This window comes from Kouleothrix sp. (genome assembly GCF_046328425.1).
GTDB lineage: Bacteria > Chloroflexota > Chloroflexia > Chloroflexales > Roseiflexaceae > Kouleothrix.
Window position 1 is genome coordinate 57,672 of the sequence record NZ_JAXLWP010000007.1, and the last position, 57,671, is coordinate 115,342.

Consider the following 57,671-nt stretch of genomic DNA (forward strand, 5'->3'; position numbering starts at 1 on the left):
CGATCGCCGAAACCAACCCCGACGTGCTGCTGGTCGAGCAGATCTCCAACCCGCTGCTGAAGGTCGCCGACGTGGCCGAGCTGGCGCGGCGCGCCAAAGCCGCCGGCGCGCGCCTGATCGTCGACAATACCATGGCCACGCCGATCGTCCAGCGCCCGCTGGCGCTCGGCGCCGACTTGGTGGTGCACAGCGCAACCAAGTACCTCGGCGGCCACGCCGACGCCACCGGCGGCGTGGTTGTGGCGCGCGCCTCGCTGGTGCGCGACACGCTGCGGCGCTACTCGAAGCTGCTGGGCAGCGTGCTCGGCCCTTTCGAGGCCCAGCTGATCCTGCGCGGCGTGAAGACCTTGGCGCTGCGGGTGCGCCAGCAGTGCGCCAGCGCCGCCGCCGTGGCCACCTGGCTCGCCGACCAGCCCGAGGTCGCGCGGGTGTACTACCCGGGCCTGCCGTCGCACCCGCAGCACGACCTAGCCGCGCGCGCCTTCGACGGCCTGTTCGGCGCCATGGTGTCGTTCGACCTGCGCGACCCCGACGCGGGCCAGCGCGCGGCCGACCGGGCAGCCATGTTTCGCTTCGTCGACAGCCTGCGGCTGATCTTGCCTGCCACCAGTTTGGGCGACATCTACACGCTGATTACGCTGCCGCTGATCTCGTCGCACCGCGACCTGACGCCCGAGCAGCGCGCCGAGCGCGGCATCGGCGACGGCATGGCGCGGCTGTCGATCGGCATCGAAGACGCCAACGACATCATCGCCGACCTGCGCGGCGCGCTGGTGGCACTGCAATGAACCACCTACGCGTTACGTCGCTCGCCTCGGGCAGCAGCGGCAACGCGCTGCTGGTGCAGGCCGATGGCGGCGCGCTGCTGATCGACTGCGGGCTGCCGCAGCGGCGGATCGAGCGCCACCTGGCCCACGCCGGGCTGTGCCCCGCCGACCTGACGGCCATCCTGCTGACGCACGAGCACGGCGACCACACGCTGAGCGCCGGGCCGCTGGCGCGCCGCCACGCGCTGCCAATCGTGGCCAACCGCGCCACCACCGACGCGCTGGGCGGGGCGATTGCCGGAGCCGAGCTGCGCACACTGCCGGTAGGCGCCACCGCCGAGCTTGGGCCGTTTCAGGTGCGCAGCTTCGCGGTGCCGCACGACGCCGCCGCCCCGGTGGGCTACTGCATCCGCGCCGGCGCGTGGTGCGTCGGCCTGGCGATCGACTTGGGCAGCTGGGACGACACTGTCGTCGCGGGGCTGCGCGACGCCGACCTTGTGGTGATCGAGGCCAACCACGACCGCGAGAAGCTGCGCGTCGCACCCTACGACTGGGCGGTGAAGCAGCGGATCTTCGGCCCGCGCGGCCACCTCGACAATGTCGACGCCGGGGCGCTGCTGGCGCGCCTGGGCGCCGATGGCCGCCGGCGCACCGCCTGGCTGGCGCACCTCTCCGAGCGCGCCAACTCGCCAATGCTCGCCCTCAATATCGTCGGCAACGTGCTGGCAATGGCCACGGTCGCCTGCTTCGACCTGCACGCGCTGCCGCGCTCCGCGCCGCTCACCTGGGAGAGCGACCGGCTGCTGCGCCAGCTAGAGCTGTTCGGCTAGGCGCATGGCCTGACTCTTGCTTCTACGCTTGCTGAAGCTTGTAGATTGCGGAGGAAGGCCATGAACCCGTTTCGCAAAGCCGGCGGGATGCTGCTTGTGGCGCTCGCGGCGCTTGCCGGCAACTGGCTGGGCGATACGCTGCGCGCCACCACAACCGGCGAGCCGGGCCACCAGCTTGGGCTAGTGCATACCTCCAAAGCCGGGCAGACGGTACTTGGGCTGAACGTGGCGCTCACAAACTTCGTGCCGGCGCTCGTGCTGGCCCTGCTGGCCGGCAAGCCGCGCACGCTGTACGCGTTTATCAGCGGCGCGGTGATCAGCACGTTGCTCGGCGATAGCTACGAGCGCGCGCTGGCGCGCTGGCTCGGCAGTAACCGCCCGTAACTTTTGCCCGGCCGCAGCGGTATGTATTGCACCCCCAGAACATGGCCGAGCGCCCCGACCGCGTAGCGGCCACATGGCTCGCAGCAATGGCGCTGCGAGTACACAGGCGCCCCGGCTCGACGACGAGCTGGGGCGTCGCCATTCCGGCACATTTGATGCCGCACGCGATCGTGGCTACAATAGCAGCGTGTTTGCATACACCCGCCATCTTGCCCGCGCGCTGCTGGCGCTCGTGCTGGCCACCACGCTCGGAATGCAGCTCTGGGCGCTGCGCGCGCCGCACGCGCTGCACTTGCCCGCCCAGCAGCGCGTGATCAGCAATAACCCCAAGCTAGGAATTCATACGCGGCTCTCGGGAGTGGCCGACGAAGCCTACATCCGCCAGTCGCTGGCGCAGGCGCGCGAAATGGGCGCCGGCTGGGTGGTCGAGCTGTTCCCGTGGGCGTATGCCCAGCCGCGCTCGCGCTACGGCTACGACTGGGGCGGCTTCGACATGATCATCCAGCACGCCGCGCGCCAGGGCCTCACCGTCGTGGCGCGGCTCGACATCGTGCCCGAGTGGGCGCGCCCGGCCGGCAGCAGCGACCGCCTGCTCGACGAAGCGCACTATGCCGATTACGCCGAGTACGTCGCGGCGTTTCTGGCGCGCTACCGGCCGCTCGGAGTGCGCCATGTGATCGTCTGGAATGAGCCCAACCTGGCCTTCGAGTGGGGCCGCCGCCGGCCCGAACCTGCCGCCTATGCCGCGCTGCTGAAGGCGGTGTACCCGCGCGCCAAGGCTGCCGCGCCCGACGCGGTAGTGCTCGCCGCCGGGCTGGCGCCGGTGACCGACACCACCAGCGACGGCAGCGATCACCAGAGCGACCTGGCCTACCTGGCAGAGCTGTACGCGGCCGGCGCGGCGCCGTTCTTCGACATGCTGGCCGCGCACGCCTACGGCGCCCAGCAGCCGCCCGAAGCCGCGCCCGCGCCGGAAACGATCAACTTCCGCCGCCCCGAGCTGCTGCACGCGATCATGGCCGCGCACGCCGACGGCGCCAAACCGATCATGATCACCGAGGGCGGCTGGAACGACAGCTCGCGCTGGCACGGCGCGGTGCTGCCCTCGCAGCGGCTGCGCTGGACAGTAGCGGCCTACGCCATGGCGCGCACGCGCGGCTGGCTGGCGGCGGTGTGCCTGTGGCAGCTTGGCACACCCTGGGCCACCCACACCTACCAGGATAACTGGTCGTTCGTGGCGCCCGACGGCACGCCCAAGGCGATCTACTGGGCGGTGCGCGCGGCGTCCGGCGCGCCCTGAATACGTAAAAAGCGCAGCCCGCGCCGCGCCAAAGATACGTAAGCCACACCGTAATTCTCACGATCCGCCCGCGCCTGCCGTGCTGTACACTCACATCAGTGAGACGGACGACACATAGCACACAAGGAGCACCACCATGAGCGAGTTCGTGATCTTTGCGGCGTTCGGGCTGTTGATCATCGCGGCGACGGCTTTCCGGCTGTGGTACGGCTTCGACGAGATGCCCGAGGCGGCGTACGCGGATACGTGGTGGATGAACCTGCCGATGTAGGCTTGTGTGTCGTGTCGGTGCGGGGTCATGGTGGGGGTTCGGGGGCGGCATTGCCGTCCCCGAATTTCTTTTTGTGTGGCACCGCGTGGCGAAGCCACGTAGGGCAACACAAACTAGAAGTGATCAAGCGAAGAGCGTATACCTAGTTGTTGCTCGCCTCGAGCGTCTTGCCGGCGGCCACGCTCACCGCGATCTTGCGCGGCTTGATCTCCTCGGCCTTGGGGATGTCGAGCTTCAGCACGCCGTGCTCGAGCTTGGCCTGGATCGCGTCGGCCTTGACCGTAGTGGGCAGGCCGATCGTGCGCTGAAACGAGCCGAAGCGCCGCTCGATCCGGTGGTAGCTGCGCTGCTTGTCCTCGCTCTCCTGGCGCGTCTGGCCCTTGATCGTCAGTACGTTGTTCTCGAGCGTAATCTCCAGATCCTCGGGCTTCAGGCCAGGCACCGCCGCCTCGACCAGGTAGCCGTCCTCGGTCTCGCTCACGTCGAGCGCCGGCACAAAGCCCTGGCCGCGCGCCGCGCTCGGCCGCACCACGCTCTCCTCCATCAGCTGGCTCATCGCCTCGCGCAGCGACAGCATCTCGTTCCACGGATCCCAGCGAGTTACATTGCTCATAGTTGTTCTCCTCCTGTTGCTTTTACGTACAGGGCTTACGCAGTGGCCCGCGTTTCAGGCCGAATTCCGCTTACACGAGTTACGTGGTGGGGGTTCGGGGGCGGCAAAGCCGCCCTCCAAGCCTCCCACGCGGGAGGACACCGCGTAGCTCCTGCCACTTACACATATATTTTGTATTGGTGCGGCGCACCGCAGGTGCGTTACGGTTGTAGAGTATACAGCCCGTATGTTAGAATGACGTCTACGGGGTGTTAGAGCCATGTTAGAGACTACCGACCAGCGTTTGCGCCAGCGCGAGTTCCTGCTGCGGGTCAGCCGGGCGATCACCGCCCAGCTCGACCTGACCAGCGTGCTTGACCTGGTGATCGATGTGGCCGTCGACCTGCTGGCCGGCACGGCCGGCCTGATCGCGCTGCCCGACGACACCGGCACGCTGCGCGTGCACTCGGCGCAGGGGCTGCCGCGCGAGAGCTGGCCGGCGTTCAGCGCCCTGCTGGCCACGCCGCTCGACGACCGGCGCGCGCTGGGGGTGCGCCTGCAGGAGCTGGCCGCCAACACCCGGCTGCCGCTGCGCCAGATGATCGCGCTGCCGCTGATCTTTCGCCAGGCGCGCGTCGGCGTGCTGTATGCCTTTCGCGCCGCGCTGAACGTGGCCTTCACCCCCGAAGAGCAAGACCTGCTGAAGGACTTCGCCGACCAGGCGGCGATCGCCGTGAGCAACGCGCGGCTCTACCAGAGCGTGCTGCACGATAAACAGCAGCTCGACGCGCTGATCGAGCAGAGCGCCGACGGCGTGATGATCCTCGACGCGCGCTGGCGCATCACCACCTTCAACCGCACCATGGAGCTGCTCACCGGCTGGCCGCGCGACGAGGCGATCGGCCGGCCCTGCGCCGAGGTGCTGGCGATCACCAGCGACCAGGGCGTGAATATCTGCCTGGTCGACTGCCCGCTGCAGCGCCGCCCGCCGATCGAGAACCCGATCGTCGCCGGCTGGATCTCTAGCCGCGATGGCCGGCGGCTGTATGTGCAGAGCCGCTACGCCGCGCAGCGCGGGCCGCAGGGCGAGTTCCTCGGCGCGATCGCCAATGTGCGCGACATCACCGACCAGAAGCTCGAAGAAGAGATGCAGAACACTTTTATCTCGGTGATCTCGCACGAGCTGAAAACGCCGGTGAGCATTATCAAGGGCTACGCCGAAACGCTCGCGCGCGAGGATGCCAGCTGGGAGGCGGGCGTGGTGCGCGATGGCCTGCATGTGATCTCCGAGGAGGCCGACCGGCTGGCAAGCCAGATCCAGGGCCTGCTCGACGCCTCGCGGCTGCAGGCCGGCGCCATCCGGCTCGACCTGACCGACTGGGCGCTGCCGCCGCTCGCCGCGCAGGTGCTCCAGCGCATCGCGGCCGGCGCGGGCGATCGGTTTACCTTCGAGCTGCGCTTCCCCGACGACTTCCCGGCCGTCCACGCCGACTACGAGCGCACCCGCCAGGTGCTCGAAAACCTGGTGTCGAACGCGGTGAAGTACAGCCCCGACGGCGGCACCATCCGCGTGAGCGGCCGCGCCGGCACCGACCACGCGGTCGTGTCGGTGGCCGACCAGGGCATCGGCATCGCCGCCGACGACCAGAGCAAGCTGTTCCGGCGGTTCTACCGCGTCGACAATCGGCTGCGCCGCGAGACGCAGGGCGCCGGGCTGGGGCTGTTTCTGTCGCGCGCGATCGTCGAGGCCCAGGGCGGCCGCATCTGGGTCGAAAGCCAGCCCGGCCGCGGCTCGCGCTTCTCGTTCACGCTCGAGCTGGCCACGCCGCAGCTGCCCGACCTCGAGCAGCGCGACGGCCAGCCGGCAGCACCGAGCGGCGAGCATCCGCACGCCCAGGATGATCAGCGCGGCGCCGATTGGCCGCGCCGCCTTGAGGCATCGTAGGCAGGTCCCAACAGCGGCGGGGCCTATGCAGCTGGCGTGCCCGGCCTTCGGCAGCTGCAGCTATATGGACTGTGTGCGGTCTTTTCGCGCTCCGCGCGGAAACACCGTTGGAATGAGAACAAGCCATGTCCGAACTCAAAGATAAGCTCATCCTGGTCGTCGACGACGAAAGCCGCATGATCAACTTCATGCGCATGAACCTCGAGCTCGAGGGCGCGCGCGTGATCAGCGCGCCAAATGGCCGCGACGCGCTCGACAAGGCGCGCGAGGAGATGCCCGACGTGGTGCTGCTCGACATTATGATGCCGGGCATGGACGGCTTCGAGACGCTGCGGCGCCTGCGGCTTTTCTCGCAGGTGCCGGTGCTGATCCTCACCGCGAAGGACGGCGAGGACGACCGGATCAAGGGGCTCGAGCTGGGCGCCGACGACTACATCGGCAAGCCGTTCAGCCACCGCGAGCTGGTCAGCCGCATCCGCGCGGTGCTGCGCCGCCACTATGCCCCGCCGCCCACGCCCCAGACGACCGTGAACGTCGACGACCGGCTGACGATTGATTTCGCGCGGCGCGAAGTGCTGGTGAACGGCGAGCGCGTCAACCTGCGCCCGACCGAGTACCGGCTCCTGTACCACCTGGTGCAGAACGCCGGCTATGTGATGACCCACGAGATGTTGCTGTCGCGCGTGTGGGGCCCCGAGTACCACGACGAGACGCACTACCTGCGGCTGTATATCACCTACCTGCGCCAGAAGATCGAGGAGGACCCGGCCAACCCGAAGTACATCCTCACCGAGCGCGGCGTGGGCTACCGTTTTGTCGATTTCGCGAAGGGCTAGCATCGGCGCGCAGATATGTTGAGCATCATTGCTATCTGGCTGATCAACCTGAGCCGCGCGGCGCGCAACGGGTGGCGCCTTCTGCTGCGGCGGCGCGTCGAGTGGGTGCGCTTCGAGCTCGGCGGCGGCCTGCCCGAATTCGCCAGCGCGCCGAGCTGGTGGCAGCGGCGCTTCCTGGGCATGCGCGAGCCAGCCAGCCTGCACGGGCTGCGCCGCAAGTTCCAGCGCATCGCCGCCGACCCGCACGCCCGCGGCGTGGTGCTGAAGATCGACGGGCTGGCGGCCGGCTGGGCCACGCTGCAAAGCCTGCGCGACGAGATCGCGCGCCTGCGCCTGGCCGGCAAGCGCGTGGTGGCCTACCTGGTGAGCGCCGACATGGCCGGCTACCACGCCGCCACTGCCGCCGACACGCTTGTGGTGCCGCCGGCGGTGATGCTCAACATCCTGGGCGTGCGCGCCGAGGTGCAGTTTTTGAAAGACGCGCTGGCGAAAATCGGCGTGACGGCCGAGTACGAGGCAGTTTCGCCTTACAAATCGGCCGGCGAGCCATTTGTGCGCTCGGATATCTCCGACGAGAATCGCGCCCAGCTCGCGCGCATCGTCGACGCGCGCTTCGACGGGTTTGTGCGCGCCGTCGCCGCCGACCGCGGCCTGAGCGAAGATGCCGTGCGCCAGGCGATCGACGCCGCGCCGCTCAGCGCGCCGGCCGCCCGCGAGCGCGGCCTGATCGACGCGGTGCTGTACGAGGACGAGCTGGAAGCATTTCTGGCCCCCGAGCGCGCCGAGAACACCGATGCGAAGGCTCGGCGGCGCCCGGCGATTACCGGCTGGGGCTACGCTGCGCGCGCGCTGCAGCTGCCGATGGCACGGCGCCAGCGCAAGCTGGTGGCGGTGGTGCCGATCGAGGGCGCGATCGCGCCGGGCCGTAGCCGCAACCTGCCCATCCCCATCCCGCTGATCGGCGGGGCGCAGGCCGGCGCCGCGAGCGTGATCCAGGCGCTGCGCCAGGCCGAGCGCGCCGCGCGCGCCGCCGCAGTAGTGCTGTATGTCAACTCGCCCGGCGGCGATGTGCTGGCGTCGGATCTGATCTGGCGCGAGGTGCTGCGGCTACGGCGGCGCAAGCCGGTGGTGGTGGCCATGGGCGATGTGGCCGCGTCAGGCGGGTACTACGTGGCCGCGCCGGCCAGCGCGATTGTGGCCCAGCCGGGCACGCTCACCGGCAGCATTGGCGTGTTCTCGCTGCGCCCGATCGTGGCCGGGCTGCTTGAGCGCGCGGCGATCAACACGGTGGTGCTCAGCCGGGGCGCGCGCAGCGGGCTGCTCTCGGCCGGGCTGCCGCCCACCGACGACGAGCGCCAGGCCCAGCGCGCGGTTGTGCTGCACTACTACGCCGACTTCAAGCAGCGCGTGAGCGAAGGGCGCGGCATCGGCCTGGCGCAGCTCGAGCCGATCGCCGGCGGACGGGTGTGGCTGGGCGACGAAGCGATCGAGCGCGGGCTGGCCGACCAGCTTGGCGGGCTGCCCGAGGCCGTGGCGCGCGCCAGGGAGCTGGCCGGCCTGCCCGCCGACGCGGCCGCGCCGCTGATGCTGCTGCGCGGCGGGCGCCAGCCGCTGCCACCCCAGCCATTCCCGCAGCCCAGCCCCAACGAGCTGCTGGCGCTGCTGCACGAGGCGCTGAGGCCGCGCGTCCTGGCTATGCTGCCGTTTCACGCCGACCAGCTTCTATAGCAGAGCGAGTGATACACCAATCTCCGCGTGATCATCTTGCTGTATGGTGGGGGTTCGGGGGCGGCATTGCCGCCCCCGAAATTTCTTTATCCGAGCGCTAGCGCCTCGCGTCGGCGGCACGCAGCTCGATCAGCGACTTCAGCGCGACCGCGAGCGTGGGGCGCGTGAAGATCTGGCGCAGGTCGATCCCCAGGCTCACGATGCTCTGCGCGATCTCGGGGCGGATGCCCACCAGCACCACGCGCGAGCCCAGCAGCGTCGCCGCCTGTGCGGCCTGGATCAGCGTGTTGGCCACCTGCGTATCGACGATCGGCACGGCGGTGAGGTCGAGCAGCACGGTGTCGGCGTGATGCTGGCTGACGCCTTCGAGCACCACGCTGATCACCTGCTGGGCGCGCGCCGTGTCGATCGCGCCGACCAGCGGGATGAGCAGCACGCCGTCGAGCAGTGGAATGGCCGGCGCGCCCAGCTCGCGCACGGTGCTCACCAGCACGCGCTCGTTCTCGTACGATTGGCGCAGCGAGGCCAACAGCTCGCGGCGCTCGAGCATGGTGCTGAGGTGCGTGGCCCACATCACCAGGCTGTCGGTGGCGTTCTCCGACAGGCGCAGCTCGAGCGGCACCAGCGTGCCCGCCAGCACCAGAAAGCCCCAGTCGCGGTTGGCGGTACGCAGCGGCAGCACCAGGCTGGTGGACGTGTTGTCGCCGGGCGACTGCTGCTGGAGCTGCCTGAGCGGTGGGAAGTCGCCGCTGGCATAGCGCTGGCCCAGCGGCGCCCGGCCAGCCGGCTCGCGGCTGTAGCTCTGGTCGATGGTAAGCGTGGCGCCGGGATGCTGCGGCGTACCATTCCACAGCCCCACGCAGCCCCAGTCGATCGCGGTTGGCGCCAGCCAGCGCAGCTGCTGGGCCTCGGGGTTGCTTTCATCGAGCAGCAGCAAGCTGATGCGGTGGGTGCTCTGCACGATCCGTTCGAGGTAGCGAATGCGATCTTCCTGGTAGGCACGGTAGCTGCGCATCAGCTCGAGGTGCAGCTGATCGACCAGGGCGTGCGCCGGGGTAGCGAGCGCGCCGCCGGGAAGGCCCGAGCGCGCCGCGGCAGCGCGCTCGACCAGATGCACCACCGCCTGCTGGGCTTCGATATTGGCGCGCAGCGCGATGTCGGAGCGCCAGAGCGCCTGGATGTCGGCAGGCTCCAGCTCGGCCCTCCCGGCGAGCGCCTGCTCGAGCGCGCCCACCAGCATGGCGATCTCGGGCCAGGCCTGCGCCGCATCCAGGCCAGGGTCGATCGCAACCGGGTGGGCCAGCGTCGCGGCGATTGCGCGGGCCAGCCGCGGCTGCCAGCCCGGCTCGCGAAACTGCTCGTCGGCGAGGGCAGGCAGGCCCAGGCTCGGCATCGCAGCGCAGCCGCACGACTGGCGCGCCACCAGCGTCACCGGCGTCGCCACGACGCGCGGCTCATATGGCGCGCCGCGCTCGAGATCGGCCAGCAGCAGCTCGGCGGCGCGCGCGCCGAGCAGATCGAAGCTCTGGCGCACCGTGGTGAGCGGCGGGTTGGTCGACTGCGCCAGCGGGATATCGTCGAAGCCCACCACCGCGACATCGCCAGGGATGCGGTAGCCGGCCTCGCGCAGGCCCTCGATCACGCCGAGCGCGTTCATATCGCTGCCGACAACGATGGCGCTGCAGGGCATGCCCGCGTCGATCAGCTGGCGCACCGCGCGCCGCCCGGCATCGGCCGAGGGCTCGTGCGCGAACACCACCCTGGCGGCGTCGAAGGCGATGCCGCGCTCGGCCAGCGCGGCCTGGTAGCCCTCGTAGCGCTCTTGAATATCGCCGAGCGCCATCCAGCCCACAAAGCCGATCCGCTCGTGGCCGTGCTCGAACAGGTGCCGCATCGCCGCCGCTGTGCCACCGCGATTGTCGGGAACCACCGCCGAGCACGGCAGGCCGGCGAGCTTCACCCCCACGCTGACGACCGGCTTGCCCTGGGGCAGCAGATGCGTGGCATCGCCGGCGTGCGAGGTGACGATCCAGGCATCGACCTGATGGCGCGCGATGCCCGATGCGGCAGCCTCTTCGGGGTTGCCTGCAGCACCAGCAGGTTGGCATGCTCGCGGCGCGCCACCGACTGGGCGCCAAACAGCAAGGTGTTGAAGAAAAAGCCATACGGGTGACGGGCCAGTATGCCTAGTGTCCGCGGACGTGCCATGGCGTTTCACCTCTCGTGGTGATGAGTATCGATGCTCGCGGTGGGGTACCACTGTAGGATTATACCGCCGTTCCAAGCCCAGGCCATGGCCCTATGCAATTGCTTTGGTTTCAAAATAGTGACAGTTGGATGGTGGTGGGGGTTCGGGGCGGCTTCGCCGCCCTCGAAATTCTTTTTCTTGTGCGGCGCCCGGCTGCCGGGCGCCGCACAAGAAAACACAAGTAATCAAACGGAGTCGGTATCAGATACCACAAAATGCTTCGGCGACACGCTGCGGCTTGCCGCCGACAAGGCTGTAGATCGACACGTTGCGCGCTTCATATGCCACGCTCTCGATCACCAGATCGAGCTGGCCGTCGCCACTCAGGTCGAGCGCCGCATACAGATTGTTCTCAAAAGGGCTGATCTCTTGGGCCTTCGGATAGTATTCTGCAACGACCGGCACAGTCTCGGTTCGGCCATTCGCCGTACGGCTGACGACCACCAGCGAGTAATCGCCCGCTGCAACGCCGCCGGCAAGTGTACCCAGCGCAGTGTCGGCGTAGCGCGTGGCCGCGATAATGGTTTCTTCAACGCCATCGCCCTCAAGGTCGGCGCGCAGCACGCGCGTCAGGCGCACGTCCGGCGCGGCGATGCCTTGAGCACGCAGCACCTCGGCCACGGCCTTGCGCGCGGCCGGCGTGTCGACAGCCTCCTCGGCGATGGCGCGCGGCAGCGCATTCCAGCCGGCCGCCAGGCCAATCGTCCCGGTGATTGTGGGCGCTGGGGCAAGCGCTACATCGAGCAGTAGGTCAGAGCATGGGCCGGATGCGCTTTGTGGCAGGCCCCCGGTGGCGCTGCCGGAAGAGCCGGCATTCGAGAACAGGTAGTAGCGTTCGCCGCCGTGCATGCCCGCCGCGGTATCCTGGGCGTTGAGCCACTGGCCAGCCCGCACGCCGCCCAGAAGCCAGCCGCTGTCGGCGTCGACGATCGGGTGAATGGCCGAGGCGGCCGCGTCAGCGGCAAACAGGCGCGCCCATGTCTGCAAGCCGACGATGCCATCGACATCGAGAGCACTCTCGGCCTGGAATGCCCGCACCGCCGCTGCTGTGTTCGGGCCAAACACGCCGTCGGCCTTGCCAACCTGCGGGTATCCCAGGCCAAGCAGGCGCTCCTGCACGGCGCGCACGTCGTCGCCTTCCATACGCGGGCTCGCTAGACGCAGCGCACGGCCAAACGCGGGCGCCGAAGCAGCCGAGGTGGCAACCGGCGCGGCCGTGACCACAGGCGCCGAGGTGGCAACCGGCGCGGCCGTCACTACGGGCGCCGAGGTGGCAACCGGCGCCGAGGTGGCAGGAAGTGCCGTAGGCACGGGAGCCTGGGGCGAGGCACCACAGCCGGCCAGAAAAGCCCCGCACGCAAGCATAGCGCCTAGCCGCCGCACAAGATAATTGGGCTGCATGGTTCTCCTATCCTGGTGTTTACATAGCATCTGGCGTTGTAGTGCCGCCGCACCACAACGCCAGATCACGAGTATCGTGCCGCGCGCCGCCCGCGATCTACTGCGCCGCGACCGTGAACGTCGCGCCAGCGCTGCGGCCAAACACCTCGGGCGCGTACATCTGGTAGGCGGTTGCCGGCAGCGTTTGGAACTCGCCGGGCGTGCTGGCGCGCGCGAGGTAGGTGTACTCGTAGGTGCCGCGCGGCAGGTAGGTGGCGAACAGCGCCACCCGGTCGTCGCGGATGCTGCTCTGGCCGAAGTACCACCAGTAGGGCGTGGCGTCGTCGGCGGGGCGCAGCCCGGCGCCCTGCGCGGCCGCACTCGAGGTTTTCAAGCTGGTGTCGATCGCCTCAAGCCCGGCCGGCAGCATGTCTTCGATCGCAAAATACTGCATGTCCTCGGGCACGCTCAGCTTCAGCCGCACCTGCACGACATCGCCGAGCTTGGCCCCGCTCACCAGATGCCCAGTGACCGAGAGCGTATCGGTGTTCACCGCGACATACTCGCGGCTCAGGCCTACGCCCCGGTCGAGCGCCTGCACCTGGCTGGCGTCCTGATAGTAGCGCATGCGCAGCGTGTAGTACAGCCGGCCCTGGCCAGTCTGGCCGCTCGCGGCCTGGCGCTGGATGCTCAGCTGCGACTGCCCGCCGGCCTTGAGGTCGGCCAGGGCCACCACCACGCCGATTGGGTCGGCAAGGTTGTCACGGTTGACGGCGCCCTCTTTCAACGTGGTGCCGTCGAGCGCGGCGCGGTAGCTGTAGTCGCCGGCCAGCTCGCCGCTCTGCGCGATATACTCGGCCAGCGCCATGAGCGATACAGCCGACTCGTGGGTGGTGCGCCAGTGGCCGGCGTCGCGCTGGGCCATCAGGAAGCGCACGGCGTTCGGCACCAGGAAGTTGTTCGGGTCGGCGCGCACCAGCGCCTGGAGCGCCAGCGCGGTGGTGCGCGTGTCGCTGCCGAGGTTCCAGTAATCGCTGGTCGCCTCTTCCCAGTGGGCGTCGGCCGCGTGCATAATCGCGGTGCTCATCAGCTCGCCGACGAGGGTGTGCACGCGATCGTCGTTGCCGCCGAGCGCCTTGAGCGTCATCAGCAGGTAGGCGCGGCCGTAGATCGCCAGCTGCTCGCGCGTGTCGTAGAGCGCGACGGCGCGGCCGCGGTCGGGCTGGCCAGCCTCGCTCAGCACAAACAGCATGTAGCTGCGGGCATTCAGCGTGGCCGACTGGCTGTCGAGGGCGAGCTTGGGGTTTTCGAGCGCGGCTTTGAGAAAGGCGATGGCCTGGTCGAGACGCGCCTGGTCGACGGCATAGCCGGCCTTTCGAGCTTCGATCATGCCCTGCACGGCGTAGGCGCTGAGGTACGGCCGGCTTTCGTCGTCGGCCCACCAGCCCCAGCCGCCGTCGAGGTGCTGAAGCGCGTACAGGCGCTGAAGCGCCGCGCTCAGGTTCGCCTCAAGGTTGGCCTTGAGCCCGCTCTGCAGCTTGCTCTCGCCGAGCGTGCCGAGCAGCCGGTAGGTCACGGCATTCGGCAGGAAGCGGCTGACGGTCTGCTCGGAGCAGTCGTAGGGGTAGTGCTGGAGGTAGTCGAGCGAGCGCTCGACGCCGGCCGCCAGCGACGGCGACAGCTCAAGCTCGACCTGGCCCTGCGTCGTGCCATCGGGCGCTTTGGGCGCGTCGGCGGGCACGGCGATTGTCTCGACGGTGGTATCGAGCACCTGGCCGGCGCTGGCCACCACCTCGGGCGTGGTGTAGCGCGCGATCGGCAGCGCCTGCTCGATCGCGTCTTGCAGGCCGGCGCCGGCCACGCTGAAGCGCAGCACGGCCTGGCCGGGCAGCGGCACCTCGGCCGGCCAGCGCAGCAGCGCGGTGCCATTCGCCGGCACCTGCACGCGCTGCTGGGCCTCGCCGCTCAGGCGCAGCGCCACGCGGCCGTTGTCCTGCGCCTGGTCGAGCGTCACGGTCGCGTCGATCGGGCTGGCGGTAGTGTTCTGCACCACCGCCTGGAGCGTCAGCTTGTCGCCGACCGTCAGGAAGCGCGGCAGGGTCGGGCGGATCAGCAGCGGCCGGGTGGCGACAATATCGGTGGTAGCCTGGCCCACGCGCGTATCGGCGCTGATGCCGCGCGCGCTCATGCGCCAGGTGGTGAGGCTATCGGGCAGCGCGAGCGTCACTTTGGCCGTGCCGTCGGCGGCTGTCACCACGGTCGGGTTCCAGTAGGCGGTATCGGGGAAATTGCGCCGCAGCAGCACCTCGCCGCCCGCGCCACCGCCGCCGCCCTTGTCGCCCGGCTGGATCTTCAGCGTAACACGATCGACCAGGGCGGTGAGCGAGGGCGCGGTAAACACGCCAAGGCCGCGCCGCGTGTAGAACGCCTGCGTGAAGCTCGGGTTCGGATCGTCGGCCAGCGCGAGCACGGCCTTATCGACCAGCGCCAGGCCGATTTCGGCGCGCACGCCCTGGCCGCTGTAGTCGGTGGCCTTGATCGTGTAGCTCACCTGGTCGCGCGGGCCGGCGCTGGCTTTGTCGGGCGTAATATCGATCTTCAGCTCCTGCTGCTCGGTCGAGATCGGCAGGTTCACCAGGCCGACGCGAATGTCGGGAACGGGCACATCGCCGCCGGCCGGCTTGATCAGCACCACCGAGACATACACGTTTGGCGCGTACTCAGCCTTCAGCGGAACTTGCAACAGCTCGGTGGCGCCGCTGAGTGTAAACAGTTTATGCTCTATTACCGCGCCGCGCTCGATCGTCATCAGCGCCTGCATCCCCTTGTACGGCGCCGTCACCAGCACGCCGGCGGTATCGCCGGGCCGGTAGCTGCGCTTATCGGCGATCAGATCGACGCGCGCGGTGTCGTTGATGCCCCAGAACACGTCGCCGCCATACACCCAGCTGTAGGCGCTCGACGCAATCGCGTGGCCGGCGTCGTCGCGCGCCTCGGCCACCACGCGGTACTCGCCGCCGGCTTTGGGCGTGAAGCTGATGCTGGCGCGGCCCTGCGCGTCGGTGGTGGCGGTTTTGGTTTCGGCAAGCGTGTCGCTGAAGGTCGATGTCCAGTACATCTGGCCGTCGGCGCCCTGCTGGCGCACGCTGTTCCACTCGCGGCGGTTCAGCTTCAGCGTCAGCGCGCGGTTGGCGGCGGGCTGGCCGGCAAGGTCGAGCGTGATCGCCGAGACATTCAGCGGCTGGCCGGCCTGCGTCACGTAGCCCTCGGGCCGCAGGCCAACGTAGAAGCTGCCGGCGTGCACATTCACCGTGCCCTGCGCGGCGATCACCTGGCCGTCCACATCGGTGATCTCCACGTCGAGCGTAAGCGCGCGGCTATGCGTCTGCTTGCCAAGCGTAGCCGGCAGCTTGAGCTCGAACTCGCCCTGGGCATTGGTGCTGGCCTGGCCATCGGCGATCAGCTCGCCGCCGGGCTGGGGCGGCTGGTCGCCACGATACCAGGCGTAGGCGTCGTCGATATCTTCAAAGCTGTAGCTGGCCTGGTCGTCGGGGCGGAAGAAGTACGGGTTGGCGAGCAGGCGCCAGCGCAGCGGCGCGTTGGCCACCGCGCCGCTGGCGAAGTATTTCGCGGCCACGCGCACGGTCAGCGTGTCGCCCTGCACCAGGTCGGGCTGGGCCGGAGTCACCGTCACCTCAAACGCCGGCTTACGGTACTCGGCGACGCTGAACGAGCCGTAGAACGAGCCGAGCGCGCTGGCGGGATCGGAGGGCGGGCCATTGTACACCAGCACGCTGATGCCGTAGCTGCCGAGCTTGGCGCTGCGCTCGATCGGCAGGCTCGTGTTGAAGGTGCCGAACTCGCTCAGCGCCAGCGTGCTCGAGTAGATCGTATTGCCCTCGGGGTCGCCGATCGTCAGCATGGCCTGCTGGCCGGCGTCGAGCGCGTCGTAGCGCAGCGTGTGCCGGTCGAGCCGCACGGCGCCGCGAATGTAGACATTCTGCTCGGGCCGGTAGATCGGCCGGTCGGTGTACACCGCGCCGACCACCGGGCTGTTGCCGTAGTCGGCCGGCAAGCCGAAATCCCAGGGGTTGACGCCATCGCCCCAGAACGTGGTGCCGAAGGCAAACTGTCCGCCGGCCTGCGACCACACAAAGAACGGGCTTGAGGCATCGGGGAAGCTGCGGTCGCGCTGCACAATGCCCTCGGCATCGGTGGCGCCCAGCTCGATCGGCTGCATGCCGCGCGTGTTAAAGTCGTAGCTGGCGCCAACCAGCGGCAGGTTCGCCGCGGGCTTGCCGCTGGCCATATCGACGGCCCAGACGAACGCCTGCGTAGCGCTGCGCTTGATCGTCAGCGCGTAGGGGCTCACGGCCATAATCTGGCGATCGGCGGCCTCGCCGGGGGCTTGCACCTGCAGGTAGTACAGCCCGGCGTCGAGCTTCCCGAGGTCGAGCAGGTCGATCCGCGTGGTGTTGCGGTCGCCGGCCAGCGCGATGTCGGCCTGGCGCAGCAGCGCCGCCGGGTCGGGCTTGAAGCTATTCCACTGGTCGTAGTCGGTCAGCAGCGTCGCCACGCGCGCCGGGTCGAGCCGGTAGAGCGTGTAGCCGACCAGCGGGGTGCCGACGTGCTGGATCGGCACGCGCGCGCTGACGTAGGCGTTATACGCGCCGATCCGCGAGCTGGCGCCCACCAGCGCGAGGGCCGGGGTGGGCGGGGCGGTGTGGAAGGCGATCGTCTGGTCGGCGCCGAGCGGCACGCCCCACGCGTCGCGCGCCGCGCCGCGCAGGGTGACGCGGTAATTGCTATCGGGGCGCAGGCTGAAGTAGGCCGAGTAGTCGGCGATTCCGGTGCTGGTGTACAGCTCGGTCGGCGCCGGCTCAATCGCCAGGTTCTGCTCGACCGAGGCCCAGTCCATCGGCGCGCTGAAGTTCAGCGTCAGCGGGCCGCTCAGGCCAGCGGCGCCATCGCCATCGGCAGGCGAGCTGCCAACCAGGCGCGGCAGCTCGGCCACCTTGAACGAGACGCGGTACTCGCTGGCGAGCGTGCCGTTGCCCTGGGCCGCGCGCGCGCCGGCCGCCACCACCAGGGTGTAGCTCGCGCCGCGCTGGAGCGGCGCGCTCGGGGTAAACGCCGCGACCACACCCGCGAAGCTGCGGCTGCTGCCGTCGTTGCCATACGAGGTAAACACGTTGGGCTTGAGGCCGCCGGCGCTGATCGTGCCGGGCACCTCGGCGCCGTCGCGCAGCAGCTTGAGCGCGCCGCGCAGGCTGGCCGGGTCGAGCGGCTGGTTGAAGTACACCTCAAACGGGCCGCCGGGCGCGGCGTACTGGTCGCCGTCTTGTGGCGCGCTGCCGTAGACCTTGGGCGTGACCGTGGCGAAGTTCCAGGAATACGCCTGGCGCAGCGCGCCGCCGGTTTGATCTTGCAAGCCGGCGGCCACGCGCACCGTGTAGCTGGTAGAGGGCGCCAGGCCCGGCTTGGGGGTAAAGACATACGTGCTGGTGTCGAGCCAGCGGCCCTCGCCGCTCAGCGCCGGCTCGAAGGTGAGCGGCTGTGGCAGCTTGGCCTGGTCGTCGAGCGTGGTGAAGGCCACCACCGGGTGGTTGAAGCGCACGCTGACGCGGTTGGTATCGGTCAGCACCTCGCTGGTTGCCGGCAGCGGCTCGGCCTGCGTCACCGCCAGGTCGCCGATCACGGTGAAGCTCCAGCTGAGCGGCTGCCCGTTCAGCTTGGCGCCCCTGCTGCTGGTGATGCCGGGCGCCAGCGTGGCCTGGTAGCGCTTGCCGCGCGTCAGCAGGCCAGCCGGCTTGAAGCGAAAGCCGCCGAGCGACGGCGTGACGGTGCCGCCGATGCTGGCGCCGCTCTCGATATCGCGCAGGCTGAAGCTCTGCCCGGCGGAGCCAGCGTCGACATCGGGCACGAGCCGCACCTCGATCTCGCCGGTGGCCGGCACGTCGGTGGCGCCGTCGAACGGGCGCGTGCCGGCCAGCAGCGGCGCGGCGGTGGTGAAGCTCCACGACACCGGACGCTCGAGGCGGAACTTGCCGTCGCTCGACACGGCGGCGCTCACGCTGGCGCTGTAGCTCGTGGCGGCATACAGGCGCTCGGGGTAGAAGCCAAACAGCGTCGGCGTGAGCCAGCGGCCAACGCCCTGCGCCGGCGGGTCGAGCGCGAGCGGCTGCGGCAGCGTATCGGCCACGCGCGGGTCCTGCGCGGCGGCGGCGAGCGTTTCGGGCAGCACCACCGGCGCGGCAAACTCCACCAGGATGGGCGCGTTCAGCGCCACCGGGGCGGCGCCCTGCGCGGGCGTGAGCTTCGCCACCGTCAGGTATGGCACCGTAGCAAACGCCAGCTGCTGTGGCTGATCGAGCGTGCGGCCAAACAGGTTGCTCACGCCCGCGCCGACGACCAGGCGGTAGGCCGCGCCGTAGCGCATCCCGCCGGCCGGCTTGATCGTGACGGTTGTGGCGCCGGCGCGCGGCAGGCTTGGCGCGTCAAGCGTAAAGTCGAGCGGTGGGTCGAAGCGCACCGCCTGGCGCAGCGATTCCGGGCGCACCCACTGGCTGAAGACGAGCTGGATACCGGCCTGCGGGTTGGCGTCGCGCGCGCCGTCGGCGGGCGTCGAGCTGATCAGCCGCGGGCCGCCCAGCGCCAGCGGGCCGAAGGCCAGCCCGGCCGCCAGCAGCACCAGCGCCAGCAGCACAGCATTAATGTTTCGCCAGCGAAGCAATGAGCGTCGGCGTTCCATTCTTGGCCTCTTACTTGTACACGACTGACGTGGTCACCTGCGATATGGGCTTGTTCTGCCTGCGGCAGCATGGTACTGTACTTTCTTTTGTGCTCAGATTTTGGCGCACAGCGCCAAAATCTGAGCACAGTATATGAAAAGTACCGCTCTGCCGAAGGCTGAGCGCGCCAACTGCCCAAGTTCTAAAGCTATTCGGCCTCACCAGCGGCGCTGCCGGGGTTTGCGCGCTCGAAGTGTTGCAGGTAGAACCGCTGGCGTGTCAGCCCGGACTGGTCGCGCAGCGCGTACACCTCGCGCCGGGTCAGGTGTGGCGCGAACGGCCAGTCGTAGGCGATCGAGCGCACCACGCCGCCCAGGCCGTCGAGCGCGTCTTCGAGCGGCTGGCGGTGCCAGGCCACCAGCGGGTGCGGTAGCTCGCCGCGCCCGAAGTAGCCCACGTCCACCGTCTCGCCCGGCGCCAGCCGCAGCGCGCCGCCGGCCGGCACGGCCGCGAACACCGCCAGGTGGTTGCTGCCACCCTCCCAGTTCGGCTGCGAGTACATTCCTACGAGGCGCCCCAGCTCCAGCTCCAGTCCAGTCTCCTCGCGCGCCTCGCGCAGCGCCGAGTCCGCCAGCGACTCGTGGTTGTCGACGGCGCCGCCGGGCAGGCACCAGACGTGAAAATCGTCGCGCTTGGTTAATAGAACGCGGCCAGCTTGAATAATCGCAATCGCCACGCCAAGTGTTGCCATCGGGCATGCCCTTCTATCTCGGCCGGCAGGCGGCAGAAAGGTGGAGGGCCTGCGCGCCTCAAAGGGTATCAGTCCATGGGAGGATTACCGGTACAGAATCCAGACCATTGGCAGCGCTTGGGTGTAACTCCCCAAGCGCTCCTTCCAGGCCACACCAATCTGAAACAGGCTGTACTTCCAGCTGCGCGCCGCACCATCATCGACCAAATGACGGTAGCACGCTTTACGACCCAGCGCCCGACTGCGACCAGCCACATATGCAATCACCAGTGGCAGCAACAATCGCGCAAACCGCTCGCGGTCAGTGACGCCGCTCTCATCCAGGTGAAAGCCCCTGCTCTGCCAGTCACGAAAGACCGTCTCGATCCACATGCGCCGACTGCCAAGCCGGTAGGTCTGCCAATTCGCCGGCAGGTTTGTCATCACCGATGCACGATTGGTTTGCCCTCGGTATCTTTGGCCCACCAAGCCAGGATATTCACCGGCCCAATGCGTTCCTCGGTCAGATACACGCCATTGAGATAGGCAACCGTGTCGCGATTGGGCAGCCACTTCGAAAGCGCCGTCGCATCACCATCTGGGTGAGCGCGAGCAGCGTGTGCCCAGGATGCCCAACAAACCATCATGGCCGCGCTCGCGCACCCAGGCAAACAGCTCCTGGCTGCGGAACTCACTATCGCCGTGGATGCTCACGCGCACCCGTTCGGGCAACAGCGCCAGCGCGGAGCCCAGAAGCTTCTTTTGGTCAGCCAATCCACTCTGTCCGCGATGGGGCAACGCAAGCCAGGCCAATGGGAGCGAGCGTCGGCGAAAACCGATGCTTACCACCAGAATGTTGTGGATATCGCGCAGCAGGACGCGGTCGATCAGCAGTTGCACCCGCTGCCCTTTCAAGCCGTGGAGCGCCAGTTTGGCGACCGGCTGATAGTGTTCCTCCTGCGTGATACGCTCGTATCGAGCAAGCGCCGAATGCGTTGTTCTTTGGCGGCTTGGGTGGTGTCCAGCGGCATCGCTCGGGCAAGTTTCCCAATTTGGGCCGAGACACTTTGGCTACTCGCGACCACCAGCAACGCCAGGGTTTCGATCTGGCTGGCGAGCGCATTTGGCAGCTGCGCGGTCAACTGCTGGGACGTGCTATCATACAGCGGTGAGGTGGGGATGGATTCCTCCTTTGGCTGATCAGGTCTTGGCACGCGTGATCATACCAAAAGTTGGCGTCCTGACCACCTCCTTTTGTCAAGTGAAACCCTTTGAGGCCTGCGCGCCCTGCCTTCCCGCTACGGCTCGACCACGAACTCAACCACCGGGCCGCGCGTCAGGCGCCCGCGCGCGTCGGCGACGATCACCTCGGCGCGGTGGCGGCCGGGCACTAGCTGCCAGAACGCGCGGTAGGGCGGCGCGTCGAACGCGGCCAGCGGCTGGCCATCCACCACTATCGTCAGCAGCGCCACGTCGTCGCCGCCGGCGCGGGCCTTCAGCTCGACGCGCTGGCGCTCAAGCGGCACGCCGGGGCTGATCGCGAACACCGCGCCGGGCGCGGGCGAGAGCAGGCCAGGGGACGCGGGGGCGGAGAGATCGGGCGTGGCGCTGTTGCCTGGTTCCTCGCCTGCTTGGCTCTCCGTCGCCTTGCCCGAGCCAACGCCCGCGCTCGCGACCGGCGCACATACATCACGCGGAGCGCGCGGCAGGCCGGCCGCGACCAGCCAGGGCTCGGCCTCGGGCGGCAGGATGCGAAACACGCGCGTCGCGGCGCGGCCGGCGGGGTAGCCAGCCGGCGCGCGGCAGCCCAGCGCCGGGTCGATCGCCAGCGCCACATGCGTGGTGTCGGCTTGGCGCGGCTCGGTGCCGGCAACAAAGCGCTCGCTGCGCGTGGCAGGGCAGTTTGGCCCCGGCAGCATGCCGCCCTCGGCGCAGATCGAGCGCTCGACAATGCCGGGCGGGCGTTCGAACTGGCGCGGCGGCAGGCCACGGTGGGCCGCCAGCATCACCTCGTGCCACACCGGCCCCGCGCCGCTGATGCCGCTGATCGCCTCCATTGGCCGGCCGTCGGCGTTGCCGACCCACACCCCCACCACGCGATCCGGCGTGTAGCCCAGCGTCCAGTTGTCGCGCCAGTCGCTGGTGGTGCCGGTCTTGGCCGCGGCGGGGCGATCGATGTCGAGCACGCTCTGGGCACCGAACGCGCGCATCCGCGCATAGCGATCCGACAGGATATCGCTGATCAGGTAGGCGGCCTGGGGCGAGAGTGCTGGCTCGCGTTTTGACGAAGGACGAAAGATCAAAGACAAAGGCGCATCGCTATCTCTGCCCTGCGATGATGGTTCGTGCTTGATCCTTGGTCTTTCGTCTATCAAGGGGTGGCCTTGAGCCTCCGCTATCGCTAACACCGCATACGGCGTCACCCGCACCCCGCCGTTGGCGAACGCAGCGTAGGCCGCCGTCAGCTCCAGCGGCGTCAGCTCGCCGCCGCCGAGCGTCAGCGCGAGGCCGTAGCGCCCGGCGCCGGCCGCGTCGCCGAGCGAGCGGATGCCCAGCCGCGCGGCCATGTCGAGCAGCGCCGGCACGCCGATCGCGTCGAGCAGGCGCACCGCCGACACATTCGACGAGGTGGCAAGCGCCTCGCGCAGCAGCAGCGGGCCATGGAACGTGCGGTCGTAGTTCTGCGGCGCGTACGGCCGGCCCTCGCGCGTCTGGAAGGTCGTGGGGATGTCGAGGACCTGCGAGGCCGGCGTCCAGCCGTGCTCGAACGCTGCCGCGTAGGTGAGCGGCTTGATCGCCGAGCCAGGCTGGCGCAGCGCCAGCGCGGCGTTCACCTGGCCCTGGCTGCGCGTATCGGCGAAATCGGGGCTGCCGACCATGGTCAGAATCGCGCCGTCGCGCGGGTCGAGCACCAGCACCGCGCCGTTGCGCACGCGGTGATCCGGCCCGCCATTGCGCGGCGTCGCCAGCAGCGCGATCTGGTGGCGCAGGCTGGCCTGCGCGGCATCTTGCAGGTCGGCGTCGAGCGTGGTGGTAATCGTCAGGCCGCCGCGCGCCACCACGTCGGCGCCGAGCCGGAAGCCGAGCCGGTCGAGCACGAAGTTCACAAAGTGCGGCGCGCGCGGCGTCGGGTCGCCCGCTGCGAATCGCAGCGGCTCGGCTTCGCGATCGCGCTGGCGCGGCGCTGCATAGCCGCAGCATGTCGGCCTGGCGCGCTCCTGGCCAGCCAGTTCAGCAGCGGATCGTAGCGCGAGAGCCTGCGGCAGCCCGGCGAGCAGCGCGCACTCGGCCAGGTCGAGGTCGCGCATGCTGGCATACGCTCGCGCCGCCGCCTCGACGCCATAGCCCGCCGCCAGAATGGTTGAGGTACAGCTCCAGGATCTCGTCTTTGGGGTAGCTGGCGGTGAGCTTAAGCGCGAGCGCGGCCTCGCGCAGCTTGCGCGCCAGCGTGCGCTGGCGCGCAAGCTCGGGGTCGAGCAGAAAGCCGCGCGCGAGCTGTTGCGATCGTCGACCCGCCGGCCACCAGGTCGCCGCTGCGCAGGTCGGCCCAGGCCGCGCGCGCGATGCCGCGTATGTCGAGGCCGGGGTTTTGGTAGAAGCTGGTGTCTTCGATCGCGATCGTGGCCTGGCGCAGCGCCAGCGGGATGGCGCTCAGCGGCACCGGGCGCTGGCGGCCGCTCAGCGGATCGGGCAGCTCGTACAGCAGCTTGCCCTGGCGATCGAGGATGCGCGTGCTGCCAAGCGCGGCGCGGGCGCGCAGCCGCTCGGGGGTAGGCAGCCTTCAGGCAGAGTTGGAGACCGCCATGGCCACGGCCAGGCGCGCCAGCGCCAGGCGGCAGTGCGCGCGCCCTTGCAGGCGGGCGCGGCCAAACCATAGGTGCTGTTGCCGAGCAGCCGGCGCCATAGCAGCCTCCGGGTACGAAGCCAAACATCTACACGACGAGCGAGCCAGGCGAACCGTTTCATGTATCATAACATAGCGCTCAACGCACTCGAATGAAGGTACGCTGACATTCGCGTGACTTCAGACACGATATCGCTGCCAAGGCGAACTTTTTCACAGCGATAATCAAGAGTATTTTACGAATACTGTGAGCTATTTCACACTACGTATACGATCTACGCGTAAAGATACGTAATTCTCACGATACCACTTGAAATCCAACTGGGTAGACTAGTATCGATCTTGTGTGCGGACAAGACACTGGCCGGCGCATATCGCGCATAGCGTTTGTTTAGACGGTTTTACTGCAGCTACATCGAAAGTAGTATGTTACGGCCCTGCAGCCTACGCTATACTGAGCAATACATTCCCCTTCAGGTATCGCAGTGGCATAGCCAGTAGCCCCGGCATTGGGCTATCTAACCAGCCGCCGAGCGCCGCCGCGCATCCAGCGTGGCCGGGCGCGTATTTTGTGCTGCTCGCAAACACCAGCATTCATCCGGAGGTTCGCCATGCGACGCTTCGCCACCCCCGCCCTCGCGCCAGCGCTGCTGCTCCTGGCGCTGGCCCTGACGATCGCCCTGGCCGTGCTGCCGCGCGCTGTGGCAGCCGCCCGCCCCGACCCGGTGACGGCGGCGTGGGAGCTGGCGCGCTCGCGCGGCGCCTACAGCTTCAGCAGCGATGTCGTGCAGCGCAGCACGCCCACCGCGACGGTGGCGAACATCGGCCGCAGCAGCCGCGAGCAGCGCCTGCACCTTGCGGGCGCGTACGACCTGCGCGCCCACAGCGCGGAGATGCGGCTGTGGACCTCGGGCGGCAGCGTGCTCCAGGCCGCCAGCGGCGTCGAGGTGCGCGTGGCCAACGGCAAGGCCCAGCTGCGCCAGGGCGGCGGCCCCTGGCACGACGCGCCCGGCATCACCGACACGGCGGCGCCCGGCGGCGACTTCATGGCCTACCTCGCGGCCGTGCGCGACATCCAGGCCCACGCGCCCGAGACGCGCGCCGGCCGCGTGTTTACGCGCTACGGCTTCCGCATCGACGGGCCGACCTTCGCCGGGTATATGCGCGACGAGCTCGAGGCGGCCCTGCGCGCGCAAGGCCAGCTCGACGCCGGCGCGCGGTTGATGTGCCGCCGTACTACGCCGCCATGAGCGGCGACGGCGAGCTGTGGGTGAGCGCCGACGGGCTACCGCTGCGCCAGATCTTGAACCTGCGCTTCCCCGAGCAGCGCGGCGAAACCCTGGCGGCCACGATCACGGTCGACTTCGCAGACTACCCGGCGGCCGCGCACGCGCTGGCGCTCGTGCCATTCGACATGGCCGACGCGCTGCCGAAGCTGGCCGCGCTTGCCGCCTGGCTGGCGTTCGCAGCTGTGCTGGTGCGCGGCTGGCGCTCGCGGCGGCTGCTGCGCGCGCTCAGCTGGGCGCTGCTGGCCGCGCTGGTGATTGGGCCTGCGCTCACCAGCGCCAAGGCCCAGGCCGCCGCGAAGCGACCGCGCCTGGCAGGCCGAGCAGGCGCCAGGATCAGCAGGCCGCCCAGGCCGCGCACGCGGCCCAGCAGGCTAGCGAAACGCGCTCGACCCGCACGCCAACCCGCTGGCGTACGCCGTGCCCGCCGCGCCTGGCGCGAGCGCGGCGAGCCGCCAGCAGGCCGCGGCCGACCCAAACGACTGCGACGGCGATGGGCTCAGCAACGCGCAGAGCAGGCGATCGGCACTGACCCGAACCAGGCCGACACCGACGGCGACATGATCACCGACACGCTTGAGGTGGCCGGCACCGACTACCGCGGCCAGCACTGGCGCAGCAACCCGCTCGAGGCCGACAGCAACCGCGACGGCCGGCCCGACAACCAGGAATGGTTTGTCGACGCCAATGGCGACGGCCAGCCCGACCTGAACGCCGACGGCGCGCCGGCCATGCGCGACAGCGACGGCGACGGTACGCCCGACCTGTTCGACGACGACGACGACAACGACGGCGTGCCCGACCGGCTCGACCTGGCCGCCACCAGCGCCACCGGCAGCGCCGGCCCAAGCGCCGGCAGCGACTTCACCAGCACCAGCGTTTTCTCGATGACCGTGGCGAACGCTGCCGACGGCCTGCCGCTGCTCGTCGACTTCCAGCTGCGCCCGCGCAACCCCGACCACCTATGGTTCGCCTACAACGTGCTCGACTGGCCGACCGACCGGCAGGGCCAGGTGCAGGACGACGACAGCCGCACCTTCGCCGACCTGCCGCGCGGCGAGGGCGCCCCGCCTGCCGCCGCCAACGACGCGTATGGCGACACCAAGCTCGTGCCCATGCTCGAAATCCGCATGAACGGCGACGCCAGCCTGCCGCCACAGGCCGATCTGACGCCCTACAACATCTTCACCACCACGCTCACGCTCGACGGCACGCCCGACACCGCCAGAGCCGGCACGGTGGCCTACGTGCCGCTGCAGATCGTCAGCGACGAGCGAACCGGCGAGCGGGTGGCCTTCAGTGGGCGCATGCTGTTCCAGAGCCACGGCGCGCCGATCCGCGCCGACGAGGTACGCCTGGTGTGGCTGGTGCAGGCGCTGGTCGACCGGTGCAAGTCGGCAGCGAACGGCGAGTGCGCCGAATACCTCGCGCACAACCAGTCGCAGGTGATCCAGACGTACGCCGACAGCTGGTACCTCACCGGCCTGAACGCGCTTGAGGACCACGGCGCGCGCTCGGCGATCATCTACCGCGACCCGAGCGCGCAGGGCTTCGACCCGCGCGACGACGGCGCGCTGTGGCGGCTGGCCCACGGCCTCGACAACTCATTCCTGGCCGGGCGCGACGCCGACGCCGACGGCGTGCGCGACGTGACGCTCGCCGATATCAAGACGCGCTTCGACCACACCACCAGCACGGTCCCGCAGGCCAGCCCGCTGCGCTGGGGCATCGGCGACACGCTCAACGTCGACGTGCTCGCGGCGCCTTCGGGCGCTACCCTGTTCCCCACGCTCGACCGCGCCGTCACCGCGACGATCAGCAGCACCGCCAATGTGTTGAGCAAGTTCGACGGCGCATGGCGCAGCAGCCGCTCGGCCAAGCCGCTGATCATGTTCGCCAGCGAAGCCTCGTACCGCGCGCTGGGCCTGGGCGGCCTGGGCGGCGGCCACGTGGCAAAGCTCGGAAACGCGCTCGCGCTCGACTTCGGCGCGGGCACCGCCGGCCAGCCGGTGTCGCTCGACACCCAGGCCGGCCTGAAGTGGACGCCGTTCTGCGCCGACGCCGGCGCGCAAGATCCAAGCTGGCAGCCATGCGCGCCCGACGCCTACTGGGCCGACCTGCGCGACCGCTACGGCGACGCCGCGCGCCAGCCCGGCGACAGCGACGCCGCCGCGTACGGCCGCATGGTCGCCGCCGAGCTGTACTTCCTGGCGCTGGCGCAGGGCGTGAACAGCATTGTGCAGCGCGATTCCGCCCCGGCCACCGACGGCTACACCCCGCTGAGCGACGAGCAGATCAGCGCGCAGAACAGCGCCCCGGCGCCCAGCAAGATCCCCACCAGCATCGCGGTAGACGACCTGTCGCAGCGCTTTCAGGACACCACCGGCATTCTGGTGTTCCTGGGCAGCAGCGCCAAAGACATCATTGAGGGCAGCGCGCCGGCCGCCATTGCCACGGCGCGCACGATCTTCGCGCAGAACCGCCTCAAAGGCACCGTGATCGGCGTAAGCATGGCGCTGGGCGTGGCCGCCGTCACCGGCGGCGTGGCGCTGCTCGCGGCCTACAACCTGGCCGGTACGCCGCAGGTGCAGTTCGCGATCAACCTGACGCTGAAATCAATGGTAGCCTTGCTGACGGTGTACTTTGCCCTCTGGAAGCCGCTCGTCGAGACGGCGCGGTGGGTGCAGGCGATGAAAGCCGGCGGCTACTCGACGATCGAGGCGCTGCGGGAGGTCGGCTCGGCCGACTCGGCCGCGATCAACGCGTCGCGCACTGCCGGCTTCGTGGGCGCGGTGATCAGCATCGGGATTGTCTGGGGCTTCTTTATCTTCAACGTCGTGATCAACCATATCGAGCCGGGCAGCCCGGCCTTCAACAGCGCGCTGGCCGAGACGATCGCCGCCACAATTCTGGTGATCGTAATGACCGTGCTGGCGTTCACGGTTGTCGGCACGATTATCGTCGGCATTATCGCGCTCGTCGACATCATCCTGACGATCATCTGCGAGGCCGGCGTCGACGCGCTGAAAAAGGTGCCGGGCATGGGCGGCGGCTGCTTTACGCTCAACGGCGCGGCCACCAAGTTCATCGCCAAGGTGCTGTACTCGTTCGATAGCATGGTCGACTTCGATCACAAAGGCCCCGACGGCACGACCAACGACCTGCTGCTGCTGGGCCGGATCGGCACAACGCTGCACAACAAGCTCGACGGCTACGTCGCCGGCAATCTGCTCGACGTGAGGCTGCCGGTGACGACGACGATCCAGCACAAGCCGCCGGTGCCCGAGAACTGGAACCACGTGCTGCCGTACCTCTGGCTGTTTTCGAAAGACAACCTGCGCAGCAGCACGTTCCAGTACAGCCTCACGGCCGACAAGCAGGAGATCAAGAGCCAGCGCGACCAGATGAGCGACGTGTGGTCGATGAGCAACGGGCCGAAGTTCGCCCAGACGCAGCTGTACCGCGCCCAGACGCACACCGACCTATCGCTGCCGAACCTGGCGCTGCCCGCGCCGGGGCTGAACCGCGCGCTGCCGTTCTACCTGAACATGGGCTACGCCGTGCCGGCCTACGAGTGCTGGCTCACGCCGGTGCTGTTCCCGCTCGTGCCGGTGTGCTACACCCGCACGATCGACGGCTCAAGCTCGTCGCAGATCGACCAGCTGCGCTACGACATTCTGCCGAATACGCTCGACGACTTTATGACAATGGCCGAGAAGCGCGACGGCGGGCGCGGCCTGGACTGGGACAGCGCCTTCGGCTCGCTGCACGACGCCGACAACGACGGCGTGCTGTCGCGGGCGTACGGCGGAGTCGACCCGAACGACGCGAGCTGGGATAGCGACGGCGACGGCCTGAGCGATAAGTTCGAGCTCGACCGGCGCGCGCAGGGCGTGGGCTACTCGCTTGGCTCGTGGGATACCGACGGCGACGGCCTGACCGACGCGCAGGAGGCTGCGCTTGGCACCAACCCGGCCGTTGCCGACACCGACAACGACGGCATCAACGACGGCGACGAGGTGTTCCACCAGGTGTACGCGCCCGACGCAAGCGGCCGCGTGGCGCCCGTGCTCGACAGCGGCGGCAACCCGGTGTGGGCCGGCGGCTGGAATGTGGCCATCCCCGGCGACGCAAGCCACCCCGCGTTCATCACGCACGTCTCGTCGAACCCGTCGTTCGCCGACAGCGACGGCGATGGCGTAGGCGACCAGGCCGAGCGCTACTTCGCGCAGCAGCCCGCGCCCGCCAGCGGCCAGCCCGACCTGCGGCTCGACGGCAATGGACAGCCGTACCTGCCGCTGGTGGCCAACACCCCGCCGGTGACGGTACGCGCCACCACCAGCGACGCCGACGGCATTGTCGCGCCCGGCCAGACCTTCGCCTACACCAGCACGGTTGTCACCAACACGCCGCTCGCGCCCAGCGTGCTCGAGGTTAGCCTGCCCGCGTCGTTTGGCCGATCGCCCGCGCCCTCGCGGCTCGATTTCGACCCGGCGGCATTTACCGGCGCGCAGACGCTGACGCAGCGGCTCGACCTGACCACGCCGTATGGCGCGGCGCCCACCATAGCCTTGAGCAGCACCGTGCGGGCGCGCCTGCCCGGCGCACAGACGCCCGGCTGGGCCTGGGCGCCGACCGTGCGAAGTGCGCTGACCGACCCCGACATGTTCCCGCTGCGCCCGCCGCGCCTCACCGGCGCTGCGCCGGCCGTAGACGGCCGGCAGGACGCCTACCGCCTGGTGGCGTTGACGGCGAACAGCCTGAGGCGCGGCGAGTATGGCGACGTTCGCAGCTACACGCTCGACAGCACCACGCCGACGATCCTGGAAACAGGCAACGACAAGCGAGGCAGCAGCATCCTTCCGCCGCCAGCCTACCTGCGCGGCACCAGCGCCCCGGCGGTGGCCTGCAACGCCGCCGGCCAGTGCCTCAGCGTGTGGGATCGCTACAGCGATACCACCATGGTGCAGATCACCGACCTGCGCTTCACCACAGTTCAAGATCACGGCACCAGCGGCGTCGAGCCGGTGATCGAGGTCGCGCAGGCACACAATACGCCGACAAACGTTCCGCTCGATTGCTACGACAAGAATGGCAACAGAATCACGCGCGACCCGCTCGACCTTGAGACCAGCGACCGGTGCGAAGGCCGGCCCGTCAGCTTCAACGGCACCGCTACCATTCTGCTCGGCGAAGACGACGCCAGTGTCGACTGGCTGGCCAGCTCGGCCCAGACCATCGCCGCCAGCACTCCCACCGAGCAGGCGAAAAACTTCGACGGCTACACGCTCGACACATGCTCGGGGAACTTCTGCAACGTCGCGGGCACGTACCGATACAAGGTGCTGCCACACCATGTCGACGACGTCGCCGGCAGCTTTGGCACCGGCCAGACGTTTACGCTCACCACGGCTAGCGACGCCACCACCAGCGATTTTGCGCCGGTGGTAGCCAGCGACGGGGCGAATTTTCTGGCGGCCTGGGTGCGCAAGAAGTCGGGCGGCGCGGCGGTGATTGTCACGCGCGCGTTCGACGCAGACGGCGCGCTGACGCCCGAGCACGAGCTGGCGCTCGACTCTCTCGGCACCGCAGCGCCCTACGCCAGCCTCAGCCTGGTGTACGCCGGCAGCGCCTACCAGCTCGCGTGGAAGGCGCTCGGCAGCGGCAGCATTCACCTGTCGGCGATCACAGTCGCCAACGGCGCGATCACCGTGCCGGCGAGCGTGCTGGCCGCCAGCGACGCCAGCGCCAGCGCGGCAGGCGCGCCGCAGCAAGCCTACGATCCAGCCAGCGGCCGCACGCTGCTGGCGTATGGCACCACCGACAGCAGCTTCGTGGCAAAGCTCTATAGCGCGGGCGGCGCCTACGCCGGCACGACGATAACGCGGGCTGGCTCGAACCCGCGCGTGGCCTACCACCCGCTCACGCACGGCTGGCTGCTCGGCTCGACCAGCGGCGGCGCGTTCACCAGCGAGGCGCTGGCCGCCGACCTGAGCGCGCTCGACGGCACGCAGCCGCAGGTCACCTGGGATTCGCAGATCAGCAACCCGGCCAGCACCGCCCTGGCCTGCCCCATGCCTAGCAGCGCCCCGGCCGTCGACCTGCGCTTTGAAGATTTGCCCGGCGCCACCAGCTTCGCCGACAGCTCGGGCTTCGGCCGCAACGCCACAATCGACAGCCCTGACACCAGCCCGAGCCCCGGCGTGGCCGGCGCGCCCAACGCGCCGCACTCCGACTTCGCCGTGCGCTTCGGCGGCGGCAACCACGCGATCATTCCGTACCACCTGCCCGATGCATTCACGATCGCGTTCTGGCTGAAAACCGCGCCCAACAGCAGCTTCTACGTGTTCGACAGCCGCAGCATCAACGGCGGCACCGCGCTCGGGCTGATCAACGGCACGTTGGTGTTCCTGAGCGGCGGCGCGCTGGCCCAGGGCCGCACCCCGATCGCCGACAGCGGCTGGCATTTCGTCGCGGCCACGCGCGCCGCCGATGGCACATCGCAGCTGTATGTCGACGGCAAGCCCGGCGCACCCGGCGGCGATGGCGGCGCGCCGCTGGGCGCCGCCGATACCATCTACCTTGGCGGGCTGCACGACGGCAGCACCCCGCTGCGCGGCGACCTCGACCAGCTCAGCGTGTACCCTTCGGCGCTGAACCAGACGGCTGTGCAGGCGCTCTTTACACGCAGCGCGCAATCATTCTGCCTGGCAACAACCCCGCGCGGCGCCCAGATCGAGTACGCGCGGCTGGCGCTGGCGCAAAGCACCGCCCTGCGCGCGATCGTCGCCAGCAGCACCCTGACGCTCACCGTCGACAGCGCGCCGCCTACGTCGGATATCGCGCTCAGGCTCAACCCGCAGACCAACATCGCCTACCTGCGCGGCCCCGGCGGCGATAGCCCGGTCGTCACGATCGGCGGCAGCGCCGACGACAACACCGGCGTCGCCAAGGTCGAGGTGAATGTCGACAGCACGGGCTGGCAGGCGGCCAGCGGCGCGGCCACCTGGTCGTTCAACCTCGCGGCCAGCGCCGGCACGCATACCATCCAGGCGCGCGCCACCGATATCGCCGGCAATGTCGAGGCGCCGCGCGCGCCGCTGACGCTGCTTGTCGACGATGCGCCGCCGCAGCTGGCGCTGGCGGCGCCGGCCGCGCCGCTTGTGCCCACGCGCGCCGCCGACGGCCGCTGGCGCATGCGCCTAAGCGGCAGCGCCAGCGACCCTGCCCCGGCCAGCGGGGTGGTTTCGGCCACGCTGCTGCTGCAGAACCACGACCCGAACGCGCCCGGCAGCGGCTGGCAGGCGGCCGGCATCAGCGGTACCGACTGGACGATCGACTACGCGCTGCCCGCCGGCATCGCCGAGCCGACCGGCACCTACACCGTGACACTGCGCGCCACCGACGCGGCCGGCAACGCTACGCCCGAGACGCTGCTGGCGAGCGATCTGCGCATCGACGCCAGCGGGCCGCTCGCCACGCTCAGCACGCGCGACTCGACCACCGGCGTGTTTACGCAGACGGCGACCCTCACAGGGCTGGTGAGCGACACCGCCGGCCTCGCCGGCCTCGACGTGGCGTTCGTGCCGCTCCAGCAGGTGCTGGCGCTCTCGGGCACTGTGCTGCTGCTGCCGTTCGACGAGCGCGCCGGCACGGCCTGGTTCGCCGACCGCAGCACCCAGCACAGCTACGCCGCCTGCGCCACGGCGCCCGCATGCCCCAGCGCCGAGGCCGGCCGGATCGGCGGCGCGCTGCGCTTCGACGGCAGCGCCGGGCTGGCTGTGCCCAATGCCGCCGCGCTCAACTTCGATGCCGGCCAGAGCTTTAGCCTGCAGGCGTGGGTGCGCCCCACACCCGGCGGCGCGGCCGAGCAGCCGATCGTCGAGAAGTGGGACGCCGGCCAGGGCTACCGCATCGACTTGATCGACGGCGTGGCCACGCTGACGCTGAACGGCACGGCTGTGCACGGCGGCCCCGACCTGCGCGACGACGGCTGGCACCAGATCGTCGGCGTGGCCGACCGCGCGGCCGGCCAGGCGACGCTGTACGTCGACGGGGTGGCCGTCGGCAGCGCGCCCTTCAGCGGCGACGCCGGCACCACCGCCGACCTGGCGCTCGGCGGCTGGGCGCGCGTTCACTACACCGGCGCGCTCGACCAGGTGGCGGTGTGGCAGCGCGCGCTGCTGCCCGAGCACGTGGCCGCGCTCAAGCAGAACGCCGACCTGGCCTGGCAGCCGGCCGTGCTCGCCGCATCGGCCAGCGGCGCCGGCTGGAGCACGAGCATCCCCGGCGGCATCGAGGGCGAGTTCCAGATTGACCTGCGCGCCGACGACGCGCTCGGCAACCGCGAGCTGACGCCCAACGCCTGGCATGGCATCGTCGACACCCTGGCCCCGCGCGTGACGGTCGGCGCCACGCCGACCGGGCGGCAGTACTACGACGACGCGGCCCGCGCCACGCGCTACGAGGTGGCCTACAGCTGCACAGCCGCCGACCGCTACCTCGCCGGCGCGGGCTTCAGCTGCGCCGGAAACCGCTTCCAGCCGCCCACGCGCACCTTCGACGACGACCCGGTGCAGCGCGAGCTATTCCCCGACCTGACGCTGCGCAGCGGCCTGTCGATCAGCTTCCGCCGCTGGGAAGCCACCCCCACCCCGGCCGCCCAGGCGCGCGCCTGCGATGTGTACGGCCACTGCGCCGAGGCCACCACCCAGGCCGCAGCCGCCAGCGCGCTCGCGCCGGCCAGCGACGAGCCGCGCGCGCTGATCGTCGCCCCGGCCGCCACGCAGGTCGTTTCGTCCACCGGCGCGGTCGATGTGACCGTGGCGGCCGACGCGGCACGCACGCTGCGCGAGCTGACGCTCGCGCTCGACGGGCAGGTCGTCGCCACCACCACGTTCAGCGCCACCGACGCGATCAGCCACGCGCTGCGGCTGGCGCGCATAGCCCCGGCGGAAGGCGCGCACACGCTCACCGCCCAGGCCACCGACGCCAGCGGCGCGCAGTCGGCGCCCGACACGATCACCTTCACGCTCGACCTGAGCGCGCCGGAGATCGACCTGAGCGCCACCGTGCTCGACCAGAGCGCCAGCTACCCGCTCGGCAGCGGCATCCTGCGCTTCAGCGGTATCGCCACCGACAGCGTCGGGCTGGCCGCGGTGCAGCTGCGCATCGGCGACGGCCCATTCGAGGACGCGACGCTCGACGACGACGGCACGTGGCACACCGCGCGCTGGCTTGGCTCCTCGGTCTACGGCCAGAGCTACCGCGTCACTGCGCGCGCGATCGACCGCGCCGGCCAGGTGAGCGACCTGACCCAGCTGGTGCTGGTGGATATCGGCCCGCCCGACCCGCAGCCCCCGGCGGCGCTGCCCGACACCACGATCACCGCCGGGCCGGGCGACACCAGCCTGACCCACAGCATCGGCTTCGCGTTCACCGGCAGCATCTCGCCCACCGCGCCGCTCTCGTTCGAGTGCCGGATCGACGGCGGGGTGTATCAGCCGTGTTCCAGCCCGCAGCGCTATACCTTGCCCGATGGCGCGTACACCTTTGAAACCAGGGCGCTCAGCTCGCAGGGCCAAGCCGACCCAACACCGGCGAGCTATAGCGTGATGATCGTGACCTCGTGCGCCGGCGCGCGGCCGACGATCACCGGCACCCCCGGCAACGACACGATCGCCGGCACCCCCGGCACCGACATCATCTTCGGCCTGGGCGGCGACGACCGCATCGACGGCGGCGGCGGCGACGACCTGATCTGCGGCGGCGACGGCGACGACCGCATCGGCGGCGGCGACGGCAACGACATCATCGACGGCGGCAATGGCAACGACCGCGTCGACGGCGGCGCGGGCAGCGACACAATCATCGGCGGCGCGGGCGACGACCGGCTGCGCGGCGCCGACGGCGACGACACAATCATCGGCGGCGATGGCAACGACGCCATTCGCGGCAGCGCCGGCAACGACCAGATCTTCGGCAACGCCGGCAACGACGCGCTCGACGGCGGCAGCGGCAACGACACGCTCGACGGCGGCAGCGGCAACGATGCGATCACCGGCCACACCGGCGCCGACACGCTGCTCGGCGGCGCGGGCGACGACACGCTCGACGGCGAGCGCGGCAACGATACGCTGCTCGGCGGCGATGGCAACGATGCGCTCAAGGGCGGCGACGGCAACGACACCCTGCAGGGCGGCGCTGGCGCCGATCGCTTCGACGGCGGCGCCGGCACCGATACCGCCACCGACTTCAACCCCGCCGAAGGCGACCGCAAGACCAGCATCGAGCGCGGGCGCTAGCCCACTGATCTCTTGCTTTATATTTGTTGAGATGCCCTGCCCGGCTTGGCCGGGCAGGGCATCTCAACAAGAAAGCGATCTATACGGTGGCTGCCCTACGAGGCTTGTAAATAGTCTTTCAGCCACCCTGGAATTGTGTCAGCATACGGCTCTCTGATCTCTGGCGAGAGCCGGCCCAGGCCCTGATGCCACGATAATGCCCGATTGACCATCCCCAAGCGGTAGGCAATCTCGAGTGCACTCGACAGCTTGTCGCGCGTTTCAAACTTTGTCCAGGGCTCGAGGTACGCATCGCGCATCTGGCGGAGTTCGGGGCCTTGCTCGCCCAGGTTTAGCCAGTGCGCCGTTGCACGCAAGGTAACGAGCATGCTGAAGAAAGGGTGCGAGACGCTGCTATCGCTCCAGTCGGTGAAAATGTAGCGCCCGCTGCCGAGCAAGACATTGTTCTCGTGTACTTCTTCGTGGGTGATAGTTTCCGGTAGATTGTACGAGGCAAGCGCTTCGCACTCTGCGGTAAAGCGTGTATGGCCATCGTGCAATTGCTGATATTCTGCTGGCGAAAGCTCTGATCCAATGCACAGGCTGTCCGTTGCCTCCAGCAGCCCTGCATACAGCTGAGGCAGATGAGCGAGCCGGCGGTCAGGCAGATCAAGCGCGAGCAGCTCCGGTACCCGATTGGCCAGCTCAATCTGCAATTCGCTGTACAGCGGCAGCAATTTCAGCCAGTGTGGGATCTGCTCAACCGACCGGGTAAGCTGGCGCAACGTGACCCCAGCATGGGCTGACAAGATCCAACTGTGCTCGAGATGCACAGCGAGGAGCGGTACAGTGCAATCTGGCCGCCACTTCGACAGCGCCTGGGTCAGCCCTGCCTCGTATGCGAACATCGGCGCTGGCGCTTTGAAATAGACAACCCCTCGATCGGTCATTATCCGCGCGAAGGTCGACCACGGGCGCTGATGGACAACATCGATCGCCTGGGCCATGTGCCAGCCGCGCTGTTCAATCTGCTCTTGAACCCATATCGCCACCTGTTCAAGCCAGCTGTTGTGTTCCCAAGGAAGGGCGATAGCCTGATCATGCATAGCACAAAATTCTTGCAATTATAAGCGTCTACCAATGAGGTGTCGTGTACACCCTTGCGCATCAGAGCGTCATCAGGTGCCTGCGAGGCGCGTGACGATAGGTGCAAACTCGTCAATCTTATCCTCGAAGATTACAACGTGTGAGATGCCATACCGTTCTCTGCGCTGCTGCAAATCTGCGACTATTTCGTCAACGCTTCCAATAAGCATGTGCGGCGATTCCAGCACCTGGCTGATCGTGAAGCCTGCCTCAACCCATCCTTCCGCCATCTGACGTGCTGCTTCTGCTCGATCCCCGGTAACCGCAACATGAATGCACAAGATGCTCAGCTCGAGGTGCTCCCATCGCTCACCTGCGGCTTGCTTGATCCAGGCGACTTTTTGCGCCGTTGGCTCTGCTAGGATCGAGCTTGGATCGAAGCCTCCATCTGCGGTTGTTCGTATATTCAGCCCGACTATGTCGGCTTCGCGCGCGGCCAGAGCGAGAATGCGTGGACTCGCGCCGCCAACGAGTATGGGGGGATGCGGCTGCTGCACTGGCACGGGGGTAAGCGCAAAGTCGCGCACTGTATAGTATTTGCCGTCAAACGAGAATGGGGTCGTTGTAAAAATCCCCTTGATGATCTGCACTGCCTCCTCCAATCGCCCAACTCGCATACCCGGCGATTGAAACACAATTCCACTTTGCTCATAATCCGGCCGATAAAAGCCAGTGCCGAGGCCAAACACTAAGCGCCCATGCGAAAGAGCGTCAATCGCGGCAGCTTCGCGGCCGAGCACTATTGGATGGTGAAAATCGTTCGCAAGGACATAACTGCCGATCCGTAGTGTTGTGGTAGCACCAGCTGCGGCCACCATACCGGCAATTGGTGGGAAGGTATCCATATGCTCGGCGACAAACAGGGTATCGTAGCCAAGGGCTTCGATTTTCCGGGCTTTCGCGTTCCAGTCATCTGCTGCCGCAACGCCGCCAACAAGCACGCCGAAGCGAAAAGGATGGGATTCCATGTGGCACCTCCCTCACTGTTCAAAAGCAGGCGAGACTAGCAGTTCACCCGGCGGCGAGCGTATGGGATTAGCAAAGTATACACAAAGCTATGGTGCAAGTAAACAGCAGCTACGGGCAAACACGGCTCAGCCTCCTGCGCGCGGGAGAGATATTACGTTGCTGGAGAGGTGTGGCCAAAGGCCTTCGCTGGGTCATAAGGCGTTTGATGCTTGAGCACACCATAGCAGATATGCACCAACTTGCGCATCACTGCACAGATAATCACCATTTTGGGTTTGCCCCGCGCTGCCAAGCGCTGGGCAAACGCCTTGATCGCCGGGCAGCGCCGCATGGCAGTAATCGCCGGCCAATACAGCGCTGCTCGTATGCCGACCTTGCCCATTTTCGACAGCTTCGACCGACGCCGCACCGATGTACCCGACTCGTACTGGCTGGGTGTCAGCCCTGCATCGGCCGCTGCCGCCTTGGCGCTCTCGTACTGGTCGAGCTCGGCAAATTCGGAGAGCAGCTTGGCGGCGGTGACCACTCCGATACCCACTATACTGGTCAGCAAGGCCAGATTGGCCTGAAAGCTTTCCTGCGCTCGCAACTGCTGCGTGATTTGCTCTTGCACCGTCTCCAATTGGCTGGCGATAGCCTTCAGCAAACTCTCAAGCGAAGCACGTACCAGTTCGTCGGTCGTGTCACGCAGCCGGTTCTGCTGCTGCAACTGCGTTTGCAGCAGATCATCGCGGTGGCGAGTGAGCGCACGCAAGCGCTGCTGCTCTTGACTGGCAGGCTGCCAAAGTGTGGGCTGGTGTTTGGCGCAGAAGCTGGCAATAATCGCGCTATCGAGCTTGTCGGTCTTGTTGCGCTGCATCGTGGCCATCGCGTAGCCCTTGATGCGAGAGGGATTGACCACACTAACGCTGTAGTCTTGGGCATGCAACCAGCTAGCCAAGGCTTGCCAGTAGATGTTGGTGGCTTCCATACAGGCGTGCAGGCTGCTGACAGTGTGCTCTCTGAGCCAGGTCGCCAGTTGCTCAAAGCCTTCAGGTGTGTTGGGAAACGCGGCATAGTGGCTGCTGCCGGTTTGCTGTAACAGCGTGGCGTCAAAGCTCAGTTGAGCCAGATCAATTCCTAACACATCCATGATCTTCCTCCTGAGTGGTGGAGCTATCAGTCGAGCACGACGGCGTATTCGGGACCAACCTTGTTTGTGCATCCTGGCAGACTGCCGGAGTGCGATCGTACTCGGCCTCAGAGAACACGCCTGCTGGCGCACCAGACCAGTCTCTCCCACGGTCTCGAAGATAGGGGACATTCGCAGCATCAGGTGCGCCAGTCGAGGTATCATAGCAGATCGTCACCGTGGGAGGTTCTCGAAGGGACATTCGTTGCTGGGCTCGCTCCATAAGACCGTGCTCGCGCCCTTCACACAAGGGGGAAGGGGGAGGGATCGAAAGACGTTGCACCAGCCCTGGGCGCAGACCGACGCGCGCTGGTCGCAAACACACCTTGCCGTGCCGAGCGAAGTGCTGTGCCGCAGGCGAGGTTCTTCAGCGCCTCGGGCCGCAGGGTGCAACTCAAGCCACAACATCGATCGGCACGCCGTGGGTGAGCGCCGGCTCAAACGCGGTTGGGCGCGGGCCGCGCAGTGTAAGCGCGCACAGCCCGGCGCCGCGCCGCGCCAGGTGCGCAGCCAACGTGGCGCCGGGGATGGCGCCGCCGCCGGGCGTGGCGAGGACGATCGCCGCCGCGCCAAGCGCAAAGGATGAGCCGGCGGCATCGCTCCCGAGCAGCGCCTGGTACTGCGCGGCAGTGGCGGTAAGGTCGGGGGTAGCGACGGTGACGCCGGCGATGCCGGTGACGCCATTGGCGTGCGTTCGCAGCGCGCCGGCAGGCACGCGCAGGGCGCGCGGCGTGACATCGCCGCACAGAAACGGCAGGCCGGCGGCGGCCGGGCGCGCGCTTTGCCAGGCCACGCGCTGGCCGTCGGGGCGAACGCGCCCGCCATCGTAGGGGCCGTCGATCGCCAGGCCGCGCGCGCGGGCCGCCGCGACGTCGGCCGCGATCGCGCTTGGCAGCAGCGCGTAGTCGATCAATCCTTCGCCAGCGGCGGCGTGCGGCCACCAGTGATGCTCGGGCGCGTCGCGCAGAAACGCAATCAGCTCGAGGTAGGTGTCGTCTTCGAACACCACCAGCGCATTGTGGGTTGCGCCGCCGGCGTGTGTGCCGCCCGGCGCCACGGTAAAGCCCAGCGCGGCATAGCTGGCCGTGGCCGCGCCGAGGTCGTTCACCAGGATGACGATGTGGTCGATCGCCTGTATCACGGCTGCTCCTCTGTTCGTCTATGGGCTGCTGGCTGCGCGCCCAGGCCGCCGAGCACAAAGCCGACGATCTGGTCGGCGGGGTTGCCGGTGCCATCGCAGGCGCGGGCGAGGTGCGCAAATACGCGCGGGCTGATCAGCTCGAGGCACAGCGCCGCCAGCATCGACGCATCGCCGGGGCGCAGCAGCCCCTGGCGCTGGCCCTCGCCGATCACGTCGCGCAGCAGGGCGTGCAGCGTGTCGTAGAGCTGCTGCTCGGCGGCTGCGCCGCCCTGGCCCTCGGCGGGCGAGCGCAGCTCGATCAGGGCTGTGCCGTCGGCGGCGCGCCGGTACTGCGCCAGCACCAGCGCGCGGAGCTTCTGCAGCGGATCGGCGGCGGCGTCGGCGGCGGCCACCAGGCAGGCGCGGGTGTCGTCGCAGGCGGCGTGGCTCACCGCCGCGAGCAGCTGCTCTTTGCTGGGGAAGCGCCGGTAGATCGTGCCGACGCCAACGCCGGCGTGGCGCGCGACCTCTTCCATCGTCACGTCGGCGCCGCGCTCGGCGAACAGCTCGTGCGCCGCGCTGAGCACCCGCTCGAGATTGCGCTGCGCGTCGCGGCGCTCGCGCCGGCCGCTGCCGTTGCCCTGTTCCATTGCGTCAGACTCCTCGGACTGCAAGTTCGCGCAGAGTATAGCACGTTTTCAGGCGAAGCGGAAGATCGGTTCCACTTCGAGGCACGCTCGCAATCTCGGCCGCTTTGGTGTGTTGCTGCTGTGGTTATGCAGCGCGCCGGGCGGCACGCAGCCACCTGCCGGCAGGCCCTGAGGCATGCGCGGCTGGGGCCGAGGCCGGCACAGCGCCACGCTTATACCAACTCCGTTTGATCACTTGTGTTTTCTTGTGCGCCCGCAAAGCCGGGCGCCGCACAAGAAAAAGAAATTTCGGGGGCGGCGAAGCCGCCCTCGAACCCCCACTATAATCCAGGCGATCAGCTGGATTTGGTATTATACATGCGACGAGCGCCGCCCTGGTAGGACGGCGCTCGTGGGTAAACGCGGCAATGTTACTCGGCGGCCGGCAGCGGCTCGCTCTCGCGCAGCAGCATCGAGCCAAGCGTAGCGCCAGGCTGATCGCCGGGCTTGCGCAGCGCGTGCGCCAGCACCTCGTCGAGCGTATCGACCGGGATGAAGGTCATTTCCTCGAACACCTCGCGCGGCAGGTCTTCAAGCTCAACCTCGTTGCGGCGCGGCAGCAGGATGGTGTGAATGCCCGAGCGGTGCGCACCCAGCGCCTTCTCCTTGATGCCGCCGATCGGCAGCACGCGGCCGCGCAGCGAGATCTCGCCAGTCATCGCGACGTCGTCGCGCACCAGGCGGCCCGTGGCGGCCGAGGCCAGCGCGGTGGCCATGGTAATGCCGGCCGATGGGCCGTCCTTCGGCACGCCGCCGGCCGGAACGTGGATGTGGATGGCGTGCGTATCGAAGAAGCGCGGGTCGATGCCGAGCGAGTTGGCCCGCGAGCGCACGTACGTCAGCGCGGCCTCGGCGCTCTCGCGCATCACCTCGCCAAGCTGCCCGGTGATCTTCAGCTCTTTGCTGCCCTCGACGATCGAGGCCTCGATGAACACAATATCGCCGCCCACCGGAGTCCACACCAGGCCAGTGGCGATGCCCGGCTGGTCGATGCGCTCCTTGGCCTCGTTGTAGAAGCGCGGCCGGCCGAGCGCGGTGCGCACGAACTCCTTTGTTACGTCCACCGGCGACGAGGAGTCAGCGGTCTTTCGCTCTTCCTGGCTCTCGGCCAGCCGGCGGGTGACCTTGCGCAGCACATTGCCGATCTGGCGCTCGAGGTTGCGCACGCCGGCCTCGCGGGTGTAGTTGCCAATGATGTCGCGCAGCGCGTCCTCCTGGATCGATACCTCGTCGGGCTGCAGGCCATTGGCGCGCACCTGCTTGGGCACCAGGTGTTGCTGGGCGATGTGCACCTTTTCGTCTTCGATATAGCCGCTCAGCTCGATCACTTCCATGCGGTCGCGCAGCGCCGGCGGCACGGTGCCCCAATCGTTGGCGGTGGCGATGAACAGCACCTTGCTCAGGTCGAACGGCAGGTTCAGGTAGTGATCGGTGAACGTATTATTCTGCTCGGGGTCGAGCACCTCAAGCAGCGCCGAGGCCGGGTCGCCACGGAAGTCGTTGCCGATCTTATCGACCTCGTCGAGCAAGATCACCGGGTCGGCCGTGCCGGCGCGGCGCAGCTCCTGGATGATCCGGCCAGGCGCCGAGCCGATATAGGTGCGGCGGAAACCGCGCAGCTCGGCCTCGTCGCGCACGCCGCCCAGGCTCATGCGCACGAAGCTGCGGCCCAGCGCGCGGGCGATGCTCTGGCCCAGGCTCGTCTTGCCGACGCCAGGAGGGCCGACGAACGCCAGGATCGGCTCGCGCGAGCGCGTGTCGGCGTCGCCAAGTAGCTCGCGGCGCTGCTTCACCGCCAGGTACTCGAGGATGCGCTCCTTGATCTTCTCAAGGCCATAGTGATCGGCCTCGAGCACATCGCGGGCGTGGGCCACGTTGATCGCGTCGCCGGTGCTCTTGCCCCACGGCAGCTCGGCAACCCACTCAAGGTAGGTGCGGATCATCTGGTACTCGGGCGACGAGTTGTTGATCTGCTCAAGCCGGCGCAGCTCGCGGTCGGCCTCTTTGCGGGCGACCTCGGGCAGGTTCGCGGCCAGCAGCTTCTCGCGCAGGTCGTCGAGCGCAGCCGACTCGGCGTCGTCCTCGCCAAGCTCCTTCTGGATGGCGCGCATCTGCTGGCGGAGGTAGAACTCGCGCTGCTGCTTGGCCGAGCTGTCTTGCACCTCCTGGCGCAAGCGCGCCTGCACCTCGAGCACGGCGTACTGCTTCTGGTAGAAGTCGCGCACCTTGCGCAGGCGCTCGGCGACATCGAATGTTTCGAGCAGCTCCTGGCGCTCGGCGAAAGTGTAGTCGGGCGAGTAGCCGGTGTTGTCGGCAAGGTGGCCGGCGTCTTCGATGCTACGCACGAAGTTGCGGATCTCGTTGGGCACCTCGCGCGCTACCAGCACGGCGTCGATGATCGCCTTGACTTCGGTAACCAGGCCGCTGATCGTCGGCGTGACGGCGAACTGGTCGGGGCGCTCGGCGTAGCTAAAGCGCAGGTACGGCGCCTCCTGCGACGGCTCGCCGAGCAGCGCGCGCATGAGGCCGCGCACCACCAGGCCGCTGACGCCATTGGGCAGCGTGCCGGCCTGCTCGATCCGCGCGATTGTGGCGACGCGGTGCAGCTGCATGTTCAGCGGCGTGTCGGCGTCGGCGTCGGCGCGGCGAGCGGCCAGCAACACCAGCCGGTTATCCTTCAGGGCTGCGTCGGCCACCGGGGCGGTGTCGTCGTCGAGCGGTAGGCTGACGACGGTATATGGAAAGACGACCGCGCCATCGAGCACGATCAGCGGCAGGTTCGGGTTCGTTTCGGGCGTCTGAGAAGTTGCTTCGCTCATACATACCTCTATGCGCCGCCCGGCGACCTGGCGCGCAGGTAGCCGGTACGGGACTCTTCGCCACACCTGGTGGCAAAAGCGGAATGTTCATTCCGTTGCAGGTATTATCGAATCCCGGCCAAGCTTTGTCAATAGCACACGCGGCAGTTTGAGCCAGTTCTAATGAAACGCTATCAAACCGGCTCAGCCGCGCTGCGCTTGCTGGTACACGGGCAGCTGCAAGAAAGCTGCGGCAAGGATATTGCGCATCTCGTCGAGCTCGCGGTAGGTGTTCTCGGCCGTCGCGTGATCTTGGTCAATCTCGGCTATCAGCGCAGTGTGATGCATATGGAAATAGGCGACCATCTGCTGGTGCAGGTCGTCGTAGCCTTCTGGCGGGGTATACTCGGCGATGTGGCGTAGCATATCGCCATAGGCTTCGGCAAATGTCGAACGAAACGAAGTCTCGCGCAGACCGCCACCCTGGCAGTCGGCCAGAAGACGAAGCGCTTGCTCAAGCAAATGGGCCAATCTGTCGACAAACGTGAACAGTGCGAGGATGTACTGAAGTTCGGACATGCTGCAAGCCTCGTACGTGTGCAAATGAGATGCATTCCCATTGCATATACGGTGCAGTATAGCATACTTTGCCCATGCACCGTGCGGAAATGCCGCACTGCGGCGAGGCGATCGTGGGCGGCGCGAGCGCGCGGTGTGGCGCGCAGCGCAGCGGGCTGTACTCAGCGCGATGGTACTGCCAGGGCCAGGCGGCGAATCGAAGATCCTGGTAGAACGTTGTATGTAATAGCTCGCATTGAATAATATTTGTAGGATTGAGGTGCACTATGTTTCAACGGCTAAGCTCGTTCCAGCAGGCGCTGCTTGGTGGGTGCGCAGTGGTGTTCAGCACCGCCCTGATCATGCTGCGGCCGAATCCGCTATCGTTTCTGGTGGTGCTGATCGGCGGCCTGGGTGGCCTGCTGTTGTTCCTGCAAGGGGTGGCGGGCTAAAAACAGCATTGCCGGATGGCACGCTGCTTAATCAATTCCTAATCAGCGGCTGCTATCTTACGGCTGTCCCATTTCCCATTCCCCTTGTCGAAGCGGCGATGGCCGACACAGCCATCGCCGCTTTGGCTTTCTCAGCTCGGAAACGCAGCTGCCGCGCTCGCCGACAAACATCTCGCGCTCGCCGACAAACATTCCCTCTTGGAAACTCAACTCCCATGCTTGCGGATAAGAGTCTGGCAACATGGCGAGCGCAGCCTCCCTCCCTCACTGAACATCGCTGAACAGAGCGGTGAGGAAGCGGAGCTTCGTTCAGCATGACACTGCGTTTCTCTACAACCTGGCGACTGTTATGGTAAGCGCAGCTTCCCCCCTCAATGAACACACCGCTACACAGAGCCTCGGGATGCTTCACTTCGTTCAGCAAGACACTGCGTTTGGTTGGTTCGCCACTACGAGAGCACTTCGTTGACAGCCTCATACAGCTTTCCGGCTCAATTTTCGCCCGTAGGAGCCTGCCGCTGGTCGCCCGCTTGTGCGGCCGGTGGCTGGGCGGCGAGCGCCGCCTGGATCGCATGGTCGATTGCGTCAATGCGCGTGAGCAGCAGGTCGTGGCACTCCTGAAGCGCCTGCGCGCGCCAGTACAGGTAGTTCGAGCGGGCGATCAGCACTTCAATCTGCCGCCTGAGCTGAGCATCTTCGGTCATGGAAGCCTCTTTTTGCTACGGAGCATCAGCCCGCCGCGCGAACGCGAGCATAGTCGGCGGTGGCAACGCACACCTGGCGGCCATCGACGACCAGCGTGGTGCGGCTGCCGACAATGCGCACGGTGATGACCAGCTGCTCATTCAGCACGAGCCGCCGGTCGGGCAGCCGCCGCAGCGTCGCCACACCCAATGTGCGGCCTTCGAGATCGGTTACTGTTACTTCCATCGAGCGTGAGGCCACCAGCATGCAGCGGTGGCGCTATGAATTCAGAGCAAGGTTGTGTCGTATGAATCTAGCTGTTTTCGCCGCGCTTGTCGTGTCAGGCAAATACCGCACAAGCGAGGGCGCCGCACTGGTTTTCGCGGCCAGCTCATCCAGCGCCTCGGTCATGTTCGATTACTCTGGTAACCGATGCATGAAAGGAGCACATCAATGGGCGCTGACGATCAGAAAAAGGCCAGCAAGGGCAAGAAGGGCGGCAAGAAGCTCGAGCTGAACAAGGAGACGGTGCAGGAGCTGAACGACGAGCAGCTCGACGACGCGGCCGGCGGGGCGCAGTACAACTCAAACGGCTGCGGCACGCGCTACTCGTATCGTGGCCAGCTCACCTGCGACCCCGGCACCACCAACCCGGTGCCGCCGCAGACGCTGGGCTAGAGTTGCTGCTCTTCATCCGGCCGAGCACGTGCTGTGTTGGGTTTTCTGCGCTGCGCGCACAAAACCCTACACGATACGGAGAATAGTACCGCTCTGCCGAAGGCTGAGCCTTCCAACTGCGTAAGTCCTATTCTTTTTGCAATGCCCTGCCCGGCTTCGCCGGGCAGGGCATTGCAAAAAAGAAAGCCATCAAATGGAGCGGCTAAAGCTTCACATGCGGTAGAACTCGACAAACGCGCGCGCCACCGCGTCGACAATTGCCGCGAGGTAGCGCTGCCCGCGCTCGGTGCTGGCCTGGTCGGGGCTGTCGGTGTAGCCCTGCATACGCTGCCACGAGCCGTGCAGCTCGGCGCGGTAGGGTGCGTAGAAGCCGCGCGCGTCGGTGTCGGCGGGGGCGTCGCGGTGCGGGCGCGGCTCGTGCACAAGCTCGGGCCGCAGCGCGAGGATCAGCGAGCTTTCAAACGTGCCGGCGTGGCCGGGCAAACCGGCGGCCTGCTGCGCGCCCTCGGCCACCAGCGCATCCCAGGCGATCGTCCAGTAGGCCGCCGCCGCGAGGTGGGCATCGTGGCGCAGCGCCAGGTCGCGCGCCACCAGCTGGATCAGCTCGTTGTTGCCGCCGTGGCCATTCAAGATAAAGATCCGCCGGAAGCCGCACGCGATCAGCGACTCGCACAGGTCGCACAGCAGCCGGTAGTACGTCTCGCTGCCGAGCGAGAGCGTGCCGCCGAATGGTATGTGGTGCTGCGAGCTACCGAACGGCAGCGTTGGAGCGACCAGCACGGGAATGCTGGCGCCGGCTGCGTCGGCGGCGGCGCGCGCGATATACTCGGCGGTGAAGCGGTCGGTGCCGACCGGCAGGTGCGGGCCGTGCTGCTCGACGGCGCCGACCGGCAGAACCACCAGCGCCTCGGGCGCGAGGGCGCGCAGCTCTTCGCGGGTGTGCTCTTCAAAGAGTCGGGGCATAAGCTTCCTCATTAGATAAATACGGCTTACGCAGCCGGCGTAACTCCTACACGTTTACTGAGGCGTACGCGCATCAGCCTGCGCCGTGCGGGCGGGCGAGCGGCGCCCAGCCGAGCAAGCGGCGGGCCTTCTCCATCAGCATGTGCTGCTCGGCGTAGTCGCCGGTGATGGTAAACGCCTGAAAGCCATCGCGGTAGCTGAGCGCGGCCAGCACAGCGCGCGCCACGTCGGCGGCGGTGGTGGCGAACGTCGGCGCGTGCTCGCGCGCATAGGCCTGCCAGTCGTCGTCGGCCATTGGCAGGTACAGCCGCAGCGCGTTGACGCTAGGGCCGCCCGAGCGCGCCGCGTTGCGGCAAACTTCTTCGCCCAGGCGTTTGGTGAGGCCATACAGGCCGCTGGCGTCGGGCGGCAGATCTTCGGCCATGTGCCGGCGATCTTCGAGGTTGTACTCGTACACCGACATGCTGCTGGCGTACACGGCGTGCGGCACACCATTGCGGCGCGCGGCCTCGAGCGCCAGGTACACGCCTTTCACATTCACGTCGAAGTTGCTGGTGATGCCCAGCGTCGTGGCGTAGTTTTTGTCGCCCATCGCCATATACAGCAGCGCGTCGCAGCCGGCCCCCGCGCGCGTCAGCGCGTCGAGGTCGCTCACGTCGCCGGGCAGATACTCCCAATCGGCGCTGGCGGGCGGCTGCCGGTCGAACACGCGCAGGGCGTGGTGCTCGGCAAGCAGCGGCAGCACCAGCCCACCGACATAGCCCGCTCCACCAATCACAAGCAGTTTCATAGTTCCTCTCGATGGTAGTTCTTCATGCTGCCGCAGGCAGAACAAGCCTCTATCGCAGGCGACCGCGTACGTTCTGTCATCTGCGCAATCTTGCGAATGGATGGCTAGCGCTGGTCGCGCACAGGCGCGGCCGAGGCGCGGGCGAACAGCTCAGCCCACTCGGGCGTGCCGTCGTCGGGGCGCACCTCCATCGTCACGCCGCGCTCCTGGGCGGGCTGATTGCCAGCCCAGAAGTCGTCCCAGCACTGTGGCCGCATCTGGGCGTAATGCACCACGCGGCCGCCCGGCCAGACCACCGACATCAGCAGGCGTGGCGCGGGATGCTCGTAGGGCGGCTGCATGCGGTAGCGATCGAGCGCGGCCTCGTCGATCTCAATGCCCAGGCCGGGCGCCTCGGGCACGCGCACGCAGCCGGCGCGGATCTCGAGCGGCGTGGCGAGCAGATCGTCGGCGTAGTTGTTCAGGCAGTTCACGCTGGGCCACTGCGCGAACGGCAGCGCCGCGCCGAGGTGCGCCGACAGCGCGGTGGTAAGGCCGGTGCCTACGAGCTGGAGCCAGAATGGCTTCTCGAACGCGGCCGCAAGCGCGCCCTGGCGCAGCACGCCGGCCACGCCGCCGCTCACCACAAAGCCGTCGCACACACTCTCGCGCACCACGGTCGGGAAAGGCGGCTCGCCGAAGTGCAGCGCCAGCGGCCGGCTGGTCTTGCGGCGCAGCTCGCGCTGGCCCTCAACGTCGCGCTGCATGATCGGCGACTCGTAGATCGCGATGCGCGGCTGCTTGTCGAGCTCGGCTAGCACCGGCGCGGCATTGCCGGCGTTCAGCAGCATGTTGTTCCAGTCGAGGTCGAGCCGGAAGTACTCGGGCGTGACGGCGCTGATCGCGGCGACCTGCTCGTAGATATCCCACCAGGGGCGGGCCTTGATCTTGTACGAGGTATACCCCTGCGCCAGCGCTTCCTGCGCCTCGGCGGCATTGGCCTCGGGCGGCATATCGATGTTCCACCACGAGATCGGGCACCAGTCGCGCACCTTGGGCAGGTTGAACAGCCGGTAGGCCGGCACGCCCAACGCCTTGCCGACCAGGTCGTACAGCGCCATCTGCAGGCCCGCGCCGAGCGAATCGTCGCCCAGGAAGTCGGCGGGGTTGCCGCCGCGCACGCGCTCGATCGCCGCGTCGGGCACGCGGCCCCACGTGTAGTGCAGGATCGTTTCGCCGTAGCCAACGATGCCTGGCGTGTCGGTGGTGATGCGGATGACCTCGGAGATACGCCACTGCCAGACCTCGCGGGCGTTCCACTGCTGGCAGCGTGGGGTAAAGGGCACGTCGACGACGATCCGCTCGACGTCGCGGATGCGTAGCTTGGCCGCCATGGTTGCTCCGTTTCCATCTCAGGCGCCCGGCGCGCACATGGCCGGGCGGCGCGGTTCAGCGGCGGGAGCGCGACCTCATCGTCTCGCCGCGCCGCCATGGTACTACGATTCGCCGCCGGCGTGGAGCGCTTGGCGATTTTTCCGGGGCGCTGCGCCCCCGGCCCCGCAAGAGCTGGTCGTTCCGGGGCACGCCCAAAGGGCACCCGGCCCCCGGCCCCCCGCGTAGGGTTTGCTTACGCTTCTGTCTCGGCTCCTTGCAAGCCCTGCGGGTGGGTCGTTCCGGGGCGCTGCACCCCCGGCCCCCCGCGCAGGAAAACCCTGCCGGTTTTCCTACAACCTTTCCGGCTGAAAGAATGCTGTACCAGCAAGCAATGTGATACGCTCATGCCTCAGGGCAAGCCGACAGATTGTTTTGTACCGCAGAGTATGCCTCGTGGTGTGGAGTGACGTGTTGGTTTGCCACGAGGCATTCTTTACGGGGTCTGGGGCAGCGCCCCCAGCGGAGGAGTGCAGGGGCCGCGTAGGCCCCGAAGCAGCCTCGAACGAGCAGGGCACGGGGGCGCGTAGCCCCCGAAAGCCTTTGGAAAGGCAAGCACGAGGCGCGCACGATGCGCGCCCTACGGGAAGGGCCGTGCCAGTGGCAACGTGAGAGGCTCATGCCCTCAGGGCAAACCGACACGTCATTCGGTGCCACAAGGCATGCGCCACCGGCATCGCATTTGCGGCGGCATTCTTTACGGGGTCTGGGGCAGCGCCCCAGCGGAGGAGTGCAGAGGGCGGGCGGCCGCCCTCTGCCGCGGGGCACGGGGCCGCGTAGGCCCCGAAGCAGCCCCGAACGAGCAGGGCACGGGGGCGCGTAGCCCCCGCATGCGGGCATGGGGCGCGCAGCCGCGCCTGTACTTTCAGGCAGAGTATGCTATCATGCCGCGAACTGCGACACCAACAGGAGATGCGTATGCTCCGAATGACTTTACTCGGCGTCGGCACCGCCGTCCCCGACCAGGATCGCGAGAACACCCATATGGTCTGGGAAGCGCCCGAGGGCCTGCTGCTGATCGACGCCGGCGGCAGCACCTTTCAGCGCATTCTGCGCGCCGGGCTCGACCCGCTGGCGCTGCGCGGGGTGTTTCTGACACACTCTCACACCGACCATATCAACGGGCTGCCCGCGCTGATCTTCCAGCTCGCGCTGGCGGGCTTCCAGGGCTCGCTGCCGATCTACGGCAACGCGCCGACGATCGAACTGGTGCGGCGCATCCTCGACGTCTTCGGCCTCGAGCAGTACAAGGTGCCGCTCGAGTGGGTGGTGGTTGCCGGCGGCCAGGAGGTTCCGCTGCACAGCCCGAGCTACCGCCTGCGCGTGGCCGACACGGTGCACCCGCGGCCGTGCCTGGCGCTGCGGCTCGAAGATCGCACCAGCGGCAGCGCGCTGGTCTACTCGGCCGACACCGAGCCGTGCCCGACGGTGCAAGACCTGGCGCGCGGCGCGAGCATTCTGATCCACGAGGCCACGACACCCCAGCCGTTCGCCGGCCACACCACGCCGCGCCAGGCCGGTACGGTGGCGGCTACGGCCCAGGCCGGGCGGCTGGTGCTGGTGCACTTTAGCCCGCGCTACACCATGAGCGCGGCCGACGCGATCGCCGAGGTGCACGCGGGCGGCTTCGCCGGCGAGGCCGAGATCGGCCGCGAGTTCGGCACGTATACATTGTAGGTTTGCAAGTAGCAGGCTTGCAGGTCACAGGTCTGCGCCAGACAACCTGCGGCCTGCCAACCTGTGAGCTGAAGGAACTATATGCCACCCAGACAACCCGCGCGCCGCCAGGGCACGCTCACGTTCTATGGCGAAGATATCATCGCCATCCAGGAGCTCGACCCGAACGAGACGTATGTGCCGCTGATTGGCTTGTGCATGCTGATGGGCCTTGAGCGTGGCCCGCAGGAGCGCCGCGCGCGCGCCCACGCGGTGCTCTCGGCCGGCGCGAAGACGCTGCCGGTTGAGCTTGAGGACGGGCGCACAATCCCTGCGCTGTGCCTGCGCGTCGACCTCATCCCGCTGTGGCTGGCCGGTATCGACGCCGCGAAGGTAAACGACGCGGCGCGCGCGCGGCTCGAGCTGTTTCAGCGCGAGTGCGCCTCGGTGCTGTGGCAGGCCAACCGGCCGCAGGGCTTCGGCCCGGAAGACGAGCTGCTGCCCGAGCGGCTCAACCAGTCGCCGGCCGAACAATCCTACGCCGCCGCGCTGGGCATGGCCACGCTGGCGCGCCACCAGATGCTGATCGAGCGCCAGCTCGAGGCGCGCGGCCTGCACGACACGCCCAGCCCCGACCCATATGCGGCCGGCGGCGCGATCGACGACCCGCAGGCCGAGCTGCTGGCGCGCGCGGTGCGGCGCGTGGCGCTCGCCGCCGCCGAGCGCACCCGCCGCAACGAGTACGGCGGCGTGTACCTCGGGCTGTTCCGCCAGTTCGGCATTAGCTCGTACCGCCGCACGCCGCCGGCCCGGCTGCGCGAGGCGCTCGAGTGGCTCGAGCGCTGGCGCGGCGACCTGATGGGCGAGCCCGAGCCGCCGCCCGACATCGAGTAGCTCTAGGGTATGGCTTGGCAGAGCGCAGGGCTACTCGCCGGGGTAGCGCAGGCCCCACTGCGCGCGCACCTCGTCAAGCGTCCGCATGATTGCCAGCGTCTCGTCCAGCGGCATGGTTGCGCTCTCGGCGAGGCCCGCGCGCAGGCAGCGCCCGACCTCGGCGGCCTCGTAGTTGTAGCCGTTGCCCACCGAAGGTGTGTCGATCCGCTCGTCGGGCTGCCCGTCGAGCGAGAGCGTCATCGACGCCGCCTTCCACCACGAGCCGTGCACGCGGATGCGCCCGGCCGTGCCCAGCAGCAGCGCCTCGTGCGGCGTGTTGGTGCGCGTCGCCTGCGAGAGCAGCGCCAGCTGGCCGCCGGCATAGCCGAAGATCATCGCCGACTGCTCGTCGACGCCGGTTGCGCCCAGGTGCGCCATACCAGCGATGCGCTCCGGCGCGCCAAACACCATCGACGCCAGCGACGCCGGGTAGATACCGACATCGAGCAGCGCGCCGCCGCCGAGCGCGGGGTCGAACAGCCGGCCGCGCGGGTCGAACCCGGTGCGGAAGCCGAAGTCGGCCTGAAGCATACGCACCTCGCCGATCACCCCGGCGGCCAGCAGCTCGCGCAGCCGCACCATATGCGGCAGAAAGCGCGTCCACATCGCCTCCATCAGAAACACGCCGCGCGCGCGCGCCGACGCGATCATCTCGGCGGCCTCGCCCGCGTTGATCGCGAACGGCTTCTCGCACAGCACCGCCTTGCCCGCGCTCAGGCACAGCAGCGTATTGTCTTTATGGAACGGGTGCGGCGTCGCGACGTAGATCGCGTCGACGTCCGGGTCGTTCGCCAGCGCGGCGTAGCTGCCGTGAGCGCGCGCCGCGCCAAAGCGCTGGCCAAACGCCGCCGCCGCCTCGGGCGTGCGCGAGCCGACCGCCACCAGCGTGGCGTCGTCCAGCTCGGCGAGGCCGCGCGCAAACTGCGCGGCGATGTTCCCGGTTCCAAGAATCCCCCAGCGGATCGCAGGCATAGCTCCCTCCATCTGATTGCGTCGCGCGCCGATTGTACCGCGTTTTCAGCTATGGCGCTCCGCGCCAACATCAGAGCACAGATTCCTCGGCAGCGCAATGCGGCACGTCTGCCTGCGGCAGCATGGTACTCAGCCATCTTTATGTGCGGTTTTCCGCGCGGAGCACGGAAAACCGCACATAGAGAAACAATCAAGTACCACTCTGCGAAGGCTGAACGCACAACTGCGTGAGTGGTACAACAAAGCCCCCGTTCCCAAGCCGGGAACGGGGGCTGCGCGAGCGCGACAGGCGGCAGCTAGTACAGCGTCGCGAACATCGGCGGGCGCATGGTCTTCACGTCGCCCATAGCGGCCTTCACCTGATCCTTGTTCGGCATCATCACTGGCCCGATGAAGCCGTTGCCGGCCTTCAGGAATGGCGCCAGCGTGGGCACGGCGTCGGAGACGTTGTAGTAGATCGCGGCGGGCACGGCCAGGTCGTTCGGCAGGAAGCCGGCGATCTCGCGCACCAGCGCGAGGTGCACAGCCTCGCTAGCAGCGTGCTGCGCGGTGGTGGCGGCCAGCTTGCCCTGGCCGGCCTCGGCGAAGCGGCGCGTGGCCGCCAGGTACGCCGCCACAAACGCCGTCTCGGCCGCGAGGCCGGTCTTGATCAGCGTATCGGCGTCGCTCAGTAGGTTCGCCGGCACGAAAAACTGGTTCGTCAGCGCCTTGCCGCCCGCGCCGGTAAGGAACTCGTAGTGGTACTGCTCTGCGTCGAGCGCGGCCTTGAGATAATCGACATCCTCGGCGTCGAGCGCGAACTTCGCGCCGGTGATCGCGCTGTAGTAGAACGTCACCGCCAGCGCCTCGGCCGTCGCCGCCAGGTTGAGGATTGTCTGCGGGTCGTCGTTGGCCGCCGCGGCCTCGGCCTGGCCCATACCAAACGCCCCGGCGAAGCTGGCCATGGCGATGCCGCCACCGATGCCGGCCGAGCCCTGGATAAACCGCCGGCGCGAAAGCCCACTGCTTGTGTTCTGTGGCATGATTCTTCCGCCTCTCTATTCGCTGCCCAGTCTCTAACGCTGGGTCTACCTGCTATGCGAACGCCCGCGCCGTTTGGATCTCACACTTGCTTGTCAAGTTCTAGCGCGCGGCATATAATTGCCTGCATCGCCAACGGAGAGAGGTTGCCGCGTGCCCGCTTCACTAGAGGATATTCAGGAATTCGCCACCGCAGTGCGCGAGAACGTCGCGCGCGTGATCGTCGGCAAGCGCGACGCGACCGACCTGCTGCTGGTTGCGCTGCTGTGCGGCGGCCACGCGCTGCTCGAAGATGTGCCCGGCGTCGGCAAGACAATGCTGGCGCGCGCGGTGGCTGTGTCGCTGGGGCTCAGCTTCCGCCGCATCCAGTGCACCCCCGACCTTCTGCCCAACGATGTGCTTGGCGTGTCGATCTACCGCCAGAACGAGGGCGTGTTTGTATTCCAGCCCGGCCCGATCTTCGCCAACATTCTGCTGGCCGACGAGATCAACCGCGCCACGCCGCGCACCCAGAGCGCGCTGCTCGAAGCAATGGGCGAGGGCCAGGTGACGATCGACGGCGAGACGCGCGCGCTCACGCAGCCCTTCCTGGTGCTGGCCACCCAGAACCCGGTCGAGTTCGAGGGCACCTTCCCGCTGCCCGAGGCCCAGCTCGACCGCTTCCTGATCGAGGTGGCGCTGGGCTACCCCACGCCGGCCGAAGAGGCGGCGATGCTGCGCGCGCTCGAGGGCGCCCACCCGATCGGCGCGATCGGCGCGGTGGCGGACGGCGCGCACCTGCCCGAGCTGCAGCGGGCGATCTGGGGCATCCACGTGCAGGATTCGCTGCGCGACTACGTTATTCGCCTGGCGAATGCCACTCGCAGCCACCCCGACCTGGCGCTTGGCGTGAGCCCGCGCGCCACCTTCGCGCTGTTCCGCGCGGCCCAGGCCGCCGCCGCGCTTGCCGGCCGCGAGTACGCGATCCCCGACGACATCAAGGCGCTGGTGCGGCCGGTGTGGCGCCACCGGCTGCTGCTGCGCCCCGAAAGCGCGCTGCGCGGCCGCAGCGCCGCCGCCGTGCTCGACAGCGTGCTCGGCGAGGTGACGCTAGACCTTGGCGAGCAGGGCGCATAGCTTTTGGGGTTGCACACTTGCGTTATTCGACTTCCTAAAGCTAGGCGTTTCGCCTGCGGCACCGCGCACAATAGGCTAGTACCGCTCTGCCGAAGGCTGAGCACGCCAGATGCGTTTGTCCTACGTTTATCGGAGCGCAAAGCGTAGCGCCAATGAATGACCTGTTCTGGCTCATCCTGGTGCTATTCTTTGTGGCAGCCGCCCTGCGCAGCGAGCTGTTCTTCTACTTGCTGTACGTCGTGGTGGGTCTGCAGCTGCTGGCGCGCTTCTGGCTGCGGCGCGGCGCCCGGCAGCTGAGCTGGCGGCGGAGCCTGCCGCCGGCCGCGTTCCCCGGCGAGCCCACCACCGTCGAGATCGAGCTGCGCAACACTGGCCTGCTGCCGGTGCCCTGGCTGACGCTCACCGAGAGCATTCCGCCCGCGCTGCGCAACCCCTCGACCGTGCGCGAGGTGCTGTCGCTCGGCGCAAACGAGCGCCGCGTGCTCTCCTACGTGGTAGCCGGGCAGCGCCGCGGCTACTACCGCATCGGGCCGCTCACGCTCGCTACCGGCGACGTGCTAGGCCTCGACGAGCGCACGCTCGCCAGGCCCGAGAACGACGCGCTGACGATCTACCCGGCCACGCTGCCGCTGGCCGAGCTGGGTCTGCCGGCCGCGCTGCCCTACGGCACGCTGGCCACCAACCAGCGCCTGTTCAGCGACCCGGCGCGCCCGGTGGGGGTGCGGCCCTACCAGGCCGCCGACGGCGTGCGCCGGATCGACTGGAAGACGACGGCGCACGCCGGCAGCCCGCAGGTGCGTCGCTACCAGCCGGCGATCGCGCTCGAGACGCTGATCGCGCTGGCGTTCTCGCGCGGCGAGTACGGCGGCCGCTTCGCCTACGACACCATGGAGCGCGCGCTGGTCGCCGCCGCATCGCTGGCCGCGCACCTGGCCGCGCGCCGCCAGCCGGTGGGCCTGTGCACCAGCGGTCGCGACCCGGCGATCGGCGCGGCGGCGCTGAACGTGCCGGTGGGCCACGGCCGTGCCCACCTCATGACAATCATGGGCACGCTCGGGCGGCTCGAGATGGCCGCCGAGGGCGATCTGCCCGCCACGCTCGGCGCTGCGGCGGCGCACCTCGGCTGGGGCAGCACCGTGATCGTCATCACCGGCCAGCGCGGCCCCGAGCTGCTGGCAAAGCTGCTGCCGCTGCAGCGCCGCGGCCTCAGCCTCGCGCTCATTCTGGCCGAGCCCACCCCCGCCGACCTTGGCCTGCCGCGCGAGTATGGCATCACCACCTACGGCCTGTGGCGCGACGGCCGGCCATCGGCGTGGTGAACACCAGGTTTGCATAGGTTCATAGTTCCGCGCTCGGCGAGTGCAAAAATCAGCAACAGGAAAGAAGAAGTACCTTGCTGCCGCAGGCTCAATTCCAGCCTAGCGCGCGCCACCGCACGAATGTTGATAATCATGCAAGCTGCCGCAGGCAAGATCAACGAAAAATGCCCGCTGCTGCGTTATAATAATGACACTTCCGCCTGCGACATAGAGTGGTGAGCATATGCCCGACCAGGAGACGCTCAAGGGCCAGCTGACGCTGCTGAACACCCTGCGCCAGCGCCTGCGCATCCAGCTCGATCAGCAGGGAAAGATGGGCGTCTATGCCCCAGCTTACCTGCAGCTCGAGATCGACGACGCCCGCGCGCAGATCGCCAAGATCAAGGCATACCTGCGTCGGTATGGCTACATTGTTGAGAACAACTTTGAAGATGGCGACGAACCCGCCGCAGCTGTGGAGGCGCCTATGAGCAGCATCCCAGGCACACCGCCCGCCGCCGAGCCCGCCGCCGACGTGTTTGTCAGCTACCACCCGGCCGACAAAGCCTGGGTGCGCGGCGAGCTGCTGCCGCGCCTCGACCGCGCCGGGCTGCGCTACCTCGTCGACTATCGCGACTTCGCGATCGGCGCGCCCAAGATCGTCAACATCGAAAACGCCGTCGCCGGCAGCCGCCACACCCTGATCGTCGTCACCCCCGACTGGCTCGCCAGCGACTGGAACAGCTTCCAGGGCCTGCTCGCCAGCTCCGCCGACCCGGCCGGCGTCGAGCGCAAGCTGCTGCCGCTGATCCTCAAGCCCGCGCGCCTGCCCGCGCGCATCGCCTACCTCGAAGCCATCGACCTGACCGACGAGCACGAGCGCGCCTTCCAGATGGATCGCCTGATCCGCGGGCTGAGGGTGAGAAATACATCGCCGACGGCCGTTGTGGATGAGCAGAAGGCTGAGGAGAAGAATTCACCTTCTCAACCCGCTGCCAGCGTCGATCTGCCCCCCTACCAAGCTGAACAACAACCCTGGTACGTCGCAGGCCCACCCGCAATCAAACGGCTCGCGCGCGCCGAGGCTATCCCGCTGATTCGCCCGCATCCGGTGCTGCTGCTTACCGTCAATGACAATGAATTTTTCGCGGTTGGGCGTTTATTGCAGCCACTACCGAACCAAGAGCGCGTGGTGCAAGTTTCAGTCGGCAACGAAACCTACTACCTCGGCCGCTATGGCGCCTACGACGCCGTTCTTGTGAAAACACGTATGGGCTCAGCTGGGCCTGGCGCAACCATGCTTGTGACCCAGCGCGCCCAGGATTTCTGGAAGCCCCGTGCAACCATCGCAATCGGCGTGGCGTTTGGCATGAACCCTTCCAAGCAAAAGATTGGCGATGTCCTGGTCGCCAGCGAGATCATTCCGTACAACCCCATTCGCGCGGGCGCAACCACGCTCGAGCGTGGCCAGCGGCTGGCCAGCGATGCCGCGCTGTTTAATCGCTTTGATAACACTTACGACTGGCAGTTCACACGCCCGGATGGCACGCTTTGCCGCGTGCACAAAGGCACCGTTCTGTCGGGCGAAGAGCTGATCGACAATGCCGAGCGTAAGGCCGAGCTGCAGCAGCGTTTTCCCGAGGCGATTGGCGGCGAAATGGAGGGCACTGGCCTGTCAGCGGCGTCATTCTACGAGCGGCGTCCCTGGATCTTGATCAAGGCAATCTGCGATTGGGCCGATGGCACGAAGCATAGCCAGCACCAGCCATTCGCCGCCGCAGCGGCCGCGTCGCTGGTGAATAATGTGCTTTCAGATCCTGAGGCGCTTGAGGCTCCAGAGGCAGCACAGGCGCATCAAACACAACAGCCCGAGAGTGCTACCGTGGCTGCACATCAAGAGACAACTCCTCCTCCAAAGGTAAACCCACCCCAACCGACCGCACCACGCGCTAACCCTGCACGGGCGGCGAAAGAGCGCTACCTCGCCACACTCTACCGGAAGCTCGATGCCGCTTACTCGCAGAAAAGCACGCTATTAAGCCAGGTCGATAAAGTGACGATCAATGAGCAGATCGCCCAGCTTGAGGCCGAGA

Annotated in this window: 39 protein-coding genes and 1 pseudogene (2 of these 40 cut by a window edge); 18 read left to right on the forward strand and 22 right to left on the reverse strand. The window is 68.0% G+C overall.

Annotated elements, in window-relative coordinates; translation table 11 throughout:
- From U0177_RS07615 to U0177_RS07635, 5 genes are all read left to right on the forward strand, one after another.
- Positions 1-788, forward strand: partial view of a trans-sulfuration enzyme family protein gene (locus U0177_RS07615; protein WP_409570007.1) — the 3' portion only. 460 nt of this gene lie to the left of the window's left edge; only the last 788 of its 1,248 coding nucleotides appear in the window; the start codon falls outside the window, past its left edge; its stop codon occupies positions 786-788.
- Complete coding sequence (locus U0177_RS07620; RefSeq protein WP_409570008.1) at positions 785-1,597, forward strand: MBL fold metallo-hydrolase; 813 nt, start codon at positions 785-787, stop codon at positions 1,595-1,597. Before U0177_RS07615 ends, U0177_RS07620 begins: the two co-directional genes overlap by 4 nt.
- Positions 1,598-1,657: 60 nt before the next feature.
- Positions 1,658-1,981, forward strand: coding sequence for a hypothetical protein (locus U0177_RS07625; protein WP_409570009.1), 324 nt, complete (start codon positions 1,658-1,660; stop codon positions 1,979-1,981).
- Positions 1,982-2,054: 73 nt separating this feature from the next.
- Positions 2,055-3,281: a hypothetical protein gene (locus U0177_RS07630; protein WP_409570010.1), complete on the forward strand. Its 1,227-nt coding sequence runs from the start codon at positions 2,055-2,057 to the stop codon at positions 3,279-3,281.
- Between the two features lie 136 nt (positions 3,282-3,417).
- Positions 3,418-3,552, forward strand: coding sequence for a hypothetical protein (locus U0177_RS07635; RefSeq protein WP_409570011.1), 135 nt, complete (start codon positions 3,418-3,420; stop codon positions 3,550-3,552).
- A 142-nt stretch (positions 3,553-3,694) separates the two neighbouring features.
- On the opposite strand, the gene U0177_RS07640 is transcribed toward U0177_RS07635, so the two are convergent.
- Entirely contained in the window at positions 3,695-4,165 is a 471-nt protein-coding gene (locus U0177_RS07640; RefSeq protein ID WP_409570012.1) for an Hsp20/alpha crystallin family protein, read from the reverse strand.
- 259 nt (positions 4,166-4,424) lie between these two features.
- Here U0177_RS07640 and U0177_RS07645 point away from each other — a divergent pair, with 259 nt between their 5' ends.
- The 3 genes from U0177_RS07645 to U0177_RS07655 all read left to right on the forward strand — a co-directional run bounded on the left by U0177_RS07645 (position 4,425) and on the right by U0177_RS07655 (position 8,653).
- Complete coding sequence (locus tag U0177_RS07645; protein WP_409570013.1) at positions 4,425-6,089, forward strand: ATP-binding protein; 1,665 nt, start codon at positions 4,425-4,427, stop codon at positions 6,087-6,089.
- Positions 6,090-6,214: 125 nt separating this feature from the next.
- The gene (locus U0177_RS07650) at positions 6,215-6,925 is read left to right on the forward strand and encodes a response regulator transcription factor (protein ID WP_409570014.1); all 711 of its coding nucleotides are present in this window, start codon (positions 6,215-6,217) and stop codon (positions 6,923-6,925) included.
- Positions 6,926-6,940: 15 nt separating this feature from the next.
- Positions 6,941-8,653, forward strand: coding sequence for a S49 family peptidase (locus tag U0177_RS07655; protein ID WP_409570015.1), 1,713 nt, complete (start codon positions 6,941-6,943; stop codon positions 8,651-8,653).
- Positions 8,654-8,750: 97 nt separating this feature from the next.
- Here U0177_RS07655 and U0177_RS07660 read toward each other — a convergent pair whose 3' ends face one another.
- The 5 genes from U0177_RS07660 to U0177_RS07680 all read right to left on the reverse strand — a co-directional run bounded on the left by U0177_RS07660 (position 8,751) and on the right by U0177_RS07680 (position 20,186).
- Positions 8,751-10,913, reverse strand: coding sequence for a substrate-binding domain-containing protein (locus U0177_RS07660; RefSeq protein WP_409570016.1), 2,163 nt, complete (start codon positions 10,911-10,913; stop codon positions 8,751-8,753).
- 189 nt (positions 10,914-11,102) lie between these two features.
- Positions 11,103-12,044, reverse strand: a complete 942-nt coding sequence (locus tag U0177_RS07665; protein ID WP_409570017.1) for a peptidoglycan-binding domain-containing protein — start codon at positions 12,042-12,044, stop codon at positions 11,103-11,105.
- Between the two features lie 355 nt (positions 12,045-12,399).
- The gene (locus U0177_RS07670) at positions 12,400-19,032 is read right to left on the reverse strand and encodes an Ig-like domain-containing protein (RefSeq protein ID WP_409570018.1); all 6,633 of its coding nucleotides are present in this window, start codon (positions 19,030-19,032) and stop codon (positions 12,400-12,402) included.
- A 188-nt stretch (positions 19,033-19,220) separates the two neighbouring features.
- On the reverse strand, positions 19,221-19,763 hold the full coding sequence (locus U0177_RS07675; RefSeq protein ID WP_409570019.1) for an NUDIX domain-containing protein: 543 nt from the start codon (positions 19,761-19,763) through the stop codon (positions 19,221-19,223).
- A gap of 84 nt (positions 19,764-19,847) precedes the next feature.
- Entirely contained in the window at positions 19,848-20,186 is a 339-nt protein-coding gene (locus U0177_RS07680) for a hypothetical protein (RefSeq protein ID WP_409570020.1), read from the reverse strand.
- A gap of 201 nt (positions 20,187-20,387) precedes the next feature.
- On the opposite strand from U0177_RS07680, the gene U0177_RS07685 reads away from it, so the two are divergent.
- Positions 20,388-20,942 carry a hypothetical protein gene (locus U0177_RS07685; RefSeq protein WP_409570021.1) on the forward strand — a complete coding sequence of 185 codons (555 nt, stop codon included), beginning with the start codon at positions 20,388-20,390 and terminating at the stop codon, positions 20,940-20,942.
- A gap of 98 nt (positions 20,943-21,040) precedes the next feature.
- Here U0177_RS07685 and U0177_RS07690 read toward each other — a convergent pair whose 3' ends face one another.
- Entirely contained in the window at positions 21,041-23,050 is a 2,010-nt protein-coding gene (locus U0177_RS07690) for a penicillin-binding transpeptidase domain-containing protein (RefSeq protein ID WP_409570022.1), read from the reverse strand.
- Positions 22,974-23,403: pseudogene (locus U0177_RS07695) on the reverse strand (biosynthetic peptidoglycan transglycosylase). The gene U0177_RS07690 and the pseudogene U0177_RS07695 overlap by 77 nt, the downstream one beginning before the upstream one ends.
- Before the next feature lie 794 nt (positions 23,404-24,197).
- On the opposite strand from U0177_RS07695, the gene U0177_RS07700 reads away from it, so the two are divergent.
- On the forward strand, positions 24,198-24,836 hold the full coding sequence (locus tag U0177_RS07700) for a hypothetical protein (protein ID WP_409570023.1): 639 nt from the start codon (positions 24,198-24,200) through the stop codon (positions 24,834-24,836).
- Positions 24,812-35,176: a LamG-like jellyroll fold domain-containing protein gene (locus tag U0177_RS07705; RefSeq protein ID WP_409570024.1), complete on the forward strand. Its 10,365-nt coding sequence runs from the start codon at positions 24,812-24,814 to the stop codon at positions 35,174-35,176. The genes U0177_RS07700 and U0177_RS07705 overlap by 25 nt, the downstream gene beginning before the upstream one ends.
- Positions 35,177-35,271: 95 nt before the next feature.
- On the opposite strand, the gene U0177_RS07710 is transcribed toward U0177_RS07705, so the two are convergent.
- From U0177_RS07710 to U0177_RS07740, 7 genes are all read right to left on the reverse strand, one after another.
- Positions 35,272-36,261, reverse strand: coding sequence for a hypothetical protein (locus U0177_RS07710; RefSeq protein WP_409570025.1), 990 nt, complete (start codon positions 36,259-36,261; stop codon positions 35,272-35,274).
- A 72-nt stretch (positions 36,262-36,333) separates the two neighbouring features.
- On the reverse strand, positions 36,334-37,269 hold the full coding sequence (locus U0177_RS07715) for a TIGR03621 family F420-dependent LLM class oxidoreductase (protein ID WP_409570026.1): 936 nt from the start codon (positions 37,267-37,269) through the stop codon (positions 36,334-36,336).
- Between the two features lie 152 nt (positions 37,270-37,421).
- A complete protein-coding gene (locus tag U0177_RS07720) occupies positions 37,422-38,402 on the reverse strand; it encodes an IS110 family transposase (RefSeq protein ID WP_409570027.1) in 981 nt (326 codons plus the stop codon).
- Between the two features lie 433 nt (positions 38,403-38,835).
- The gene (locus U0177_RS07725; protein WP_409570028.1) at positions 38,836-39,582 is read right to left on the reverse strand and encodes a VOC family protein; all 747 of its coding nucleotides are present in this window, start codon (positions 39,580-39,582) and stop codon (positions 38,836-38,838) included.
- Complete coding sequence (locus U0177_RS07730; RefSeq protein WP_409570029.1) at positions 39,579-40,211, reverse strand: TetR/AcrR family transcriptional regulator; 633 nt, start codon at positions 40,209-40,211, stop codon at positions 39,579-39,581. Before U0177_RS07730 ends, U0177_RS07725 begins: the two co-directional genes overlap by 4 nt.
- Positions 40,212-40,621: 410 nt before the next feature.
- Positions 40,622-43,069, reverse strand: a complete 2,448-nt coding sequence (lon, locus tag U0177_RS07735) for an endopeptidase La (RefSeq protein ID WP_409570030.1) — start codon at positions 43,067-43,069, stop codon at positions 40,622-40,624.
- 183 nt (positions 43,070-43,252) lie between these two features.
- Entirely contained in the window at positions 43,253-43,627 is a 375-nt protein-coding gene (locus U0177_RS07740; RefSeq protein ID WP_409570031.1) for a hypothetical protein, read from the reverse strand.
- Between the two features lie 266 nt (positions 43,628-43,893).
- Between U0177_RS07740 and U0177_RS07745 the strand changes: the two genes are divergently transcribed.
- The gene (locus U0177_RS07745) at positions 43,894-44,058 is read left to right on the forward strand and encodes a hypothetical protein (RefSeq protein ID WP_409570032.1); all 165 of its coding nucleotides are present in this window, start codon (positions 43,894-43,896) and stop codon (positions 44,056-44,058) included.
- Between the two features lie 491 nt (positions 44,059-44,549).
- Here the strand turns inward: U0177_RS07745 and U0177_RS07750 are convergent, their stop codons facing one another.
- Positions 44,550-44,762: a hypothetical protein gene (locus tag U0177_RS07750; protein ID WP_409570033.1), complete on the reverse strand. Its 213-nt coding sequence runs from the start codon at positions 44,760-44,762 to the stop codon at positions 44,550-44,552.
- 25 nt (positions 44,763-44,787) lie between these two features.
- A complete protein-coding gene (locus U0177_RS07755; RefSeq protein ID WP_409570034.1) occupies positions 44,788-44,988 on the reverse strand; it encodes a hypothetical protein in 201 nt (66 codons plus the stop codon).
- Between the two features lie 207 nt (positions 44,989-45,195).
- On the opposite strand from U0177_RS07755, the gene U0177_RS07760 reads away from it, so the two are divergent.
- Complete coding sequence (locus U0177_RS07760; RefSeq protein ID WP_409570035.1) at positions 45,196-45,420, forward strand: class I lanthipeptide; 225 nt, start codon at positions 45,196-45,198, stop codon at positions 45,418-45,420.
- A gap of 210 nt (positions 45,421-45,630) precedes the next feature.
- Here the strand turns inward: U0177_RS07760 and U0177_RS07765 are convergent, their stop codons facing one another.
- The 3 genes from U0177_RS07765 to U0177_RS07775 form a co-directional block, all read right to left on the reverse strand.
- A complete protein-coding gene (locus U0177_RS07765) occupies positions 45,631-46,383 on the reverse strand; it encodes a creatininase family protein (protein ID WP_409570036.1) in 753 nt (250 codons plus the stop codon).
- Positions 46,384-46,456: 73 nt separating this feature from the next.
- Positions 46,457-47,173 carry an NAD-dependent epimerase/dehydratase family protein gene (locus tag U0177_RS07770; protein ID WP_409570037.1) on the reverse strand — a complete coding sequence of 239 codons (717 nt, stop codon included), beginning with the start codon at positions 47,171-47,173 and terminating at the stop codon, positions 46,457-46,459.
- A 104-nt stretch (positions 47,174-47,277) separates the two neighbouring features.
- The gene (locus U0177_RS07775; RefSeq protein ID WP_409570038.1) at positions 47,278-48,546 is read right to left on the reverse strand and encodes a mandelate racemase/muconate lactonizing enzyme family protein; all 1,269 of its coding nucleotides are present in this window, start codon (positions 48,544-48,546) and stop codon (positions 47,278-47,280) included.
- A gap of 955 nt (positions 48,547-49,501) precedes the next feature.
- On the opposite strand from U0177_RS07775, the gene U0177_RS07780 reads away from it, so the two are divergent.
- Together U0177_RS07780 and U0177_RS07785 are read left to right on the forward strand one after the other, a co-directional pair.
- Positions 49,502-50,260: an MBL fold metallo-hydrolase gene (locus tag U0177_RS07780; protein WP_409570039.1), complete on the forward strand. Its 759-nt coding sequence runs from the start codon at positions 49,502-49,504 to the stop codon at positions 50,258-50,260.
- 81 nt (positions 50,261-50,341) lie between these two features.
- Positions 50,342-51,133 carry a phage antirepressor N-terminal domain-containing protein gene (locus U0177_RS07785; protein ID WP_409570040.1) on the forward strand — a complete coding sequence of 264 codons (792 nt, stop codon included), beginning with the start codon at positions 50,342-50,344 and terminating at the stop codon, positions 51,131-51,133.
- A gap of 30 nt (positions 51,134-51,163) precedes the next feature.
- Here the strand turns inward: U0177_RS07785 and U0177_RS07790 are convergent, their stop codons facing one another.
- Together U0177_RS07790 and U0177_RS07795 are read right to left on the reverse strand one after the other, a co-directional pair.
- On the reverse strand, positions 51,164-52,144 hold the full coding sequence (locus tag U0177_RS07790; RefSeq protein ID WP_409570041.1) for a Gfo/Idh/MocA family protein: 981 nt from the start codon (positions 52,142-52,144) through the stop codon (positions 51,164-51,166).
- Positions 52,145-52,440: 296 nt separating this feature from the next.
- Positions 52,441-53,166 (reverse strand): ferritin-like domain-containing protein, encoded by a 726-nt coding sequence (locus U0177_RS07795; RefSeq protein WP_409570042.1) that lies wholly within the window; start codon positions 53,164-53,166, stop codon positions 52,441-52,443.
- Positions 53,167-53,317: 151 nt separating this feature from the next.
- On the opposite strand from U0177_RS07795, the gene U0177_RS07800 reads away from it, so the two are divergent.
- The 3 genes from U0177_RS07800 to U0177_RS07810 form a co-directional block, all read left to right on the forward strand.
- Complete coding sequence (locus U0177_RS07800) at positions 53,318-54,280, forward strand: AAA family ATPase (protein WP_409570043.1); 963 nt, start codon at positions 53,318-53,320, stop codon at positions 54,278-54,280.
- Between the two features lie 152 nt (positions 54,281-54,432).
- A complete protein-coding gene (locus U0177_RS07805; protein WP_409570044.1) occupies positions 54,433-55,599 on the forward strand; it encodes a DUF58 domain-containing protein in 1,167 nt (388 codons plus the stop codon).
- Positions 55,600-55,822: 223 nt separating this feature from the next.
- Positions 55,823-57,671 carry the 5' portion of a TIR domain-containing protein gene (locus U0177_RS07810; RefSeq protein ID WP_409570045.1) on the forward strand. Its footprint extends 29 nt past the window's final position, so the window shows 1,849 of its 1,878 coding nt (coding positions 1-1,849); it begins with the start codon at positions 55,823-55,825; its stop codon lies off the right edge, out of view.

What these genes read in the sequence shown, in the direction of transcription:
- U0177_RS07780 (WP_409570039.1), top strand. Translation starts at nt 49,502, where the DNA reads ATGCTCCGAATGACTTTACTCGGCGTCGGCACCGCCGTCCCCGACCAG.
- U0177_RS07625 (WP_409570009.1), top strand. Translation starts at nt 1,658, where the DNA reads ATGAACCCGTTTCGCAAAGCCGGCGGGATGCTGCTTGTGGCGCTCGCG.
- U0177_RS07680 (WP_409570020.1), bottom strand. Translation starts at nt 20,186, where the DNA reads ATGACAAACCTGCCGGCGAATTGGCAGACCTACCGGCTTGGCAGTCGG.
- U0177_RS07760 (WP_409570035.1), top strand. Translation starts at nt 45,196, where the DNA reads ATGGGCGCTGACGATCAGAAAAAGGCCAGCAAGGGCAAGAAGGGCGGC.
- lon (WP_409570030.1), bottom strand. Translation starts at nt 43,069, where the DNA reads ATGAGCGAAGCAACTTCTCAGACGCCCGAAACGAACCCGAACCTGCCG.
- U0177_RS07750 (WP_409570033.1), bottom strand. Translation starts at nt 44,762, where the DNA reads ATGACCGAAGATGCTCAGCTCAGGCGGCAGATTGAAGTGCTGATCGCC.
- U0177_RS07730 (WP_409570029.1), bottom strand. Translation starts at nt 40,211, where the DNA reads ATGGAACAGGGCAACGGCAGCGGCCGGCGCGAGCGCCGCGACGCGCAG.
- U0177_RS07775 (WP_409570038.1), bottom strand. Translation starts at nt 48,546, where the DNA reads ATGGCGGCCAAGCTACGCATCCGCGACGTCGAGCGGATCGTCGTCGAC.
- U0177_RS07745 (WP_409570032.1), top strand. Translation starts at nt 43,894, where the DNA reads ATGTTTCAACGGCTAAGCTCGTTCCAGCAGGCGCTGCTTGGTGGGTGC.
- U0177_RS07805 (WP_409570044.1), top strand. Translation starts at nt 54,433, where the DNA reads ATGAATGACCTGTTCTGGCTCATCCTGGTGCTATTCTTTGTGGCAGCC.
- U0177_RS07740 (WP_409570031.1), bottom strand. Translation starts at nt 43,627, where the DNA reads ATGTCCGAACTTCAGTACATCCTCGCACTGTTCACGTTTGTCGACAGA.
- U0177_RS07770 (WP_409570037.1), bottom strand. Translation starts at nt 47,173, where the DNA reads ATGAAACTGCTTGTGATTGGTGGAGCGGGCTATGTCGGTGGGCTGGTG.
- U0177_RS07650 (WP_409570014.1), top strand. Translation starts at nt 6,215, where the DNA reads ATGTCCGAACTCAAAGATAAGCTCATCCTGGTCGTCGACGACGAAAGC.
- U0177_RS07700 (WP_409570023.1), top strand. Translation starts at nt 24,198, where the DNA reads ATGCGACGCTTCGCCACCCCCGCCCTCGCGCCAGCGCTGCTGCTCCTG.
- U0177_RS07675 (WP_409570019.1), bottom strand. Translation starts at nt 19,763, where the DNA reads ATGGCAACACTTGGCGTGGCGATTGCGATTATTCAAGCTGGCCGCGTT.
- U0177_RS07690 (WP_409570022.1), bottom strand. Translation starts at nt 23,050, where the DNA reads ATGCGCGACCTCGACCTGGCCGAGTGCGCGCTGCTCGCCGGGCTGCCG.
- U0177_RS07720 (WP_409570027.1), bottom strand. Translation starts at nt 38,402, where the DNA reads ATGGATGTGTTAGGAATTGATCTGGCTCAACTGAGCTTTGACGCCACG.
- U0177_RS07715 (WP_409570026.1), bottom strand. Translation starts at nt 37,269, where the DNA reads ATGGAATCCCATCCTTTTCGCTTCGGCGTGCTTGTTGGCGGCGTTGCG.
- U0177_RS07635 (WP_409570011.1), top strand. Translation starts at nt 3,418, where the DNA reads ATGAGCGAGTTCGTGATCTTTGCGGCGTTCGGGCTGTTGATCATCGCG.
- U0177_RS07665 (WP_409570017.1), bottom strand. Translation starts at nt 12,044, where the DNA reads ATGGAAGGCGACGACGTGCGCGCCGTGCAGGAGCGCCTGCTTGGCCTG.
- U0177_RS07790 (WP_409570041.1), bottom strand. Translation starts at nt 52,144, where the DNA reads ATGCCTGCGATCCGCTGGGGGATTCTTGGAACCGGGAACATCGCCGCG.
- U0177_RS07620 (WP_409570008.1), top strand. Translation starts at nt 785, where the DNA reads ATGAACCACCTACGCGTTACGTCGCTCGCCTCGGGCAGCAGCGGCAAC.
- U0177_RS07765 (WP_409570036.1), bottom strand. Translation starts at nt 46,383, where the DNA reads ATGCCCCGACTCTTTGAAGAGCACACCCGCGAAGAGCTGCGCGCCCTC.
- U0177_RS07640 (WP_409570012.1), bottom strand. Translation starts at nt 4,165, where the DNA reads ATGAGCAATGTAACTCGCTGGGATCCGTGGAACGAGATGCTGTCGCTG.
- U0177_RS07710 (WP_409570025.1), bottom strand. Translation starts at nt 36,261, where the DNA reads ATGCATGATCAGGCTATCGCCCTTCCTTGGGAACACAACAGCTGGCTT.
- U0177_RS07630 (WP_409570010.1), top strand. Translation starts at nt 2,055, where the DNA reads ATGGCTCGCAGCAATGGCGCTGCGAGTACACAGGCGCCCCGGCTCGAC.
- U0177_RS07670 (WP_409570018.1), bottom strand. Translation starts at nt 19,032, where the DNA reads ATGGAACGCCGACGCTCATTGCTTCGCTGGCGAAACATTAATGCTGTG.
- U0177_RS07795 (WP_409570042.1), bottom strand. Translation starts at nt 53,166, where the DNA reads ATGCCACAGAACACAAGCAGTGGGCTTTCGCGCCGGCGGTTTATCCAG.
- U0177_RS07685 (WP_409570021.1), top strand. Translation starts at nt 20,388, where the DNA reads ATGGCCGCGCTCGCGCACCCAGGCAAACAGCTCCTGGCTGCGGAACTC.
- U0177_RS07755 (WP_409570034.1), bottom strand. Translation starts at nt 44,988, where the DNA reads ATGGAAGTAACAGTAACCGATCTCGAAGGCCGCACATTGGGTGTGGCG.
- U0177_RS07645 (WP_409570013.1), top strand. Translation starts at nt 4,425, where the DNA reads ATGTTAGAGACTACCGACCAGCGTTTGCGCCAGCGCGAGTTCCTGCTG.
- U0177_RS07785 (WP_409570040.1), top strand. Translation starts at nt 50,342, where the DNA reads ATGCCACCCAGACAACCCGCGCGCCGCCAGGGCACGCTCACGTTCTAT.
- U0177_RS07655 (WP_409570015.1), top strand. Translation starts at nt 6,941, where the DNA reads ATGTTGAGCATCATTGCTATCTGGCTGATCAACCTGAGCCGCGCGGCG.